General features: G+C 39.4%; 59 protein-coding genes (2 of these 59 only partly in view). 35 read left to right on the plus strand and 24 right to left on the minus strand.

What is annotated here, in order from left to right; genetic code table 11:
- The 5 genes from EHQ58_RS06965 to EHQ58_RS06985 all read left to right on the plus strand — a co-directional run.
- A protein-coding gene (locus EHQ58_RS06965) for a fumarate hydratase (RefSeq protein WP_135623160.1) crosses the window boundary here: on the plus strand, positions 1–888 show its 3' portion. It extends 726 nt beyond the left edge of the window; only the last 888 of its 1614 coding nucleotides appear in the window; its start codon lies off the left edge, out of view; the stop codon is at positions 886–888.
- A gap of 147 nt (positions 889–1035) precedes the next feature.
- Positions 1036–2184: a DUF1577 domain-containing protein gene (locus EHQ58_RS06970; protein WP_135623161.1), complete on the plus strand. Its 1149-nt coding sequence runs from the start codon at positions 1036–1038 to the stop codon at positions 2182–2184.
- Positions 2185–2234: 50 nt separating this feature from the next.
- Entirely contained in the window at positions 2235–2645 is a 411-nt protein-coding gene (locus tag EHQ58_RS06975; protein ID WP_135623162.1) for an iron chaperone, read from the plus strand.
- A gap of 142 nt (positions 2646–2787) precedes the next feature.
- Positions 2788–3006: a hypothetical protein gene (locus tag EHQ58_RS06980; protein WP_135623163.1), complete on the plus strand. Its 219-nt coding sequence runs from the start codon at positions 2788–2790 to the stop codon at positions 3004–3006.
- Between the two features lie 10 nt (positions 3007–3016).
- Positions 3017–4081 carry an LIC_12337 family protein gene (locus EHQ58_RS06985; protein WP_135623164.1) on the plus strand — a complete coding sequence of 355 codons (1065 nt, stop codon included), beginning with the start codon at positions 3017–3019 and terminating at the stop codon, positions 4079–4081.
- Positions 4082–4085: 4 nt separating this feature from the next.
- Here the strand turns inward: EHQ58_RS06985 and EHQ58_RS06990 are convergent, their stop codons facing one another.
- Positions 4086–4727, minus strand: coding sequence for an alpha-ketoglutarate-dependent dioxygenase AlkB family protein (locus EHQ58_RS06990; RefSeq protein WP_425460474.1), 642 nt, complete (start codon positions 4725–4727; stop codon positions 4086–4088).
- Complete coding sequence (locus tag EHQ58_RS06995) at positions 4697–5542, minus strand: bifunctional helix-turn-helix domain-containing protein/methylated-DNA--[protein]-cysteine S-methyltransferase (protein ID WP_135623165.1); 846 nt, start codon at positions 5540–5542, stop codon at positions 4697–4699. Before EHQ58_RS06995 ends, EHQ58_RS06990 begins: the two co-directional genes overlap by 31 nt.
- Before the next feature lie 127 nt (positions 5543–5669).
- On the opposite strand from EHQ58_RS06995, the gene EHQ58_RS07000 reads away from it, so the two are divergent.
- From EHQ58_RS07000 to EHQ58_RS07010, 3 genes are read left to right on the plus strand one after another with little or no spacing between them, the layout of a single operon-like run.
- Positions 5670–5906, plus strand: a complete 237-nt coding sequence (locus tag EHQ58_RS07000) for a hypothetical protein (protein WP_135623166.1) — start codon at positions 5670–5672, stop codon at positions 5904–5906.
- On the plus strand, positions 5906–7048 hold the full coding sequence (locus EHQ58_RS07005; RefSeq protein ID WP_135623167.1) for a suppressor of fused domain protein: 1143 nt from the start codon (positions 5906–5908) through the stop codon (positions 7046–7048). Before EHQ58_RS07000 ends, EHQ58_RS07005 begins: the two co-directional genes overlap by 1 nt.
- 58 nt (positions 7049–7106) lie before the next feature.
- Positions 7107–7688, plus strand: coding sequence for a hypothetical protein (locus EHQ58_RS07010; RefSeq protein ID WP_135623168.1), 582 nt, complete (start codon positions 7107–7109; stop codon positions 7686–7688).
- A 317-nt stretch (positions 7689–8005) separates the two neighbouring features.
- On the opposite strand, the gene EHQ58_RS07020 is transcribed toward EHQ58_RS07010, so the two are convergent.
- Positions 8006–9025, minus strand: coding sequence for a zinc-binding dehydrogenase (locus EHQ58_RS07020; RefSeq protein ID WP_135623322.1), 1020 nt, complete (start codon positions 9023–9025; stop codon positions 8006–8008).
- A 98-nt stretch (positions 9026–9123) separates the two neighbouring features.
- Between EHQ58_RS07020 and gcvT the strand changes: the two genes are divergently transcribed.
- From gcvT to EHQ58_RS07040, 4 genes are read left to right on the plus strand one after another with little or no spacing between them, the layout of a single operon-like run.
- Positions 9124–10242, plus strand: coding sequence for a glycine cleavage system aminomethyltransferase GcvT (gene gcvT / locus EHQ58_RS07025; RefSeq protein WP_135623169.1), 1119 nt, complete (start codon positions 9124–9126; stop codon positions 10240–10242).
- 18 nt (positions 10243–10260) lie between these two features.
- Positions 10261–10653, plus strand: a complete 393-nt coding sequence (gene gcvH / locus EHQ58_RS07030; RefSeq protein ID WP_135623170.1) for a glycine cleavage system protein GcvH — start codon at positions 10261–10263, stop codon at positions 10651–10653.
- Positions 10654–10668: 15 nt separating this feature from the next.
- On the plus strand, positions 10669–13563 hold the full coding sequence (gcvP, locus tag EHQ58_RS07035; RefSeq protein WP_135623171.1) for an aminomethyl-transferring glycine dehydrogenase: 2895 nt from the start codon (positions 10669–10671) through the stop codon (positions 13561–13563).
- 6 nt (positions 13564–13569) lie between these two features.
- A complete protein-coding gene (locus EHQ58_RS07040) occupies positions 13570–13902 on the plus strand; it encodes a (2Fe-2S) ferredoxin domain-containing protein (protein WP_135623172.1) in 333 nt (110 codons plus the stop codon).
- Positions 13903–13905: 3 nt separating this feature from the next.
- Here EHQ58_RS07040 and EHQ58_RS07045 read toward each other — a convergent pair whose 3' ends face one another.
- The 3 genes from EHQ58_RS07045 to EHQ58_RS07055 all read right to left on the minus strand — a co-directional run bounded on the left by EHQ58_RS07045 (position 13906) and on the right by EHQ58_RS07055 (position 15581).
- Positions 13906–14604, minus strand: a complete 699-nt coding sequence (locus EHQ58_RS07045; protein WP_135623173.1) for an RluA family pseudouridine synthase — start codon at positions 14602–14604, stop codon at positions 13906–13908.
- Between the two features lie 45 nt (positions 14605–14649).
- Positions 14650–15081: a nuclear transport factor 2 family protein gene (locus tag EHQ58_RS07050; RefSeq protein WP_135623174.1), complete on the minus strand. Its 432-nt coding sequence runs from the start codon at positions 15079–15081 to the stop codon at positions 14650–14652.
- A gap of 92 nt (positions 15082–15173) precedes the next feature.
- Positions 15174–15581 (minus strand): MarR family winged helix-turn-helix transcriptional regulator, encoded by a 408-nt coding sequence (locus EHQ58_RS07055; protein WP_167883559.1) that lies wholly within the window; start codon positions 15579–15581, stop codon positions 15174–15176.
- A gap of 167 nt (positions 15582–15748) precedes the next feature.
- On the opposite strand from EHQ58_RS07055, the gene EHQ58_RS18710 reads away from it, so the two are divergent.
- Complete coding sequence (locus EHQ58_RS18710) at positions 15749–17227, plus strand: transglutaminase domain-containing protein (RefSeq protein ID WP_167883560.1); 1479 nt, start codon at positions 15749–15751, stop codon at positions 17225–17227.
- A 1-nt stretch (position 17228) separates the two neighbouring features.
- On the opposite strand, the gene EHQ58_RS07070 is transcribed toward EHQ58_RS18710, so the two are convergent.
- The 3 genes from EHQ58_RS07070 to EHQ58_RS07080 all read right to left on the minus strand — a co-directional run bounded on the left by EHQ58_RS07070 (position 17229) and on the right by EHQ58_RS07080 (position 23223).
- Complete coding sequence (locus EHQ58_RS07070; RefSeq protein WP_135623178.1) at positions 17229–18929, minus strand: hypothetical protein; 1701 nt, start codon at positions 18927–18929, stop codon at positions 17229–17231.
- Between the two features lie 14 nt (positions 18930–18943).
- Positions 18944–22318 (minus strand): methylmalonyl-CoA mutase family protein, encoded by a 3375-nt coding sequence (locus EHQ58_RS07075; protein ID WP_135623179.1) that lies wholly within the window; start codon positions 22316–22318, stop codon positions 18944–18946.
- A 92-nt stretch (positions 22319–22410) separates the two neighbouring features.
- On the minus strand, positions 22411–23223 hold the full coding sequence (locus EHQ58_RS07080) for a lysophospholipid acyltransferase family protein (protein WP_210412787.1): 813 nt from the start codon (positions 23221–23223) through the stop codon (positions 22411–22413).
- A 71-nt stretch (positions 23224–23294) separates the two neighbouring features.
- On the opposite strand from EHQ58_RS07080, the gene EHQ58_RS07085 reads away from it, so the two are divergent.
- Complete coding sequence (locus tag EHQ58_RS07085) at positions 23295–24302, plus strand: phosphatase PAP2 family protein (RefSeq protein ID WP_135623181.1); 1008 nt, start codon at positions 23295–23297, stop codon at positions 24300–24302.
- Entirely contained in the window at positions 24289–25566 is a 1278-nt protein-coding gene (locus EHQ58_RS07090) for an oligosaccharide flippase family protein (protein WP_135623182.1), read from the plus strand. The genes EHQ58_RS07085 and EHQ58_RS07090 overlap by 14 nt, the downstream gene beginning before the upstream one ends.
- 3 nt (positions 25567–25569) lie before the next feature.
- On the opposite strand, the gene EHQ58_RS07095 is transcribed toward EHQ58_RS07090, so the two are convergent.
- The gene (locus tag EHQ58_RS07095; RefSeq protein ID WP_167883561.1) at positions 25570–26193 is read right to left on the minus strand and encodes a hypothetical protein; all 624 of its coding nucleotides are present in this window, start codon (positions 26191–26193) and stop codon (positions 25570–25572) included.
- Between EHQ58_RS07095 and EHQ58_RS07100 the strand changes: the two genes are divergently transcribed.
- Positions 26153–27628 carry a hypothetical protein gene (locus EHQ58_RS07100; RefSeq protein ID WP_135623184.1) on the plus strand — a complete coding sequence of 492 codons (1476 nt, stop codon included), beginning with the start codon at positions 26153–26155 and terminating at the stop codon, positions 27626–27628. The two genes, EHQ58_RS07095 and EHQ58_RS07100, sit on opposite strands and share 41 nt — an antisense overlap.
- On the opposite strand, the gene EHQ58_RS07105 is transcribed toward EHQ58_RS07100, so the two are convergent.
- From EHQ58_RS07105 to EHQ58_RS07120, 4 genes are read right to left on the minus strand one after another with little or no spacing between them, the layout of a single operon-like run.
- Positions 27625–28512, minus strand: a complete 888-nt coding sequence (locus EHQ58_RS07105) for an ATP-binding response regulator (RefSeq protein ID WP_135623185.1) — start codon at positions 28510–28512, stop codon at positions 27625–27627. The genes EHQ58_RS07100 and EHQ58_RS07105 overlap by 4 nt on opposite strands.
- 24 nt (positions 28513–28536) lie before the next feature.
- Positions 28537–29904: a PDZ domain-containing protein gene (locus tag EHQ58_RS07110; RefSeq protein WP_210412788.1), complete on the minus strand. Its 1368-nt coding sequence runs from the start codon at positions 29902–29904 to the stop codon at positions 28537–28539.
- Entirely contained in the window at positions 29894–31354 is a 1461-nt protein-coding gene (locus EHQ58_RS07115; RefSeq protein ID WP_135623186.1) for a S1C family serine protease, read from the minus strand. The genes EHQ58_RS07110 and EHQ58_RS07115 overlap by 11 nt, the downstream gene beginning before the upstream one ends.
- Entirely contained in the window at positions 31347–32201 is an 855-nt protein-coding gene (locus tag EHQ58_RS07120) for an LIC11113 family protein (protein ID WP_167883562.1), read from the minus strand. The genes EHQ58_RS07115 and EHQ58_RS07120 overlap by 8 nt, the downstream gene beginning before the upstream one ends.
- A gap of 178 nt (positions 32202–32379) precedes the next feature.
- Here EHQ58_RS07120 and EHQ58_RS07125 point away from each other — a divergent pair, with 178 nt between their 5' ends.
- From EHQ58_RS07125 to EHQ58_RS07135, 3 genes are read left to right on the plus strand one after another with little or no spacing between them, the layout of a single operon-like run.
- Positions 32380–33228, plus strand: a complete 849-nt coding sequence (locus EHQ58_RS07125; RefSeq protein ID WP_135623188.1) for a sulfurtransferase — start codon at positions 32380–32382, stop codon at positions 33226–33228.
- A gap of 41 nt (positions 33229–33269) precedes the next feature.
- Positions 33270–35495, plus strand: coding sequence for an alpha-glucosidase (locus tag EHQ58_RS07130; RefSeq protein WP_135623189.1), 2226 nt, complete (start codon positions 33270–33272; stop codon positions 35493–35495).
- A gap of 1 nt (position 35496) precedes the next feature.
- Entirely contained in the window at positions 35497–36345 is an 849-nt protein-coding gene (locus tag EHQ58_RS07135; protein ID WP_135623190.1) for a metallophosphoesterase, read from the plus strand.
- 49 nt (positions 36346–36394) lie between these two features.
- Here the strand turns inward: EHQ58_RS07135 and EHQ58_RS07140 are convergent, their stop codons facing one another.
- The 7 genes from EHQ58_RS07140 to EHQ58_RS07170 are packed head-to-tail and all read right to left on the minus strand — an operon-like array spanning position 36395 to position 41959.
- Positions 36395–36799 carry an OsmC family protein gene (locus EHQ58_RS07140; protein WP_135623191.1) on the minus strand — a complete coding sequence of 135 codons (405 nt, stop codon included), beginning with the start codon at positions 36797–36799 and terminating at the stop codon, positions 36395–36397.
- 41 nt (positions 36800–36840) lie between these two features.
- Entirely contained in the window at positions 36841–37512 is a 672-nt protein-coding gene (locus EHQ58_RS07145) for a lysophospholipid acyltransferase family protein (RefSeq protein ID WP_135623192.1), read from the minus strand.
- 16 nt (positions 37513–37528) lie between these two features.
- Positions 37529–37771, minus strand: coding sequence for a carbon storage regulator CsrA (csrA, locus tag EHQ58_RS07150; RefSeq protein WP_135623193.1), 243 nt, complete (start codon positions 37769–37771; stop codon positions 37529–37531).
- Positions 37772–37774: 3 nt separating this feature from the next.
- Positions 37775–38236 carry a flagellar assembly protein FliW gene (gene fliW / locus EHQ58_RS07155; RefSeq protein WP_135623194.1) on the minus strand — a complete coding sequence of 154 codons (462 nt, stop codon included), beginning with the start codon at positions 38234–38236 and terminating at the stop codon, positions 37775–37777.
- A 15-nt stretch (positions 38237–38251) separates the two neighbouring features.
- Positions 38252–39517, minus strand: a complete 1266-nt coding sequence (locus EHQ58_RS07160) for a flagellar hook-associated protein 3 (protein ID WP_246047230.1) — start codon at positions 39515–39517, stop codon at positions 38252–38254.
- Positions 39518–39522: 5 nt separating this feature from the next.
- A complete protein-coding gene (gene flgK, locus EHQ58_RS07165; RefSeq protein WP_135623196.1) occupies positions 39523–41436 on the minus strand; it encodes a flagellar hook-associated protein FlgK in 1914 nt (637 codons plus the stop codon).
- A gap of 10 nt (positions 41437–41446) precedes the next feature.
- On the minus strand, positions 41447–41959 hold the full coding sequence (locus EHQ58_RS07170) for a flagellar protein FlgN (RefSeq protein ID WP_135623197.1): 513 nt from the start codon (positions 41957–41959) through the stop codon (positions 41447–41449).
- Between the two features lie 88 nt (positions 41960–42047).
- Here EHQ58_RS07170 and EHQ58_RS07175 point away from each other — a divergent pair, with 88 nt between their 5' ends.
- Positions 42048–42215, plus strand: coding sequence for a DUF1289 domain-containing protein (locus EHQ58_RS07175; protein WP_135623198.1), 168 nt, complete (start codon positions 42048–42050; stop codon positions 42213–42215).
- Between the two features lie 63 nt (positions 42216–42278).
- Here EHQ58_RS07175 and EHQ58_RS07180 read toward each other — a convergent pair whose 3' ends face one another.
- Positions 42279–42563, minus strand: a complete 285-nt coding sequence (locus EHQ58_RS07180) for an LIC10235 family protein (RefSeq protein WP_135623199.1) — start codon at positions 42561–42563, stop codon at positions 42279–42281.
- 209 nt (positions 42564–42772) lie between these two features.
- Here EHQ58_RS07180 and EHQ58_RS07185 point away from each other — a divergent pair, with 209 nt between their 5' ends.
- Both EHQ58_RS07185 and EHQ58_RS07190 read left to right on the plus strand, forming a co-directional pair.
- Positions 42773–43102 (plus strand): Mpo1-like protein, encoded by a 330-nt coding sequence (locus tag EHQ58_RS07185; protein WP_135623200.1) that lies wholly within the window; start codon positions 42773–42775, stop codon positions 43100–43102.
- A 6-nt stretch (positions 43103–43108) separates the two neighbouring features.
- Entirely contained in the window at positions 43109–43711 is a 603-nt protein-coding gene (locus EHQ58_RS07190; RefSeq protein ID WP_135623201.1) for a hypothetical protein, read from the plus strand.
- On the opposite strand, the gene aat is transcribed toward EHQ58_RS07190, so the two are convergent.
- On the minus strand, positions 43698–44354 hold the full coding sequence (gene aat / locus EHQ58_RS07195) for a leucyl/phenylalanyl-tRNA--protein transferase (RefSeq protein WP_135623202.1): 657 nt from the start codon (positions 44352–44354) through the stop codon (positions 43698–43700). The two genes, EHQ58_RS07190 and aat, sit on opposite strands and share 14 nt — an antisense overlap.
- Positions 44351–45082: a hypothetical protein gene (locus EHQ58_RS07200; RefSeq protein ID WP_135623203.1), complete on the minus strand. Its 732-nt coding sequence runs from the start codon at positions 45080–45082 to the stop codon at positions 44351–44353. Before EHQ58_RS07200 ends, aat begins: the two co-directional genes overlap by 4 nt.
- A gap of 11 nt (positions 45083–45093) precedes the next feature.
- Between EHQ58_RS07200 and EHQ58_RS07205 the strand changes: the two genes are divergently transcribed.
- The 13 genes from EHQ58_RS07205 to EHQ58_RS07265 form a co-directional block, all read left to right on the plus strand.
- Complete coding sequence (locus tag EHQ58_RS07205) at positions 45094–46272, plus strand: hypothetical protein (RefSeq protein ID WP_135623204.1); 1179 nt, start codon at positions 45094–45096, stop codon at positions 46270–46272.
- Positions 46273–46650, plus strand: a complete 378-nt coding sequence (locus EHQ58_RS07210; protein ID WP_135623205.1) for a DUF6249 domain-containing protein — start codon at positions 46273–46275, stop codon at positions 46648–46650. It abuts the gene before it with no gap.
- Positions 46651–46736: 86 nt separating this feature from the next.
- A complete protein-coding gene (locus EHQ58_RS07215; protein ID WP_135623206.1) occupies positions 46737–47216 on the plus strand; it encodes an RNA polymerase sigma factor in 480 nt (159 codons plus the stop codon).
- Positions 47206–47556: a hypothetical protein gene (locus EHQ58_RS07220; RefSeq protein WP_135623207.1), complete on the plus strand. Its 351-nt coding sequence runs from the start codon at positions 47206–47208 to the stop codon at positions 47554–47556. Before EHQ58_RS07215 ends, EHQ58_RS07220 begins: the two co-directional genes overlap by 11 nt.
- Positions 47553–47954 (plus strand): hypothetical protein, encoded by a 402-nt coding sequence (locus EHQ58_RS07225; RefSeq protein ID WP_246047211.1) that lies wholly within the window; start codon positions 47553–47555, stop codon positions 47952–47954. The genes EHQ58_RS07220 and EHQ58_RS07225 overlap by 4 nt, the downstream gene beginning before the upstream one ends.
- Positions 47955–48018: 64 nt before the next feature.
- Entirely contained in the window at positions 48019–48696 is a 678-nt protein-coding gene (locus EHQ58_RS07230) for a response regulator (RefSeq protein WP_135623325.1), read from the plus strand.
- Positions 48689–50053: a HAMP domain-containing sensor histidine kinase gene (locus tag EHQ58_RS07235; protein ID WP_135623326.1), complete on the plus strand. Its 1365-nt coding sequence runs from the start codon at positions 48689–48691 to the stop codon at positions 50051–50053. Before EHQ58_RS07230 ends, EHQ58_RS07235 begins: the two co-directional genes overlap by 8 nt.
- Before the next feature lie 51 nt (positions 50054–50104).
- Positions 50105–51259, plus strand: coding sequence for a bifunctional glutamate N-acetyltransferase/amino-acid acetyltransferase ArgJ (gene argJ, locus EHQ58_RS07240; protein ID WP_135623208.1), 1155 nt, complete (start codon positions 50105–50107; stop codon positions 51257–51259).
- Complete coding sequence (locus EHQ58_RS07245) at positions 51256–52527, plus strand: hypothetical protein (protein WP_135623209.1); 1272 nt, start codon at positions 51256–51258, stop codon at positions 52525–52527. The genes argJ and EHQ58_RS07245 overlap by 4 nt, the downstream gene beginning before the upstream one ends.
- A complete protein-coding gene (locus EHQ58_RS07250) occupies positions 52524–54893 on the plus strand; it encodes a PP2C family protein-serine/threonine phosphatase (protein WP_135623210.1) in 2370 nt (789 codons plus the stop codon). The genes EHQ58_RS07245 and EHQ58_RS07250 overlap by 4 nt, the downstream gene beginning before the upstream one ends.
- Before the next feature lie 18 nt (positions 54894–54911).
- Positions 54912–55793 (plus strand): M50 family metallopeptidase, encoded by an 882-nt coding sequence (locus tag EHQ58_RS07255; RefSeq protein ID WP_246047213.1) that lies wholly within the window; start codon positions 54912–54914, stop codon positions 55791–55793.
- Positions 55794–55855: 62 nt separating this feature from the next.
- Complete coding sequence (locus tag EHQ58_RS07260; RefSeq protein ID WP_135623212.1) at positions 55856–56794, plus strand: UDP-glucuronic acid decarboxylase family protein; 939 nt, start codon at positions 55856–55858, stop codon at positions 56792–56794.
- Positions 56791–57671 carry the 5' portion of a Re/Si-specific NAD(P)(+) transhydrogenase subunit alpha gene (locus EHQ58_RS07265; RefSeq protein WP_135623213.1) on the plus strand. It continues 244 nt past the right edge of the window, so only the first 881 of its 1125 coding nucleotides appear in the window; its start codon is at positions 56791–56793; the stop codon falls past the right edge of the window. Before EHQ58_RS07260 ends, EHQ58_RS07265 begins: the two co-directional genes overlap by 4 nt.

A 57671-nucleotide genomic window follows, 5' to 3' on the forward strand; every position in this document is an offset into this window, starting at 1 on the left:
GTGAAACTAGCATCGGCAGGCTACTTAGACCATTTACCTACCAAAGGTAATAAGGAAGGAGTAGCCTTCCGAGATCTAGAGCTGGAGGAGAAGATGTTAAAGGCAGCTCAAAAGTCGGGAATTGGTGCACAGTTTGGCGGTAAGTATTTAGCACATGATTTTAGAATCATCAGATTACCAAGACACGGTGCATCTTGTCCGGTTGGTCTCGGTCTCAGCTGCAGCGCTGATAGAAACTTAAAAGCTAAGATTACAAAAGACGGAATCTTTATCGAGGAACTCGAATACGATCCAGCTCGCTACCTTCCGACAGTTAAAGAAAAGGACGATGGCACTGAGGCAGTTCATATTGATTTAAACCAACCGATGAAAGACATTCTAGGTATTCTAACAAAATATCCTGTCAAAACAAGAGTTATGTTATCTGGTCGATTGGTTGTAGCACGAGACAGCGCTCATGCAAAACTTAAAGAAAAGTTAGATAAAGGTGAGCCTTTACCTGATTATTTTAAAAATCATCCGATTTATTATGCAGGTCCTGCGAAAACGCCGGAGGGAATGCCTTCCGGTTCTTTCGGACCGACTACCGCAGGTAGGATGGATAGTTACGTTCCACTTTTCCAAGCGAAGGGGTATTCGATGATCACTCTTGCGAAAGGAAATCGTTCGAAAATTGTAACTGACAGCTGTAAAACGAATGGTGGATTTTATCTCGGTTCCATCGGAGGGCCTGCAGCGCTACTTGCGAAAGAAAATATAAAAAAGGTTGAGGTGTTAGACTACGCTGAACTCGGGATGGAAGCCATTTGGGCCATTGACGTAGAAAACTTTCCCGCATTTATCGTCGTTGATGACAAAGGAAATGATTTCTTCCAAATGTTGACATAGACCAAGTTTGTGGAATGTACGGGAGAGTAAGGTTCCCTTTCCTCAAAAGTGAGAGAACCTTGTTCATTTCGTCAATGAGACTGTTAAATATATGTGATGGTTTTTAACTAAAACCTTCGTCTTTTAAACTATTGAAGGGTTACGAATATGGAAAAGAAAAATCGAGTGATGGAGCATGTCTCTGATCCTAAACAAAAAAAACATATCTTAACTAATTATCTCTTTGAAAAAGAGCTAAACATTAACGAGAAGGGAATTCTCGCAACTGCACAAATCGTAACTGTCAATGATGATACCATTATATTAAAACTTTCTTCTGGTTGGGATTTCGAAAAAATTAGATCGTTTAAAATGAGTGCCGTCTTAGCCAGATACGTTGAAATTGATTGCAACGTGGTTTCCATTCTCAGTGAGAATAAAATTGAAGTCAGAGTAGGAGAAGTAGGTATTGCAAAAAAAGATCGCAGTGCTCCTAGAGTTCCTGTAAGTGAAGAAGGATTTATAAAAGTTACAAATATAATCAGTTCTAAAACAATCATCGAAGCAAATATGTTTAATATTCCTACGCTTGTGAGAGTCAATTTCGAAGAATATGAAAAAAAAATACAAGCCCTCTTTGAAAAGGAGGATTCTGTTTCCATTCAGATCTTTGGAGAAAATTTAGATCGAGAGTTAGAGATCGTCAAGAAAGAGATGCGGCCATTGCTACTCCGTGACACTCTTTCCGAAGATTCCTATCAAATGTCCGATCCGCAATTTATCAATTATGATGAACTCATAGACGACCAGATAGCCAATGAGATAAAAAAATATAGAGACAGTCAGATCCTTTCCATGCTCATTTTGCCGATCATTTACATCAATGAATTGGAAGAACACATTCCGATTGGATACGTCCATGTGAAAAGCAAAACAAAGACGATCACTGAAGATTTAATCAATGCCATCCAGACTAAAATGGAGGAAATGATCGAAAGGATCAAAGATGCCAATCTCATCAAAACCGAGGATAAATTTCCCGTATTGGACGTATCGTCTACAGGACTAAAGATGGTTGTCAATCATCCAAAGTTAACAGAAACACTTCCGAAGCAGAAGGGATTCGGATTAGATATTGTTTTCAAAATGCAAACTCCCTTTCGTTTGTTTGCCAAAGTCGCATGGTCAAAGCTAAACCAAAAAGGGGAACTCCTGTTAGGCTTAGAAATCATCGGCATTGGCAAATCAAAAGTAGAGAAAGCACGTTTCCAAGAGAATATTGAAATTTTGAAACAACTCAATTTGAACCCGATTTAGATTGATTTTTGTTATGTGTTTATCTCCACCGATTCCTGAGGAATGTGAATATGAAATCTGAAATGAAAAAAGTGATCACAGTGGAGAGTTATATTGAATCCTTTCCCCAAAAAACCAGGTCTCGCTTAAAGAAGGTTAGAGCTTTGATTCTTAAAAATGCAAAGGAAGTGGTGGAGAGCATCTCTTATGGCATGCCAGCTTATAAAACTCATGGTAAACCCCTCCTTTACTTCGCCGGATATGAAAGTCACATCGGCTTGTATGCAACTCCATCAGCAAATGTCAAATTTTCGGATGAATTGTCCCTGTACAAACAAGGAAAAGGTTCCATCCAATTTCCTCTTAACGAACCACTGCCTACTGATCTGCTCCTAAAAATCATCAAATACAGAGTGGAAGAAAATCACCGTACAATTAAGAAAAAGAAAGCAAAGGAAGATGTTAAGGATTTGAAATCATGATGATCCGTTCGCTAGAATGGGAACAAATCCGAGTAAATTTAACTACATTTTTCAAAGCCTACAATCAATAAATTTCCATAAATCGGCTTGACGAACCCATTCTTGGCGATGATCTTTTCTGTGTTCAGGAGAGTTCAAAGATATGCAGTTTCTTCTTAATATTAAAAGAGTTATTTTTCAAAAGATCGCACCAGGGTTACTCATCGGGCTGATCTTACTTTCTACCTTACTTACGCTAACCTGTAAAAAAGAGGAAAAGGATAATAATGGTGGTCTGTTCTTACTTTTCCTACTAAACAGAAACACCACCACTGAATCTACAGGTTTTTTTATCACGATACCTGACGGTGTCGCGAAATAAGGAGAGGATCATGAAAAAAGTATATATCATCTTCGCGTTTGTTATTTTTTTCGGGCTCTCTTTCGATTTAACTTGGAAAGAAATGACACGTCAGTATTCCATCCATTCAAAGAAAGACTTAGTCATTGATGTTAGTATGGGAAGTGTGAAGCCCATATTTGCAGCTAGCTCCAATTGGGATGGAGTTCGAGATATCGCCAAGTTCACCAAAGATATCGTCAAAGGAATCGACTCCATTTTAGTAAATTTGGCTAGCTCAAATATCTTAAGTCAAACGAGCACAGTTACGGCTGTTAGCGGAAACTACACGTTTCGTTACACTCCAAATTTTAATGGCTCCGTTACGAGTGCTTCACTTGGAGCCAAAACTTATAAATCTAGTTTTGAGATTTGGTCAGGTTCAGGTTCAACTGCCACAAAAGCGTTAGAGTTGTATTTTGATAGCGCAACGGATAAATCGACCGGAAGCGGAGTCTTGGCCATTTGGCAACCTAACAAATTTGATACGAATTTGAATACTGCCAATAAACAGATTGAGTGTTCTATGGTCGGTGGTTCAGCAAACGGAACCATGGTATGTTCTTGGAATGGACCACTGGAATCCGCAGGAACCATCCAAGCAGCAAGGATTAAAGTCACTGCAAATGCAACTGCTGGAACCGTTAGCTACAAAGCGGCGGCCGTTCCTGTTACTTCAACCACATGCTCAGGTGGCAACGCGGATTATTATGCGATCGCCTTCATCACGAAAAATGTCTCCCCGTACTATTCGACAGCGAAATGGGGTTTCAATGACAATGCGATAGCGGCCACCTTATGCACAACTTCCAATACGACAAACAATGCGTATTTTAATACGAATAGTAACCCAAGTGCCACTGATTCTACAAAATACTTTGTTGCGGATGGTGTCACCTCGGATACAAACTCCTTTAATACAGGTGGCACATTGTATCCCACCATCGCATCCGTTGATTCTTTGTTCACGGAGATGACGAGTGGTTCGGATACGGATATAACTACCACTAAATTAGGTTCGATGACGATTGCTTTTAGAAGCACCGCAGCTCCTTAAGAATTTACGTGTCTTCCAAAAAACGCCGAAAGGTTAGATTGATCCTTGGGTGTTTTATCTTCGCGGATTTTGGAAGGCAATGCTGCCAATTGGATTGAGTATCACCTTTCATCACGAGTAAACTTCCATGAGCCAAAACAAGAGAAACCGTTTCTCTTGTTTTTTTATGACGAAAGGAAAACTTTCTTTCGGCTCCTAAACTCACGGAGGCAATGGTGGTGTTCTTTCCAAGTGATTTTTCATCATCGGCATGCCAAGCCATCCCCTCCTCTCCGGAATGGTATAAATTCAATAAGCAGGAGTTAAACGTTAAATCCATTTTCTTCTCAACGAGATCCTTGAGTGCCAGTAGGGAATTTGTCCAAGGAAGAGAGTGTTTCCTGGTTCCAGAATAATGATAGATGTACTCTCCATCTCCATACCATGCGACCTTACGTTTCGTGATGATGTGCTTGCCGAAAATAACTGCCTCATCGCTCTTCCAGGCGGTTTCCGATAAGATAGCCTCGAAAAAATTATCTGCTTCTAAGGGAGAGAGAATGAAACCATAATCGTTCACAATTCCATCATAAGGAAGTAGGTTGGTTTTTGGATCAGACGGAAATAGAGGCAAAGTTAGACCAGTTGTAACTGTGAGGCTTCCCAACCGATCATTGCCACTTTTCTTTCGCTGCCCCAATGGTACTGACCGAAAGCACCAGATGATTGGATGACCCGGTGACAGGGAATCAAGTAAGCAACAGGATTATCACCTATCGCGGAACCTACGGCGCGTGCCGCTTTTGGATGGTGCATGCTTTTGGCAATCGAGCCATAAGTGGTCAGCTCTCCTGAAGGAATTTTTAGAAGTGCTTCCCAAACTTTGATCTGAAAAGGAGTTCCTTTCAAATGCAATTTGATCTCACCTATATCGGACCAATCTTTCTGAAAAATCTTTAAGGCATTTTCTTGAAAGAGACTCGTAGCCTGTCTAAATTTTGCATTCGGGAATATGTCCATCATATTTCGTAAGGAATCAGTCTCATCATCTGAAAACGTTAGATGACAAATTCCTTTCTGAGTGGACGCACATACAAGATTCCCAAAAGGACTTTCTGTTAAGCTGTATTCGATGATTAGCTCCTCTCCACCATTCTTATATTCCCCAGGTGTCATACCTTCGATATTGACAAACAAATCATGCAATCTGCTAGTACCTGAGAGTCCTGCATCGAACGCGGCATCGAAAAGAGAAGTATTCGCTTTTTTTAACCTTTCCTTCGCATAGGCAAGTGTAGTGTATTGTAAAAATTTTTTAGGACTCACGCCGGCCCATTCTGTAAATAACCTTTGAAAATGAAAGGGACTTAAGTTCAACCTGCTTGCAACCTCATCTAGGTTTGGCTGAGATTGAAAGTGGTTTCGTAAATATTGAATCGACTCCGCGATACGTTTGAAATTGTCTTTTTCCTCTTCTTTCATGATCTCTAGTATAAAGACAGATTTGAAATGCAAAACCCGATTCTTGCTATTTTTTGAAAATAAATCACTTAGAAAGCGAAATTTTTTGTTGGAAGGGAATGAAACATCGCAAAGTATATACGGAAGAATGACTCCAACACGCGCGGTTCAAACCTTTCTTGATTCAAAGAAACAATCCTTACCCATCACAGATGAAGTCTGGAACTCCCTCAAGGGCTTTCGCAAATGGAATGAACCTGAGTTGATTGGACTTCGGAATGCCTCTTCCTATTTTCCCGATATTTATTTTGAAAAAGGTATGGATGAAGAAATCGAACGTCTCCTTTCTATCTATAAAAAACGAAACGTCCCTCATAAATTTTAATGAACCCAAATACCCCCAAGGTTCTCTACCAAGAGGCAAATCCTTACGGTTCTTTCACCGCTTTTCTTGAAGATGATGGCCGGACGATCTATCTCTACCTTCAATCTCATAACAATCCCGAATGGAAGATGAAATCTTTATGGATACGAAATCTGATCGATGCACCTAAAGAAAGAAATCCAGACGACTTTCAAACTGGTCTTGCTCCGATCCTCATCGAATCAGAAGTTTACAATCCCAAGGCAATGCCTTCCCTCACAGAAGATGAAATTCATTTTATTTGGGCAGAAGAAGGTGATGCCGTCGCTCTCTTTGTTGGCGATGAACTTTATGCATATCTCCCTCCTTGGTCTGGTATCAAAGGCATACAAGGGTATGCAAAGGAAGCGAAAGAGTCTGCGATCACAGCTTCTCCCTTAGGCGATTCCGATCATGGTGTCATAGCTGAGAGAGTCAAACTTTCCCGCAAATTTTGGGAGGCCACTGCTGAAAAAGATCATTGGAAAAAGGCACAGACTCTTCGTTTAGGTTTCTTAGAACAAAAGCTTGGTAAACATTACCAATATTGGTCTGCAGATGGAGGAACGTATCCTTCCTTGGGCATTGCCTCCTTTTATCCAGAAGAATATCCTGGAATCAAAGTGTTTTCAACCATTGGCATGAGTGTGCAAAACCAACCGAGTGTAGAGTTATATCACAAACAATTTGAAGACTTTGCACGCATCGAACTTGTGCTCGCAGTAAAATTAAATCCAAATGAAGAAGACCATACGGAACAATGGGTGCAACATGCGCTTGGAGAGATGATCAAATTTCCTTGGAATACTGGCATCTGGTTTGGACATTCTCATACGATACAAAATCCACGAAAGGATCCAGACCAATTGTACTTAGATTTCAATTGGTTTGTTTTCAATAACATCACGGATGAACTAGACTCCAGTCGCAATCAAGATGTACCACAACTTCATGGACTCGTTTCAGAAAATGGAAAGAGAGTCAATTTTCTCATTCTCACTCCGATTTCGACAGAAGAACGCATTTGTTTTATGAGAGAAGGCTCACATAAGTTTTGGGAGACCTGGCGCAAAGAAGGCTTTACCTTTTATCATGATTCCGAGCGTAGAATGTTAGAATTCTAAATTTGTAGGAATAAAAAGTACGATTAAAACATAGATTCTGTCCGTTACTAAAAGTGATATGGCAGAAACATACAATAAATACTTTAACTTAGAGTTCGAACCATTTGAATTGGAACGAATCTTCGCGGAAAGAAATGATTCCACTGGTTTTTTCCTCGCGACCGTTTTCCAAAAAAGATTTTCCGAAGAAGTGAATCTGAAGCGCCATGAAGACCATAAACTATGGCTCCAATCAAAAAGATTACGGTATTTAGCACTCGATGGGATACAAAAAGTATCTGATGATAGTGGAAAAGTAGAATCTGCCTCTATTTTATATCTATTAACCTTTTTTGATCATACGAGCATCACCGAAGTTGGTTTCGAAGATACTTGCCATATCCTAATGAAACGTTATGATTTGCCTTCTCTCATCTTAAAATTACCGGATTCGGACCATTTAGAGATATGGGGAAAGGATGCTTCTCGGAAAGTTTATAAGAATGCTGCTCATCCTAACATAGATTCATTACTAAAATCGCTCTTCCATTCCATCAATAAGAAGGATCATTTTCAATTTATAGGCATTGAAAGGCCCAATTATGAAAAAAAAACAGGATTTTCAAGTAGTAGAAGGGGTTTTACTAGGGCAATCGCGTAACCGCGTGCCTTAAAATGAAAAAACCCGCAGGTCTTGCGGGTTCACACAATCTTACTCCGACAGAATCGGAGGAAGAAACTTGCTAAGGTTATTTCTTAGCTTTTTTCTTTGCGGCCTTTTTCTTAGCGGCTTTCTTTTTTGCGGCTTTCTTTTTAGCAACCATTGTGATCGTCCTTATCTTTAATTTCAATCAACTCAAATCCTTGGCGCATTCAAGTTGATTGATACGACATAATTAATTCATATCAATTTTAATGTAAAGAAATTTTATTTTTTACAGGAATTTATTTTATTTTTTTTCCCTGCTAATACACATTCTACGGAACATTGATGATAATCTTACCAAATGTATTTCCTTTTTGAAATTTTTCTACTCCATCGATCAAATTTTCGAATGAAAACGTATCACCAATCACTTGTGGACTTAAGTTTAAGTCGCGAAGTGCATCAAAATGTTTTTTTAACGTCTCAATTTCATTCCACAACCATATCAAATTGAATCCCATGACGGATTTATTTTCTGAAATCATCGCAAGAGGATCAATTTTCGGTCTGATTAGATACTGATAAGCGATTCGTAACCAATTTCTTTTAGAAGATGTAGGCGTAAATACTGCACTACCATAGGTGATGAGCCTTCCCATGGGAGATAAGGCTTCGTAACTGTCATAAAAATAATGACCGCCCGTGCATTCGAGTACCAAATCTAAACGTTTTCCTTGTAAGATGTGTTCCAAATCTTTCTTAAATGATGCCGATCGTAGAATATAATCATCATATCCAGCATTTTTTAATATGGGAATCTTAGATTCACTGCCAATCATTCCGATTGTATGTGCATTCCATTTTTTTGCGATTTGATTTGCAAGAAGACCTACACCACCAGCGGCACTATGAATCAATATCGTTTGTGATTTTTGAATGTTTCCGAGTGGAATCAGTGCATAATAAGCAGTCAATGCTTGTACAGGAAAGGCCGCACCCTCTGCAAAGGACCAATCATTAGGCAAAGGAAAAATAGTATCTGTATGGATGTTGAGATGTGTAACATAGGCACCAAACCTTGTGGTTCCATAAATTTTATCTCCCTCTTTATAATTTTTTACCTTCTTACCAACTGCGATGACTTCTCCTGCATACTCAAGTCCTGGTATGAAAGATTCCTTCGGAGTTGCTGAATACAAGCCAAAGATGGAAAATACATCGGCAAAATTTAAGCCAATTGCCCGTATATGGACAGTTACTTCGTCTTCGTTTGGTGGCTTAAGTTCTTCTTCTCTACGGACTAAACCTGAAATGGATCCAGGTTTCACGACTCTATATACTTCTCTCTTCATCATTTTTTATAAAAAAATCGAATTCCATTGCCAAGAAAAGATTTTTCCATGGTACTTGAGACGCTTAAAAAAAACACAAGAAGCGAAGAGAGAATGAATTGGAATTAAAAATCACTCCACTCAATCAAATGCATAGAGATTTAGGAGCCAAAATGGTTCCTTTTGGTGGTTGGGACATGCCAGTACAATACACAGGCATCATCCAAGAACATTTAGCTACGCGATCCCACGCTGGGCTCTTTGATGTTTCTCATATGGGAGAAATATTTATCACGGGATCGGAAGAAGACATCCTTTCTTTATTGGAAAAAACCACCTGCAATGTCATCGCAAGTATGCATGACGGCCAAGTGCAATACAATGCGGTCCTTAATGAAAACGGCGGTCTTGTCGATGACATCACTGTTTATAAATTTTCTGACACAAAATATATGATCTGTTCAAATGCCTCAAATTACCCTGCTGTCGCGAAACATTTACAAAAATATGCAAGTGGTACATGCAAGGTTGAGGACAAAAGTGCAGACTACCACCAATTGGCGCTCCAAGGTCCCAATGCCAACGCGATACTAGAAACGTATCTAGGTCGTGAATTAAATTCACTATTGTATTATCATTTCATGGAATTCAAGATTGATGGTGAGACCATCATCCTATCACGCACAGGTTACACAGGCGAAGATGGATTTGAAATCTACACTTCCATTCCCCTCGGTCTAAAACTCTGGAAGGATTTACTGGAAGTGGGTAAGTCTTTCGGTTTGGTTCCCGTTGGACTAGGAGCGAGAGATACATTGCGCTTAGAAGCAAAGTATCCATTGTATGGACATGAACTCAATGACGAGTGGTCTCCCGTTGAATCAGGGATTGGATTTATCGTTAAAGAAAAAAATATTCCTTATTTTGCATACGATCGCATCCAAAAGGAGAAAAAAAATAATCCTGCAAAAAAAGTCGTTGGTATTATTTTAAAAGAACCTGGTGTTCTTAGGGAAAATTTTCCCATCTTTTCTCTAGACGGGAAAGAAATCGGTAAAACAACTTCAGGGACTCATTCCCCTAGTCGCAAGGAATCTCTCGGGATGGCAATGTTAGAATTTCCATTCACTAAGAACCAAACCGAGATACTTGTTGAAATTCGTGGTGCGAAAAAACAAGCGATCGTCGAAACTGCTCCCTTTGTTAAGGGAAGCGTGAGAAACAATACTTCAAAATAAATTAAACGGAGAATTAACATGGCAGAAACGAAAGCATTAGAAGGCTATTACTACACAGAAAAGCACGAATGGGTAAAAATGGAAGGCGATACGGCTCTCGTAGGCATTACTGATTTCGCACAAAATGCTCTCGGTGATATCGTATTCATCGACTTACCAAAAGTTGGCAAAAAAATCAACCAGAAAGACAGCCTTGGAACCATTGAATCAGTTAAGGCCGCTGAAGATTTATATTCACCTATCTCTGGTGAGGTTGTTGAAACAAATGGATCTTTATCATCAAATCCAGCAAATGTGAATACTGAGCCATTCACAACTTGGATGGTTAAGCTGAAAGGTGTCAATGCAGCGGAGCTCAGCTCCCTTTTAAATGCCTCTCAGTATAAAGAATACGTTTCCAAATTAGATTAAGTTTCGGAGCAGTCAGTGAAATCAGAATCCAAATCCATTCCCTCCGCCTTTTTACCTAGCGATACATTTTTAAGAAGACACGTTGGGTCTGATGATCATCGCACCCAAGAGATGCTAAGTGCCATTGGTTATCAAAATTTGGATTCGCTCATTGATGATGCTGTTCCTAAAAATATCCGTCTCAAAAAAACGTTAGAACTAACAGAACCTCTTGGCGAGTATGCGCTTCAAAAAGCTCTAAAAAAGATCGTTTCAAAAAACAAGATGTTTCGGTCTTATTTAGGACTTGGGTACAATGCTTGCATCACGCCACCCGTCATCCAAAGAAACATTCTGGAAAATCCTGGTTGGTATACAGCATACACTCCTTACCAGGCCGAGATTGCCCAAGGGAGAATGGAAGCGCTCATCAATTTCCAAACCATGATCACAGATTTGACGGGTATGGAAATCGCAAACGCTTCGTTACTCGATGAAGGAACTGCGGCAGCGGAAGCCATGTCCATGCTCTTTGCAATGAAAGACGATGCGCAAGGAAAGTCCTTCTTTGTATCGCAATCCATCCACCATCAAACATTAGATGTCATACGTACTCGTGCCATTCCTCTAGGTATCAACATAGTCGTTGGATCTTTTAAAAAGATGGTGCCCTCTTCTGATTTTTTTGGAGCCATCGTACAGTACCCGTCTACAGATGGAACGATTTTTGATTATACTGATTTCATAAAAAGCCTACATAGTGTTGGTGCAAAAGCCATTGTCGCTGCTGATATTTTAGCGCTCACCATATTAAAACCACCAGGTGAAATGAATGCTGATGTTGTTGTTGGCAATACTCAAAGATTTGGTCTACCACTTGGCTTTGGCGGTCCTCACGCTGGTTATTTTGCAACAAAAGAAGAATTTAAACGCAATATGCCAGGAAGACTTATCGGTGTTTCCAAAGATTCTCAAGGAAAACCAGGATATCGGTTAGCCCTTCAAACGCGAGAGCAACATATCCGCCGGGACAAAGCGACGTCTAATATCTGTACTGCGCAAGTTTTGCTCGCGGTTTTATCTTCTATGTATGCGATTTATCATGGTCCTGAAGGATTAAAACAAATCGCATCAAGAGTCCATCATATGACGACTCTTCTTGCAACTGGTCTTGAAAAACTTGGTTTCAAAGTTGTATCGAAGCCCTACTTTGATACGATTCGTGTGGAACTCACGAAAGTTACATCCTCAGAAATCATTCATTTTGCGGAAGAAAAAGAAATCAACCTACGTTCTGTTTCTCAGCATATGATCAGTGTTTCTTTGGATGAGACTACGACTCTCTCAGACATCCAAGACATCCTTCAAGTTTTCAACGAAAACAAAGCTCTCCATTTTTCAATCGAAGAGTTGTCAAAAAAAGACGAATGGGCCATTCCGGAATCACTTGTACGAAAGTCTGGATATTTAACTCATCCAGTATTTAACAGTTATCATACGGAAACAGAAATGTTACGTTACATTCGTAGATTAGAAGCAAAAGACCTTTCCTTAACTACTTCTATGATTGCACTCGGATCCTGTACGATGAAGTTAAATGCCTCCACGGAAATGTATCCTGTAACTTGGCCTGAGCTCTCAACTCTCCATCCGTTTGTTCCCGAATCACAAACCGAAGGTTATCGAACACTCTTTGGTCAATTGGAGAAATGGCTCTGTGAAATTACGGGATTTGCAGAAGTTTCCTTACAACCAAATGCTGGTTCTCAGGGAGAATATGCTGGTCTGCTTGCAATTAGAAGCTACCACCAAAGTCGAAATGACAACCACAGAAATGTTTGTTTGATTCCCGTATCTGCGCATGGAACAAACCCTGCATCAGCCGTGATGGCAGGTTTTCAAGTAGTTGTCGTTGCCTGTGATGAAAATGGAAACATTGATGTCGCAGACCTAAAGAAAAAAGCAATCGAACATAAAAAAGACCTCGGTGCTCTTATGGTTACATACCCTTCTACACATGGGGTTTTCGAAGAATCCATTCAAGAGATCTGCTCTATCATCCATGAAAATGGTGGCCAAGTGTACATGGATGGAGCCAATATGAATGCGCAAGTAGGTCTCACGAGACCCGCAGACATTGGCGCTGATGTTTGTCACCTAAACTTGCACAAAACGTTTTGTATCCCTCATGGTGGTGGTGGACCTGGAGTTGGTCCCATTGGTGTCGCAGAACACCTTGCTCCATTTTTACCTGGCCATAGTATGATTGAAAATGGTTCCAATAATGGACAAGGTGCTGTCACTTCAGCCCCTTGGGGATCAGCTTCCATTACTGTCATTTCTTGGGCGTATATAGCGATGTTAGGTTTTGAGGGTTTACAGCATGCGACCAAACTTGCCATTCTTAATGCAAACTATGTGGCAACAAAACTTTCTCCTGCCTTTCCTGTGCTTTATAAAGGTAATAAAGGATTAGTTGCTCATGAATGCATCATTGATATGCGGGGATTCAAAAAGGATTCTGGTGTCGAAGTGGAAGATATAGCAAAAAGGTTGATGGATTATGGTTTTCATTCTCCAACCATGTCCTTCCCGGTGCCAGGCACTTTGATGATTGAACCAACAGAATCAGAATCCAAAGAAGAGTTAGACCGATTTATTGATGCCATGCTTTCGATTGCAAAAGAGATCAAAGACATTGAAACGGGAGTTCTCGATAAAGTGGACAATCCTCTAAAAAATGCACCTCATACCGCAGAGATGGTGATTGCTGATGAGTGGAAACACAGCTACTCTAGAGAGCGAGCGGCTTACCCTCTGACTTGGATCCGTTCCCGCAAATTTTGGCCAAGTGTGGGGCGAGTTGATAATGTTTACGGTGACAGAAATCTCATGTGTTCCTGCATTCCCATGGAAGATTACGTTTCCTAAAGAAACATGTCAGAAAAACGATTCTACGAGAAACATATTTTCATTTGTGACAACCAAAGGGCTCCCGGAGAACGGGTGTCATGTGGAAATCAAGGTTCACCAGAATTGATTAAAATTTTCAAACAAAAGGCCGCGAAAGCTGGCCTTCCTTATAAGTTTAGGGTACAAAGATCAGGCTGTTTAGACCGATGCGAACTCGGTCCGATACAGGTGTCTTATCCCGAGGGAATATGGTTCAAATTGAGAACTGAAGCAGATATTGATATCTTGATAGAGCATTATCTCAAGGCAGATGTTCCCGATAAATACAGCCATCTAACAGTGGATACGTCAGAGTAAAGTTTAAAGACCACCCACAAGTCCTGTCAAAAAGGGAGGGATGGGGCTTTCAAAATACATTTCTTTACCTGAAAACGGATGATTGAATTTGATCGAAAAAGCATGTAGCGCCATTCTCTGGTATTTTTTTGTAGCATCACCATATTTTGTATCACCAACAATTGGATGTTTGGCTTCCGCAAAATGAACTCGAATTTGATTTTTTCGACCCGTGAGAAGATCAATTTCTACTAATGAATATTTTTCCGTTTCCTTGAGGATTTTATAATCCGTAACTGAAAGTTTGCCGAGAGCTGGATCTTTGACGGAGTAAACAACTTGAGCTTTATTTTCCGTGAGATAAGAGTCTATCCTACCAGATTTTTCCTTCCATTTACCATGTGTTACAGCAATATATTTTTTTGACGTCTGATCCCAGGATTCTTGCAATTTCGATTTGGCTATTTCTGTTTTTGCAAAGATCAGTAACCCGGATGTATCACGATCTAACCTGTGTACAATGAAAATTCTATGTGGAGATCGGATGCTTCCCTTTTTCACGTAATCGGTCAATGAAGCGTAAGCGGTTTTCGACTTTTCTGAATCGGTCGACATAGTGAGTAATCCTGCAGGTTTATCGATGACCAGAATATCTCTATCCTCATAGATTATTGATAAACCTTTTGGTAAAAATCGTTGGTTTGATTTCGATGGTTTGCTCACTTAAGAACTAATGAAATCAAACCGTTGTATCTGTTCGATACTTTTTCAGTTTAATTTTTCAGCATATGGCAAATCATTGATCATCTTCCAACCATCACCCACATTGATGAATGAGAAAAATGTAAAAAATTTCATAACATCGCTTTGCAACTGCGTACGAACCACTGCCACGTTTCCCTTAATGGAAACGTCTTCAAATTTTAAACTTCGTTTATGCCCACCTAATTTTTTATCCCTCAGCATTTGCATGTAGGTTTCTTTTGTCAAAATGGTTACTTTTTTCTCACCTGGAAAGGCAACTGTGATGCGATATTCAGGATGCAATATCGCTTCCAAACTATTTGGATCCTGCTCATCGCCTGCCTTTAGGAATTGTGCTACCTTATCTTTGATTTCGGATTCGTCACTGGCTGCAAGGCCTGAGACCGCAACTCCGAATACCACCATTGTTAGTAATATTAGAATTTGATTGATCATGTTAAACTCCTAGATTTAATCATATAGTTAGTTTGCATACTAACTATATGAAGTCAATTCGTTTTTACCAATTTTTTTGAATCTTTTTTCACTTAAGAATGGCTGTTTTTTTGAATCATTTCGACGAGGAATTCTTTGGGAAAGGGGTGTTTGTTTGACATTTTCTGAAGTTGTTTCGATACCTTGGCTTCTGCTTTCAAACCTAATTCTGCCGTATTTTTACCCTTTGCTGTCAATGAGAGAAAAGAACTGCGAGCATCCGAAGTATTTTTTTTCATCTGAACCAAGCCTGCTGTCTCAAGCTTCTTTAAAAGACTGCTGATATTTGCTTTATCTCGCATCGTAATTTCACAAAGTCTCGAGGCAGTCATCTCCCCCCATTCATAAAGACTGATCACAATGCTCAGCTGTGGAACAGAAATCGCTAAAGGTACAATCTCCTTTTCCAAGAGTTCAACGGCAATGCGCCCAGCGCGTATCAGAAGAACTACTGATTCCATTTGGTTCCAATCTATTTTCATGGATTTCACAACATTTAGGAAATATGAATCTGTCAAAACTTAAACTAGAACGAATTTCAGATATTTTTGATTGAAATCTTTATCTCAAGCATATAAAATCGATAAGCTATCAGCAAATGCCTCTCATAAAATATGTGGAGATCCTTATGATTCGAAAACAAATCCTCCTTTTTATCTTTCCTCTACTATTGATACCTGCTACCGTTTTCTCTCAAAGCGGAGCTGAATTTTACAACCAAGGGATCGACCTTCTATATAACAAAAATAAGCCGAAGGAAGCATTGGATTTATTTTATAAAGCAAATTCTCTAGAACCAAATGTTTGGTCTAGACCATTTATGGTTGGTTATACGCTAAAATCTTATCTGCAGAATCCCGAGGCAGCGTTACCTTATTTAGAAAAATCATGGGACCTCAATTCCGAAGCAGATGAACTTCCTTTCAAAGAAACCATTGTTTGTTTAGAAAATTTACGGAAATTGGATGAGGCCATTTCTCGAAATTTAAAGGCTCAGGCAAATCTTAGAAGCTTAAACAAAATTCCGTCAACTTGGTTTACCGAAAACTTGGCTTGGCTCTATTTTTCTAAAGGTGATACGAACAAAGCGTTACAATATGCACCAGAAGGTTCATGGATCCGCGACCAACTATCACCGAAAATCATCTCTATAGATTGGAATGTACAACTTACAAAGTTACTCTCTTCCTGGAACATAAAAGATGGAAATAAATTACGGCTGACAATCCCGATCGATAGGCCTTACCAAAAACTGATTTCTGCAGAACTTACTTCCGACCTTGCGAATTTGAAAACGACTCGTATTGCAAAGCGAGGCAATCAGTTTTTTGAAATTGAAAAATCACAGAGCGAGGAATGGCCAGAGACCATTCAATTGAAATTCAAAGTAGAACAAAATCTCAAGAGCATGACTTCGCGACCCGCCAAATTAAAAGCAGCAAGAGCAGGAGACGAAAACTATGCTTGGGCAAGTGAAAATCGAGATGGTCTGTTTGCATTGGAAGACCCTGAATTTATCGCAAAAGTAAATCAAATCACTGCGAATGGACGAACTCTTGGAGAAAAAGCAGACTTGGCCCTTTCTTATCTTAGGTCGCATTACACTTATGGAGAAAGAGTCAGCGGAGATTCCGTGAAAGAATGGCTAGACCAAGGAACAGGTGATTGTGGGTATTTTACTTATATCGCCATTGGCATGTTACGTGCACTCAAAATACCTGTCCGAGGTTTGTACGGAATCGGACCGTGGGCAGATCCAGCACCAGCACTCCCTCACTCCATTCTCGAAATCTATGATGCTTCAAAAAACCAATGGTTTCCCCACGATCCACAATCGGAACAGTTATTTGGTGTGATCAATACTTCCTATATTCCTTTTACGGCGGGAAATCCGAAACAAGATGCAGCTGTACTAAGCGAGGATGGTGTCTGGGAAATTGATAGTGTTTGGTTCTTTTGGAATGGAAGTGGCAGTGATACGATCAGCTTTGGGGTCCAAAATACAGGCAATCGCATTGCCTCCCGTAGCCTAAAACTGGAGAGTACAAAAAAAGCTCCTGATTATATTAAAAAAGTACAATCAGGAGGTCCGCCACCTACGAAATGAATTAGCTCGTTTCGATATCGGCCTTAATCCATTTTTTTTCCGCGATGCCTTTCTTCATATTTTCAATTAAGGCAACGGAGATGTTAGTATTTAACTTGATCATGTCGGGATCTTGCGCGAATAAAATCATCTCATCGATCATATAATCGATCAATTTTTCGATAGATTTCTGACCCATCGGATCTTGAGAAAGTGCAGCAGCTGACCTGGACACAGCCTGGTAGATCCCAAGACTTATTTGTTTTGTCAGATTGATCTGAAATTCTTTTGGAAGTAAGGAAATGGGTTTTAGATGATTTGCACTGCTTTCAGCAACTTCCGTGACAAGATTTTGGATCAGGGCCTTCAAATTTTCATTTTGTGCTGATTTTACTAAATTTTTGATAACAACTTTTTTCAATTCACTTCGATTCTGATCAATGGCGCCGACAAATTGATCCAATGAATTTCCTGATTTTACTTCATTCTGTGCTTCCGTTAATATCTGTATGGTGACTAGATCAGAAATTTCTTCCTTAATGATATTGCTATAATACCGAATTGATCGACTGATTAAGTCGTTTCCCAATATTCTTGTAAACTGATTTGTCTGAAGCAATAGATAGATTTTATATACACGCACCAATCGAAAGAATCTAAATTCAACGATCGGAATCAAACCTAAAACATCATACCAATGATATACGGGATATAGAAACCAGGCAATGTAAGATTTTTTCCTAATTGCTAAAAACCAGCTGATTGCAAATTCAGTTAAGAAAAACGCAAGGAAAGGTGCATCTAACAATAGATAATGATTTACAGGTTTTCCATCGGGTGCGATCGCACGATAGTAATTTAAATCAAAATAAATGCGCAGATTGTTATTAAAAAAAGCCACCTTATCTTCAATGGATCGATTTGAATCCCTCCAAAACCAGGAAAAGGCTACAACTGTTGAGGGGATGCGATCTCGATTTAAGTATGCATCAAGCTCCTGCCTAACCTTTATATCCCTCGCTTTGGTTTTATGAGCCTGGTATTCGGCCTTAATTCTCTCTTGGATGCTTGAAAAGTTCTCATTTTGTCCCGACATTGCAAAAGGATTGGTCTCAACAATTTCAAGCATCTTCTTATCCATACCAATGAGGATTTTCTGAATCTCTGCGGCTTCCTTACCAGGTAAACTCAACCGATTGATAAAACTATATTTCTCCGAAAGTTCGATCAAATCATTGATATCGTCGGTTTCTTCAAGTACACTAAAAAAATCATTCAATTGAAATAATATACTTTCGATTTTAATTCGCCGCAAATCCGCATCGGCAATGTTTAAGCTTTGCTCAAATTCTGTGTACAACCGATCAAATTTCTCACTTTGAACAACCGTCTTTAGATTTTGCAGAACAGAATAGATTTCTTCTCTTGTTTTTTTCCTTTGGCTCTCTCTAAAATCTGCATCTCTTAGTTTTGTCAAATAAACTAGGTCATCAATATAACCAGTATAAGCTTGTGTAGTCCGATGAGGTTCAATCCCAAGAATGGGCTCATCGTAAATTTCTAGAATCTTTGGGAAGTTTTCAAAGTAAAAGGGACGTAGCCAAAGATACGTTAAATCAAACATGATGAGACTTAGGTTTCCAAGAACAATGAAAACCATAGCAATGTCCCAAAGTAGTGGTATGCCCAGTTTATGTTTTTTTAGCAATTCCCAAGAAATCATTTTAAACCTTCTGATTACATATTTCTACGATATTGGCCACCAACTTCATATAAGGCTTGCGAAATCTGACCAAGAGAAGCCACCTTCACCGTTTCTAGAAGCTCCGTAAATACATTATTCTTATTGCGCGCGCAGTCCTTTAATCTTCCCAGCGCGGAAGAAATCTTGTCTTGATTGCGCTTTTTAAACTCATTTAAACTCGTAATCTGTTTGGTTTTTTCCTCATCTGTGGAACGAATCACTTCGGCAGGAATGATTGTGGGTGAACCATTTTGATTCAAGTATGTATTGACACCGATGATGGGATATTCACCTGTATGCTTTAATGTTTCATAATACAGTGACTCTTCTTGAATTTTATTCCTTTGGTACATGCGCTCCATGGCTCCAAGGACACCACCTCTTTCGCTGATTCGATGAAACTCTTCTAATATCGCTTGTTCAACGAGATCAGTGAGTTCCTCAATAATAAAGGCGCCTTGCAATGGATTCTCATTCTTTGTTAGACCTAACTCTCGATTGATAATCAGTTGGATGGCTACAGCCCGCCTTACAGATTCCTCCGTTGGTGTCGTAATCGCTTCGTCATAGGCATTTGTGTGGAGAGAATTGCAATTATCATAGATTGCGTATAGAGCTTGGAGTGTGGTGCGGATATCATTAAAGTCAATTTCTTGCGCGTGAAGGGATCTTCCTGAAGTTTGGATATGATACTTTAACATTTGCGAACGATCATTTGCCGCATACTTATACTTCATGGCCTTTGCCCAAATTCGTCTGGCAACTCGCCCAATCACCGAATATTCGGGATCAATCCCATTAGAAAAAAAGAAAGATAGGTTAGGAGCAAAATCATCGATTTTCATCCCACGACTTAAATAGTATTCAACATAAGTAAATCCATTGGAAAGCGTAAAGGCTACCTGTGTGATAGGATTTGCACCTGCTTCCGCTATATGGTAACCACTGATAGAGACGGAGTAGAAGTTACGGACATTTTGTTCGATAAAATAACTTTGGATATCTCCCATCATCTTTAGAGCAAATTCTGTTGAAAAAATGCAGGTATTTTGAGCTTGGTCTTCTTTAAGTATGTCTGCCTGAACCGTTCCTCTAACTTTCGCTAGGGCATCTTTCTTTATTTTTTCATAGACTTCTTTTGGCAGAACCTCATCCCCCGTGACGCCAAGTAATTCGAGCCCGAGTGCGGTGTTTCCTTTAGGCAACTCTCCATCAAATTTTGGACGATTTTGGCCTCTCTCGCGATAGATTTTATCTATCTGTTTTTGAATCGGATCATCTAATCCTTGTTCTTTGATATATTTCTCACAGGTCTGATCAATCGCAGCATTCAGAAAAAATGCGAGTACCATAGGTGCCGGACCATTAATGGTCATAGAAACGGAGGTAGCGGGATCGCAGAGATCAAACCCGGAATAGAGTTTTTTTGCATCATCGAGGGTGGCAACATTTACTCCAGAATTTCCGATTTTGCCGAAGATGTCTGGTCTGAGGTCTGGATCCTCTCCATAAAGAGTTACAGAGTCAAAAGCAGTAGACAGACGTTTGGCGGGCATATTCGCACTTAAATAATGAAATCTACGATTTGTCCTCTCAGGGCCGCCCTCTCCCGCAAACATTCTCGTGGGGTCCTCACCACTACGCTTAAATGGAAATACCCCTGCGGTGAACGGAAAGAAGCCTGGAAAATTTTCTTGGCCTGACCAACGGATGATATCACCCCAATCCACAAAACGTGGTGTAGCGATTTTTGGAATTTTAATATGGCTGAGTGATTCCGTAAAGTTTTCTACTTTAATCTCTTTGCCGCGGACAAAATAACTATAGTGCTCTTTTTTAAAAGAATCGATTCGTGATTTCCACTCTTCTATGTGGTTTTTTGATTCCGAATTTAGTAGATTCCAAAGATTTTGAAATTCGTTCTCTAAGTCTTTTGTATTTTTGCCGTTCTTGGCGAGAATGTCGATGGCACCTTTGATTTGATAGGCGCCTCTCGCGATCTGAGCTTGCTTTTCGACCAATTGCGTGTTTCTCTCGATTTCTTCCTTGATTTCTGCAAGGTAACGGACTCGGTCAGGAGGTAGCACGACTGAGATTTGATTTTTCGATTTAAGATTTTGATAGTTGGATTTCCAATCCAATTTTGCTTTTTCAATCACTTGACCAATGAGATGAATGTACAATTCATCGGTCCCAGAGTCTTGAAATTGAGAGGCTATGGTTCCAAAGACTGGCATTTCCTCTAACGATTTATCAAATAATTGACGGGAACGTTGGTATTGTTTTTTAACATCACGTAGAGAGTCGAGTGCACCAGGCTTATCAAATTTGTTGATCGCAATAAAATCGGCATAGTCGATCATATCAATTTTTTCTAACTGAGTGGCTGCACCATATTCAGGCGTCATAACGTACAAAGATGTATCTGCAACCTCGGTGATTTCGGAATCACTTTGTCCTATTCCAGCTGTTTCCACAATGATCAAATCAAATCCTGCAGATTTTAATATTTGGATCGCACCTTTTACGCTTCGATTCAACGCGATATTTGCTTCACGTGTTGCAAAGGATCGCATATACACACGTTTATCGAAAATAGAATTCATTCTAATCCTATCGCCTAGCAGTGCCCCGCCCGTTTTTCGTTTAGATGGGTCCACGGAAAGAATGGCTATATTTTTTTCTGGAAAGTCAGCTAGAAACCGTCTCACGAGTTCGTCGGTTAACGAGGATTTACCGGCACCTCCCGTTCCCGTAATTCCAAGGACTGGAATGGTCTTGAGTGAAGGAGGAAATTCCAATTTTATAGATAAGGAGGCAGAATCTTTTAATAAGGAAAACTCCATTTGCGTGATTGCTTGACCGAGCGCCAAGGGATTTCGTTTCATTACATGTGAATGCAAATCTCCGTTGAAGGAAAGCGGCGTGAGATGATCAGATTTTTGAACCACATCATTGATCATACCTTGCAGGCCCAAGGTTCTTCCTTCATCAGGAGAGTAAATATGTGTAACACCGTAATTATGTAGATCCAAAATTTCCGAAGGAAGTATGGTTCCCCCTCCGCCACCAAACACTCGTATATGTGGCGATCCATATTCCTTTAATAAATCGATCATATATTTAAAATATTCAACGTGACCGCCTTGGTAACTTGTGAGCGCGATCCCTTGCACGTCTTCTTGAATGGCACATTCTACGATTTCTTTTACGCTTCTATTATGCCCGAGGTGGATCACTTCCACTCCACTCTGCTGCAGAATCCTTCGCATAATATTGATAGAAGCATCATGCCCGTCAAAGAGCGAGGCGGCAGTTACAAAGCGAATTTTGTTTTTGGGAGTATAGGGAGAGAGTTCCTGTGTCATACAAGAACAGGTATCTCAAAAGAAATGAGAAGATTCAATTGCAAATTGAAACTTCTCATCAGTACTTTTAGAACTTACGGAAGTTCGATTCGTTAATCAGACTCAGGTGCGTGGATGAGCTCCCTGACACGCTTTTCCATCATATCCGTAAGTTCTTTCGCTGCCTTTTTCTCAGGACCTATTGGAAATTCGGAAGGTAGGATCGGTTTGCCAATATTATAACGAATTTTGGTCTTAAACGCGGCTCCCGTTAAAAATGCAATGGGCTTGGACATATTTCCGGCACCAGAAATGCCTGATGGTATGATCGGCACATTTGCTCGAATCGCAAGCTTTGCCGCCATTGCTTTGAAATGCCCCATTTCTCCCGAGTCAGAGCGTGTTCCTTCTGGATAAATGGAAAGGACTTCGCCAGATTTCATGAGGCCAACCATATAATCCTCGAGTTGCACATAATAATCCATCGCAGCTCGTTTGTCCATTTCCGAATCACTCGCCGCGTTTCGGATGATGGGAGTTCCGCCCCAACTGAGAAGGTTTGCCTTCACAATTCCTCCCAAGGAAGCAAGACCCGCTTCCACTAAGGGCTTAGTAAAACTGAGAGGGGGGAAATGGAAGGGAGAATTTGGATGATTGATGTATTTGAGGATGTCTTCCTGAGGGTGAAAGAGCTCGTATTTCCCTAAATAGACGATTTTCCTATCTGTGTAGGTCCCTTGGACAGGGACATCCAGGTAGTCAGTGTGGTTGGAAATGATGAGAGCACCGCCAGTTTCCGGAATGAATTTTGATCCAGTGACTTTTACATCGTAGATTAATTCTAGTAGGTTCCGCAATATCGTTTTAGGAACTTCCCGCGGAATGACAAATAAGCTCTCTAAACTCGGAATTTGTTTTTCATCCATAAGAACAGCTCTTATATGAAAATAAAACTTTATGAAATCAAGTTGGATTTTCACTCTAGAAGGAAAATCCTATGCAAGTGACTCCTTTTCTTTCCGATTCGATCCTATTTTCTCTCGAAACCCTCCAATCTTTGCATGGGATGGACGGTGAACTTGGAAGCCTGCTCCAGATTCTGTCTCTGATCTGCCATTATCTGGGTGGTACCCTATTTTTTTTAATCCTCATCTCTCTAACCTATACAATGTTTCGACCAAAACTCGCCCTCGAGTTATCCATCGGTCTTCTCACTGCTGGTATCATCATCGCGCTTGCAAAGTTCTTTTTCGAAAGTCCCCGTCCCTACCCCTATCCACCAGATTTTGAAGAAAAAGCTTTCGGTCTGCCTTCTGGACATTCTTATGTAGCCGTTGTCGTTTGGGGATTATTAGCATATCGCATAAGGAACATTTGGTTTCGTGCAATGAGTTTTTGTATCATCATCTTTACGCCTTTTTCAAGAATGTATCTAGGATTACACTTTTTGGGTGATGTGATTTTAGGATGTGTTCTGGGCGTCATTCACCTAATGATCATTTTATTTTTAATTCGCCATTTAGATCAAAAGAAACTCAAACATTACTTTTTCCAAACTGACAAGCATCGTACGCTCTCACTAATCGGGATGCTTCTCACACTATCTATTATTTTGCTAGATTCAAATTCTGCCTCAAGTGAACATTTTTTTAGTCTTTCCAGTGCTATGACATCTGCCGGAGCCTTAGCTGGCTTTTGGATGGGATTGTTATTTTATCCAAAATTTTCTAAAGAACATTTTTTAGACTGGGGATTGCCTTTTACGAATGGAAAAATTGATTATCTCGGGATCCTTATTCGCTTAGCTGTCCTGACAGTGATCATCGTTGTATTTTATTTATTGCCATCACAATTCTTAAAGAATAGCATATGGAAAGAGGATTTATTTCTCAGATACATGAGATATTTTTTGATTAGTTTTTGTTTGGTCTTTCTCTTTCCTGTCGTATTGCAAAGTATAGCTGGTGGAAAATTTCTTTTGAAAGTGAAAGATGAAGAGAATTAAAAACGTATTCACTCTCTTAAAGGCAGAACTGAGACGTGAAGGAGTTTTAAAAAACTCTTTTTTCGTCAGTGTTTCTAAGGCATTTTCCTCTATCATGAACCTAGCCTTCATGATTTACTCCGTTAACCTCATTAGTAAAACAGAAAATGGAAAATTTCAATTCTATTTGAGTTTACTGCCTGTTGTGCTTGCGATCGCCGAATTTGGACTTCCAAATGCTCTCATCAAATACATCTCTCCGCTTGCTGATAAAGGAGAAGATCCAGGAGCCATACTAAGAGCATCTCTTCGAATCAAGTTTTATTCCTTTTTAGCTCTCGCGATCCTTGCTCTGATATCTTTTGCTTTGACGCTTGAAAACTATCTTGTTCTCGTAGTATTATTGTTTGGTGGAATTATCGTCTCCTTTATATCTTATTTTGAAAGTCTATTTATTTCTTACAGAAAATATATAGCCTTGTCACTTTGGAACCCGCTTCCTAATATCCTTCGACTTACGATTCTTTATTTCATTGCCGAAACATCCATTCATCCACTTACCTATCTGGATATCTTAACCATTTTTGCCATTTCGCCAATTTTCATTTTGTTTTTGTTTTTTTTCTTTTTTGGTGGAAAAGAGATCACATGGTCTGCTCCCGCGAAAGAAGTAAGGGAGAGCGAAAAGAAATTAATCCTTTTCAATCTTTGGGCATTTACGGCTTCCATATTCGCGATACTTTCAGATCGTCTAGAAGTTTTCTTTCTAAATCAGTACCACAGTCCTGAAGCCGTCGCAGATTACGGTACCGCATTGCAACTGTTTAGTGGATTTGTCATCATATTAGCTACTTTTAACTCAATCATTTATCCTAAGCTTTCTAGGCTTGCTGATTCTGATGAGTTTCCTGTTTTTTTAAAAAAGGCAGTGATGCTAGGTGCCTTGATTGCCCTTTGTCTCCTGCCAGGGATTTTACTTGCCGAACCTATTCTAAATTTATTATTTGGTGCCAAATACTCAAACTCGATTTCAGTTTTTAAAATACTATATCCAAATTTTTTGTTACAATTAGTTTTTGCACCTCTAGGCACCGCATTATTCGCATTAGGACAGCCAAGAATGTTAGCAGGATTAGCTCTACTGAGATTACTTTTTGGTGCTATGTTTGATTATCTCATCATTCCTGACAACGGAGCCAACGGTGCTGCTATATCCATGTTTCTTGGTCAGATCGTCTCATGGTTGATTTTGGTAGGATATTTTATGGCATTTTTCAGAAAGTGATTTTCAATTTTCTGGAATGACTTTTTTGTGAAGTTCAGCATAAAATGTTTCTAATCTTTCCCAATCGTTAGAGTTAGATGGTATGTCAAACAAGGCATAATATGCGTCTTTTGCGTTCAATCCAGAAGATAATAATTCTTTATATAATATCAGAGCAATCTTATACTGAATATTAAAATTATATATATCAAAATTTCGATCTATCGTTGCACCTGCCTTTGATTCCAATAATTTGATTTTCTCAGGAGATAATCCGAGAATTCCGATTCTGTTAGATTTTGAAGCAAAGGCAGAAAAGTTTGTCCTGTTTTTCGCCCAAGTATACAAGAATAGTTCAATGTTCGGACTAAATCCACCTAACAAAGTTCCGTCGGGTAAAGGTAGGCGTTGCGCTGAGCGAACAATGGCACTAGCTAGATCTTTTTTCTGCCTCTGTGATAGTTTATTTTCTTTATCCTCATTTCCAAGGAAGTAAAGAACCCTTTCTTTTTTGCTCAAGAGATCGGAAGGAAAAAATCCGCTTAAATCTCTTGAAAAACGAGTGTCAGCTTCCAGCCAGGATAGAAAAAGAATCACAAGGGGAAAAATGAGAAGTCCAAGATATTTATATCGCGCAAGCATTTTCATTTTCTCTCTTAAGATCGGAGTATTTGGCCTACTTCTTTGGACTTTTTCCACAGAGTTGATCGCTGAATCTTATGCCGCTTATACATTTGATGATTTTGCAGCTCAAAATGATTGGGGGAGAGTAAAGGTAACGACGAAAACTCGTACCGACGCATTTTCCAAAGATTACGCTCCGGGTTTCTATTCCTTTTATCAGATTTTTACGGGGGGGAACTTTCGATCTCAGAAAGGCGGGACAGATAAGGATGAAGCAGGAAAGTATACGTTTTCTGGATCAGGAAATTCTGAGGTAAATTTAATTTATAAATCGGGAATTCAAACAGTTTCCTTTTCCCTTGGACCTCGTCTGCAATCTCGAGAGTCCAGAGTTTATGATCGGGAAAGAACCAGTGTCTGGGATGCCGAAGGTATTGTCAGTTATGCGATGAATTTACATCCATTGAAACTGTCCTTAGAGGGTGGTCGAGGTTGGCAACGACTCGATGGTTTTGGTTTTCTTTTCAATGGTATGGCCAATTTTGGTCAATTCCAAATAAAATCGAATGAAAGCCTGAGCATTTCCATCCAGTCTCTAAACTTTAAACCCGATGAAGAATCTTTAAAGCCCAGCGCTTGGAATCATAAACGGAAAGAACTTGTTGGCATCGCTTTGCGTTCTCAGGAGATTTTATTTTGGGAAAACCTTCAGTTTTATTTTTATCGGTATGATGAACCAAACATTGCGAAACAATCTTCGAACTTTGAATCGACGAATCAATACGGTTCCTTTTCCTATACTGGACTGGAATTTAGATCCATGAAATTTTGGAATGAGGCAAATATTGATCTCGCTATCATTCGAGTGATAGGTGAGAGGAAAATTAAGTCTGCACCTTGGACTGAAAATTCCATCGCGACAAATGCCACGCTTGCCTATACAGCTATCCACGGGTTATACTCTAATTTTTTTTGGAGCATTGGAGGTCTTTATACTTCAAAGGATAATACAAACCGAACCGATTCCAATAGCAACGGTTTTGCGGCTCCACTTGCTGAGCCAAGGGTCTTAGGTGGGTATTCGTCTTTCTTACTTTACCAATCTGTCTATTTTCCAAATGATAGAATCTTTTACGAATTTTCCGAAAAAGGAAAACCTGGTTTTGAAAATAAAGGCATGCGGATGTTTGGTTTACAATGGGGAATGAACCTTTTTACAAATTTACGCGGAGATCTTTATCTAAATCGTTCCAGTTCTGAAATGGGAAATGGCACAGAATTCATTCTGAAACTGACTCAAAAATTTGAAAATTCTCTAAACGGATTTACCTCGGCATCCTTCTGCTATGCAAAAGTAGATTCTAATCAGAAAATTACTTATATATCAGAACCTTTCTCTGAGTTGGAAAAACAAAAAGAGTTTATTCGTGTTTATATTTCTGCTGGCTTTCAGTTTTAATGAACGGAAGACCAAGATTTTGTGACTGTGACTTCATTACCAGATTGATTATAAGATATCGTATCTATATTCATCCTAACAAGAAAAATTCCCCTACCATTCAGTAAGTTTCCCCGAGGGTCATCGATCGGACTCGGAATATCGTGTAAATCAAATCCCTTACCTTGATCCGTAATTTTAATCACGATACCTTTATCATCAATCCTAAAATAAATCAAAATCTTACGCTCATTCTTCTTACAAAGATTATCAACTACATCAAAATAATCATTATTTGATTCTAAGATTAACTGCTTTTCCTTATAACTGATACCAGCGGTTCCATGCTCTATTGCATTTGCTAGGAGTTCATACAAAACAACCTTAATGGATAATAAATCGTCATCTTTTACGTGAGGATTAGATTGAATATGCTGAATGATGAGTGCTACATATTTGTTGATATTTTTGATTTTTGGATGAATCTCAATATTTAGTTCGGAATTTTGGAAGGCCACCTCATTATTCTTAAAGAGGACTGCCATATCCAACTCTGCATTCTCGTACTTTTGTATCCTTACACGCAGAGCTTCCATGCGGAATGGTTTCAGAAAAAAATCGACAGCACCGAGACGAAAAACGTCGATAGCAAGTTGGATATCACTGTCTCCAGTAATGACAATAAAAGGTGTAAGATTTCCTTCGAATCGGAGTTTTTTGATAAATTGAACGCCATTTAACTTTGGCAAGCTGATATCCGAAATAATTAAATCAAAATTTTGCGAACTTGCAATTTCAAGTGCAGTTTGACCATTATCTGCAAGAATGACGTCAAATTCGCTTTTAAAATATTCTTCGAACAAGTCCCGAATGTTCTCTTCGTCGTCTACAAATAGGATTTTCATAAAAAATTGAGTCTTATGTCAAAATTATTCCTCTAAATTTTGAATTCGATCAATTTTATATATGTTTTGAAGCTCCGTCTTTAAATCGACAATGTCCCTTCTTGAAAAAATTGCAATTTTACCCCCAGAAAACTCAAAGGCGAAACTATTTGTATCTTCCCTATCCATTTTTGTTTTTAATTGTTCAAGGGAAGTAATTCGCGCTCCGTTCACTGTTTCTAAAATTAAATCTTGGAAGTCTTGGTATCCGACATTTCCATCTAACGGAAAAACTCTACTTAAGATGACAATTCGTTCGCGAATCGGATGGGTTTTTTTCTGATAAAAATCGGTTAGATATACTAATTTTTTTTCAGATTTGACTCGGTATTCTGAACCAAATTCCTTGATGTAGGAGCCCGTGAGCTCGGTAAAAAAGAATCCTCCGACAATCAAATAGACAGGATTTCGATTCGGTGCCTGCTCCGGTATCAGGAAGTGATCGGTTTTATATACACCAAGCGGATAGCTCACAAGAAGTTTCTGGTGATTTCGATAAACGATCAAATTTGTTTTTGCTCCGGCCTTCTTAAGCTGACCTTTAGCATCACGCAGAATTAGATCCATCACGCGATCATACTTGTCCCAGTCTTTTAAATTTTGTAGCGTTACTCCATTGATACCAATCACAAGATCGCCAGGAAACAGACTGTAGGCGGGACCAATGCCAGGAAAAGAATCTGTTACCAAGATTCCGCGGCCGATATCCCTTGAGTAGTACGCACGCTCAGATGGTGTCAATTGAACATCGTACATCCAACCAGGATGAGGGAAGCTCCTGAAATAGCCGTTTCCATTTAAGAAAAATCGAATGTATTCTGTTGGGATCAGTAAGTCTTGATAGGTGATTCCACATACGACGGAATTCTGAAAGGAAAAATTAGGCTCGTCTGATTCTTTTTTTTCCAAAAGGAATGCTTTGAGCGGTGTTTTTGAGAACGGAAGCGAGACATATCTTGTTTTCCCTGAACGACAAGATTTCTGAACTGACTTTTCATCTATAAAAACTTGCTTTGAAAGTCGATCCGTATCGATAGCTTGTAATAAAGTAAACCCCGTTTCTGGATCGTATGCTGTAATTTTTAATTTTGGAACAGAGTAATCATAAGAATCCATTTCAGCAAGAAGCGGTTTTTGAGCGGCAAGAGTGACCGTAAAAAATTGACCTTTGCCTAGATGTATGGCTTTACCTTTTTTGGAAAAGGGTTCACCGACTAACCATGGATTTTGATGGCTGATTTTTTGAAAGCTTACTTGAATATCGACTGAATTAGAATTTTCTATTTCATATGCGTACAATAGATTCTGAATCAGAAAAAAAACGAAGATAAAAAGAATCATTTTACTTTTCATTATTGGCACCATATCTCTTTTTCACCCGCACATTGATTTGATTTATGGATTCTGAAGCAAGCACAATGGGTAATTCCATCCCACGAAATCGCAAAATTACAAAATCTTTTTCATGAGATTGCCAGATTCTTTTAAGATCTTCTAAATCTTTCGGCACCATTCCGTTGATAGATTCCACGACTTTATATTTATATTTTTTATACTTTAAAATTTCTGGATCATCAAAAATAAAACTAAGGACTACATCGCGATTCGTGTATCGGTATAAAAGATCTTGTATGAAATAACTATAATGATACTTTATAGAACTATCTAAATCACCATCATCGCTGTTAAAAAAAGATCGGGAAATCGGTTGGAACACAAACCCGGCTGCCAATAAATAATCATCTGCGGTCTCTCGGTAGAGATCTAAGGCAAAATTTTTCTGGAGATTTGTCTCCCCCTGGTATTTTTTACCGGAACGGTAGACTTCGATGGCGATCGTTTCGCCCATTTGTTTATTTTCAATATAGTCAACGATTGACTCTTTTTGTTTACCAATGGAAACCTCACCCTCGACGGAGATTGGCAAATTGTCTATCGATACCAAAAAATCTTTTTCTTTTAAAATCTTTGAAAATGAGGAATTTGGATAGATTCGATTGATGAATACACCCTTCTCCTCGCCTGGAATTCGCATACCCAATTTCAAGCTAACAGGCGCTCCGCTCTGAAAAGTAAAACCGAGATTTGGAAATCCTTCATATTTACCATCACGGATATCCTTTAGAAAGTGTCGGACGATATCTACTGGGATCAGATAGGCCACATCCTTACCTGTTTTTGAGATTTGAAAAGTAACACCAATGACTTTGCCGTTCTGAATGGCTGGTCCGCCAGAATTTCCTGGTTGAATATTGGCATTAATCTTAATCACATTTCTAAAATCTAAACCAGAGAAGCTATATCTACTTTTTTCATAGCGTAGAATCGATCCCTTTTCCACGGTTAGGTTATCTTGACCGTTTGGAAAACCTAAGACTAAAAGTTCCGATCCAAGTACTGGCATGGAATCTGCCAAGGAAATGACATTTGTTTTTTCAGAAAATTCGTTATCGGTTACTTCAAGAAGCGCTAAATCACAATCAAATCCCAAAAATAAAACCCGAGCAGCATAATCCAATTGGCTGCCATTCAAACGAACTGTAATTCGACTAGCATCCATAACCACATGTGCATTGGTTAAGATCAAATTCTTTCCAATCACAACACCTGAACCTAATCCAGTACTAAGATTTTTTTTCATCCAAGGCTGGATTTTATTTTCTGAAATGTAACTATCGTTACGAACCTGTACTACTGTCTGAAAAATATTCCATGTCGGTGCTTCCTCGCTTGATTGAGAAAACAAAGTAGAGCAAGTAAGTGCACATGCAGCTAAAATTATTTTTAGTAATAAATTATTCATAATATATCTTAAAATCTTCCCAATACGCCTGTTCGTTTGTTATTTTTCTTAGCTTGATTTTGGCTAAAAATGAATCCCCTTTTTCGGGTGTTTTTGCTTCATGATTAGAAGCCATAAGTTTATTTCGTTTATTTCCAGGTACCCGTAGAATTGCATACGGTGAATTTTTCACGCAGGAAATCTCAAATACAAAGGAAATGGTATTATCCCAATAAAAACTTTCATCGATTTCTTTAAATTTTAAAGGACAAGACGCATCAAAAAATATTTCCAAACCACTTGGAGCTTCCTTTCTTCTATTTTCGTCAAAAGCAATGGTGCGAAAATAGGTTAGGTTAGCGTTTGATAAATGATCCCTGGCAATTTTTTCTTGCTTTTCCACTTTTAATCTCGAAGGAGGCTTTTTCAGATAGTTAAATTCAATATCACTTGCATAACCACCGTTATCCAAACTTTTAGATTCACTTTGGTTTAAAGATATTTTTATATAGTCTCGTTTACCGATACGTTCCACACCAAGTAAGCGAAAAAAACCATCCTGGATCGTATCTTTCCTTCTTTCTCTAGAAAAAAATATCAGACCTTCTCGAAGATTTCCATCGCAATTGATCCCATAATAAAACACGGTTGAAATGGCTCTCGTTTTCTGCAGATGGCAATTCGAAGCATCACTCAAAGGTAAATTGACAGATCGATATTTATGAATCATATCTTGCTGAGAACCTTTGCTGGCGTTTCTGTCTCCCAATACTTCATGTAACAATGGCAAGGTTGACTTGCTAAGTATGGGACCGGGAGTCAAACCATAGAACAAAAGGAGTAATGTTAGGGATAATTTTAGTTTCAATGGTTCCATTCTGCGACTCGTCTTCTTTAATATCGGTTTTTGATACCCTTAGAATTGAAATGTCCTGATTGAATTCTTAACTCATTATGTCTCTATTTGAAATGGTTTTGCTTTTTTTGGTTTTCAGGCTTCCAAAAAAGAGAGGGGGTGAAAGTATTGTACCGATGAGGAGATATTTTTGAACTGGAGCTTTCTTAAAAACGAAGTAGATGCGGGTGACTTTTTAATCGACTGTCGATCACAGTCCGCATATGAGCAGGAAACATTGGAAGGTGCCTATTACTTTCCATTCATCAAGAAAGCTTTTGGATCAGATCCCGAATCTCATAAAAAACTTTGCGGGCCGATGCAAGCAGTTCTTGGTGAGATCCAAAAATCCAAAAAAAATCGAGTCATCGTATTTGATGAGGGCATGGGAATGTTCTCTTCTCGGATGGTCTATCTTTTGCGTGCCATGGGCTTTGCAGAAAGCTTTGTACTTGCTCGTAAATGGCCTACGGATGGGACGAAACGTCCAGGCAAACTCAAAATGGAGTTTGAGCCTGCGGACAAATCGAAGCCAATTGAAAGCGTGGTCGATAAAGCTTTCATGGAAAAAAATCTTACTAAATTACAAATCTTTGATGCTAGAACCATTGAAGAGTATGAAGGTCGCCTCCCGCGTTTAACTTCACCAGAGGAAGGTACGCTTTGTGGGAGACTTCCAGGTGCTTTCTTATGGGACTGGAGGAATCTTTATGATGCCGAAGCGAATCTCATAGACAGGTCAGTTTTCAAAAAAAGATTGAATGGGTTTCCTTTTATGCCGGAAAGACCCACGGTTATTTATGATTATAATGGCGCGAGGTCTTGTTTGCTTGCTTTGATGTTGCGGGAAACAGGATATATTGATGTCAATACGTACCAAGGTTCTTGGTTTGAATGGAGAAAATCCAGCCTTCCAAAACAAGCAGTTTCCATTTTTGGACAGAAAGCTGTTGCAGCGGCACCTCCGCGTGTAGGTGGAGTTGATAGAAAGAAAGTCTAAAAAAAGATTTACGGATTTTTAGAAAGGAGAACGAATCAGTCATGTTGATTCGTTTTTTTTTGTACTCCCTTCTTTCCCTTTTCCTCTCCTGTGCGAGCGGACAACTTAAATTCACAGTAGAAAAACCCACAAAACTAAACTTAGGTTCTCTAATTCTGGAAACTACCGATACTTTGATTCAAGTAGCGGATGCGAAATCGGGAAATTTATTCCTTTCCCTTCCTACGACTGAAAGTTTCGTACAGGCTGGGGAGGCCAATGCTTCTGTTCGTTACCGGATGGCTTCTTTTGCCATCAAAGACGAAAGGCAAAGAACTTGTAATCACCAAACGATCACCAGGATAGGGGTCGCCAATGGACAATTCGAAATTTTAGGAACACTCTCGGGTAAAAAGTGCAGCACCGAATTTAAATTTAATATCAAACCCATTTCAGAAAAAGAAATCGAATTCAAAATTGAACTCAGTGACAAAACCTTAAATCGCATCTGGCTCAAATATGCAAGTTCCCATGATGAGAAGTTTTTTGGTTTCGGTGAACAGTTCTCCAACCAAGAATTCAAAGGAAAAACCCCGTTTCTATTTACAGAAGAGCAAGGGATTGGTCGAGGAGACCAGCCGATCACTGCCGGTGCCAATCTGTTAGCTGGTGCAGGTGGCAATGAATATACGACCTATGCTCCTATCCCGCATTATATAACTTCTAAAAATCGATCTGTATTTTTTGATAATAGTGGTTATTCCAAATTTGACCTATCTTCCAGCGACTCGGTCGTCGTCGAATTTTGGGACACAAATTTGCAAGGCGGTTTGAAAGCTTCAATCTGGCTTGGTAAAAATCCAAAAGAACTAGTGGAAGCCTATACTAAAAAATCAGGAAGGTTTGCCCCACTACCTGATTGGTCATATGGTACATGGTTAGGTGTTCAAGGAGGAACCGAAAAGGTTAACTCTGTCATTGAACAAGCGAAAGCTGCCGGAAATCCCATCACTGCACTCTGGATCCAAGACTGGTGTGGTCGTCGTGTTACTAATTTTGGTGACCAATTAAAATGGCGCTGGTATGCCGATGAAACCTTATATCCTGATTTTAAAAAATTTGTAAAAGATATGAATGCCAAGAACATCCAAGTATTAGGCTATATCAATTCCTTTCTAGCGGATACAGATCCTAAAAAACCCGGAGATGATTTCACAAATTCGCTTCTAGTAGAAGCTAGAGCTAAAGGATATTTAATCAAGAATGCAAAAGGGGAAGATTATCTCATCCAAACTGTTGGTTTTCCTGCATACTTAATCGATCTCACCAATCCAGCAGCCGTTAAATGGACAAAGGAGATCATAAAGAAAAATTTAATCGATGTAGGATTGTCGGGTTGGATGGCCGATTTTGGAGAATGGCTACCTTACGATGCAAAAATGCACTCTGGTATTGATGCGAAGGTTTACCACAATCAGTATCCAGTCGATTGGGCTCGAATCAACAGAGAGGCAATCAAAGAGGCAGGAAAAGAAGGAAAGATTATATTTTTCACTCGTGCTGGTTATTCCTACTCGAATGCGCATTCGACTCTTTTTTGGGAGGGAGACCAGATGGTTAGTTTTGGGAAGAATGATGGACTGCCTTCAGCGATTCTCGGGCTAACGAGCTCAGGTATCAGTGGTTATGCGCTAAATCATAGCGATATTGGTGGTTATACGACCATATCCAATCCCTTAAAAAACTACCATCGAACAAAAGAGCTACTTCTTCGATGGGCCGAGCTTTCTGCTTTTACTCCTGTTTTTAGAACCCATGAAGGAAATCGGCCTCTAAAAAATTGGCAGGTATACCAATATACAAACAAACAAGGCATCAGTTCCCAATCCGATGAAGAAACAGTCAAACTCTTTGCCAAAATTGGAAAGTTACATTTTGCTTTAAAAGATTACCTTAAAGAGCTCGTATTAGAAGCGAGCAAAACGGGCATTCCTGTCGTTCGGCATAATTACCTAGTTGAGCCAACTGATACTCGTTTACTCAAACAGAAATACCAATTCTTCTTAGGAGATGACCTGCTCGTTGCACCTATTACAAAATCGGGCGCTGAGGAAGTAGAAGTGTATCTACCTTCTGGTGACTGGGAACAAATTTGGACTGGAAAAATCTACAAAGGAAATTCGGAGATTGATCAAGAAGCTCCGTTAGGAAAGCCTGTCGCCTTCATTCGAGTAGGCGGTAAGTATGAATCCCTACTCCGAAATTCTTTAAAGGACCTTAGAAAATAAAATGAAGTTTGCACTCATTGGAGATATTCACGGTTTTTGGAATCGAAAAGATACAGAGTACTTTAATGCCTCTGATTACGATGCACTTTTTTTTACCGGAGATCTTGGTCGTATCCGATTTACAGGCTCTCTATTACCAAAGTTTAATCTTTCTGGTCTCACCAAAAAAGCCTTTTTGATTCCCGGGAATTGGGATGGAACAAGCTTACCTGGAATTCTAGGAGAAGTTTTAAACCAAGGATTACTGAAACGTGCAGGTAGTATCGGTTATGCGGGTAGAATGAAAGCATTCGCCCAATCAATTCGCCCGATTCCCATCATGGGATATAGCACAGCCGTTCTCTCCGAAGAGAAAGACTTGGCTCTTATCGTTTGTAGGCCTCACGCGATGGGAAATGGCTTTAGTTTTGAGAGAAATTTAAATAAAAATTATCTTGTGTCAAATATGGAAGATTCAATCAATAAATTGAAAAAGTTGATTGATTCCACCAAACAAGAAAATATTTTTTTTCTATCACATAACGGTCCCAAGGGGCTCGGTTCCGAAAGAACATCCATCTATGGTGCTGATTTTTTAGCGAATGGTGGTGATTTTGGAGACGAGGATCTAACGGCTGCTATCGAATACGCAAAAGAAAAAGGTAAAAAAGTTCCAGCAGTGCTTTCAGGGCATATGCACCATTACATACCCGCGATAAAGAAGGAAAGAGAGTCCTTGGTGTACACAGGCGGAACTTTCTATATCAATGGTGCCAAGGTTCCTCGTATTAAACGCGGGAAACACTTTCATACCAAAATCGAGTGGAATGGAAATTCCGTTACAGCCATCCAGCTTTGGGAAGAACTTTAGGAAAACTTTTCGATAATGCCCTAACGTAATAGCAGTCCGTTAGAATCATTCAATCCAAAACGGTATCTATAGATATTTTTCCGGATAGAATCTTATGAACAGGACAGGCATTTGCTACTTGCAAAAGTCTTTCCCGCTCAGCCTCCGACAGATTTCCTGATAGCTTGAGTTTGCGTGTAAACTTATTTTCATCTGCAGAGAGTTTATCAATATTCACATGCACTTCTATGCTTTCCAATGCGATTTCTTTTCTGTCAGCATACATGCGCAAGGTGATGCTAGTGCAAGATCCAAGAGATGCGGCAAGAAGCTGAGTCGGCATGGGTCCTAAATCCCCTCCCCCTAAGTCTTCAGGTTCATCAGCGATAAAGGTATGTTTACCGGCACTAATGGTAGTCTTATATTTTGATTTTTCGGTGGTTATGATAACGTCATTAGGAAATAAATTTGCCATGTCCAATTTGGGACAGATAAAATGTTTTCGACAATCAAATTTTATGAATATTTTGAAGTGAGTCGTTCAACCTCTGCAATCGCACGAGAACGATTGGCAAGCATCGCCTCCTCAACGCGAAGGCGTTCTTTCTCAAAATCATTTTCAGTTAGAGCCCGCGAAATATAGATGGGTTCGCCATAAGAAATTACGGCCGTTGTAAAGGGTTTTGGTATCCTATGTTTATCCCATGCTTTTTCCAGTATCCATTGCCTTGTGCATTCATAATGAAATGGGACTATGGGTGCCTGAGTCACTTGAGCGGCAGCAATCAATCCTTGTTGGACAATGAGAGCTGGCCCGCGTGGACCATCCGGCGTAAAAGCAACGGATAATCCTTTTTTTAAATGTGCAATCATGGCCTTTAATGCTTTGGACCCGCCTTTCGAAGAACTTCCTCGAATGCTCTGATTTCCGAATCGTAAAACTACTTGGTTTATGTAGTCTCCATCTTTAGATTCAGAGATCAAAACAGCTACATTTTTACCTCGATGAAAGTAAGGAGAGTAGAGGACATTGGTATGCCAAATAGACAAAATGAGAGGTAGTTTTTGATTTACTAAATTTGAATATGGCTCTTTGCCTAGTTCAACAATTCGAAATGTAAGACCGAATAATCGCTGTAAGGTAACAACGATAAGAGGTAAGAACCAGATCAAAAATTTTCGTTTCATCTTCTAAACGCTATGGTTAAGGATTTTTTTTCTTAAAGATATCACCAAGCTTACCTAAATCTTCTGGTTTGATGTTGGTTCCTGCGGCCTTTTTATTTTCTTCTTGGATCTCTTTGTATACTTCCGCTCTATGAACGGAAACATTTTTTGGAGCCTTTACACCTATTTTAACTTGGTCGCCTTTAATATCAACGATAACGATTTCAATATCATCACCTATGATTATCGACTGATTGCTTCTTCTTGCGAGAACTAACACGAATTAAACCTTTTGGGAAGTTGTTTCTTCCATGTTTTCAACAATACGCTTGCGGATATGGTGGTTTTCATCGCGTGAAATCAGTTGTTTACCGCTTCCGGACTTTGCATTGATGATAACAGGACCTTGGAGGTTGGCTGTCATTCCCCGCGGATTGTCATGAGGTATCGTCACAATTAGAAAGATAATTCCGTCTTTCCAACTTTCTAAACCAATTTCTTTTAACTCTTCATCAGAAACAAGAGGCCGATAATCCGTTAAAAACAATTCTGGTTGGATCAAAATGAAGGCAAGCCCAGATTCTTTTGTCGATTGAAGCCATTTGAAGGGACTTTCTGCATTTTCCTCAATCAGAGCATACTCGGTATACTTTTCGAATCCTAATAATCCTTGTGAAAAATGAAGGATCTGTCTTTCGTCTACTTCGATTGTTCCAAATGGCTTTGTATGTAAAGTAACTGGCATTTTAAATCCTATCTATTATCGTAGAAAATCCATTAGAGTTGGCTTGATTATCTTGGACCCAACATTGAGAGCATAACTATGAATTGTTTCTAACCATTTCAAATTCATAATTGTCTCTGGGAAATCTATGCCTTCGTTTTTCGCAAGAAGCTCCGTCATATACATTTTATCGTATGAAACACGATCTTCATGTTCTTCCATTCGATTCATTCTCGCACCCACCGTCGATCTATGGCGCAAAATGTTCTCTAAGGCAAGATCTAGATCTCCCAAATCTCGACCGCCAATCCTCTCCTGGTCTTTTTGGATCAAATCATTCCGTAACTGAATCAACACATCGAAAACGGAGAGTCCGGTAACCGTTGCCGATTTTGAATAGTTATTCGGTGGCTCACTCGCGGAAGGCTCGATGAGTCCAATATCTTTTAGTACAGTACCGCCACCGACATCTTCCATCCAAATTTGATGAGGAGCCGTCGAAGATATTGAGATATTGTCTTGAGCAAGTTTCGATGCTTTGACTTCCAAAGGTGAATTATTGATTTTATCAATCACGTCATCTATGGTATCACCAACAGAAATATGAATCTCTACATTATCTATTTTGAATATTTGGTCTGAGGTTGCTTGGTAGGCAGAGTTATCTACCTTACTCGTTACGCTTACATTTGTGCCCCAAAAAACCTTGTTACCAGGAATAGTTACGGGGATGTATTCACCCTTTTCGATTTCCCGGAGTTGTTCTCCGATATCACCACGATACTCTACGCCAACATATTGGTTTTTTAATTCTAGACCTTGTAGTCCTTTAATCTTGGATTCTATCGGTTCAAAGGGAGGTCTCTCTGTTACATACCCACCAAACAATGGTTGTCCCGTTGCATCACGTGCATTTGCCAGATCCACAATAGCTCGAAGGTGCTGGTCAATTTCTTTACCTACAGCAACCTCAAGTTCAAATCCTTTATCACCTTGATAAATACCATTTCCCGCTTGAACCGTGAGCACTCGAACTCTTTGAAATATTTCACCCATTTTGTCCAAAACACCATCTACTTGTTGGAGTCTCTGGTATCCGTCTGCAATATTTTCATCGTACTGAGCAAGTTCATTCAATCTAGATCGAAAATACATCTGGTTGGTCGCAGCACTCGGGTCATCAGAAGGCTTTCTGATTTTTAGTCCTGTACCCAATTGATTTTGTGTTTCATCCAAGGCGATTTGGTGACGATTTAAATTTCGCACCAAGGAATTGTTCTGCATCATATTAGTGATACGAATCATAATTAACCACCTAACCTATTTATTATTGTATCTAACATGTCATTCATGGTAGAGATCATTCTAGCAGCAGCATTATAAGACTGTTGGAACTGAACCATGTTTGCCATTTCTTCATCTAAGTTTACACCCATCACGGATTGACGCATGTTTTCAAGTTCAGTCATTAGCTCAGATTGAGTCGTATACTCTTGGCTTGCTTCGCGAGCCTCCGTTCCAATTTTTGAAATCAGTGAGTTATAAAAATCGTCTGTAGTCTTCGAGTAGTCAAACATCACAGGCTTTTCGCGAAGTGCCGCAGCAATCAATAGTGCGTTTGTTCCATCTTTATGACCGTGTGGCGTATTATAATCACCTGTTCCACCGACATCTTTACCTCGCCCTGCCGCGATATTTGCCGGGTTATTTTTTACTTCTGCAGACATTTTGAAAAAAGCAGAAGGATGATACATCGGAGTCAGAGTGACATCCTGTGAGTTTGCTTGGAATTTATTTAATTCTCCAAGTTTTCTATAATCAAAGGAACCGGCAGAACCACTAGCAGACAAAACACCAGTTAAACCGACGAGCAATTCGCCTGAGTCTTCCAAATGGCGGATCATAAAGTTTTCCTTTTTATCCACTTTGCTCGTAGTCGCCTTTAATGCGAGTTGGTTGTCATGTGACATATAGGCAACCACTCCGGTTTCAGAGCGATTGATCCTTTTGATGACAGCATTTAAAGTATCATCTTTTGAATAAGGAACAAGAACTTCCTCTTCACCGCGAGGTGTTGGTTTTAAAAATCTAAGTGTTCCACTGATTCCGATAGGACGATCCGGATCAATCGAAGTTCTACCTGTAACTCGAAAGACCGAAGTCTTATCGTTGATACCATCGCCATCCGTATCAATTTCACCAAAGGTGTTTGTCGCCAAAGTTCTTTCTTCAAAAAAAGTTAGATTCGTTTTACCATTGAGTCCAAATCCATCCTTGTGAATTTCGTTGATAATGTCCATGGCATTGATCGCAAGTGCATCCACTTGGTTGATCTTCTCAACGAGAATATTGTCACGAACTTCATATAATGCTTGGATGCTTCCTTTACGGAGTAAAACAGGATTTCCTGTCTCTTGCCATTTCATATCAAGTAGGCCATCATTGGCTGGATTTCCAACAAGATCTATCTTATGAACTTTTTGACCTTGCACGAGAATCTGTTGGCCAATGAAAACCATAAGTTCATCTTCATCACTTCTACCGATAGTAATATCGACCATTCCAGCAAGTTCTTGTAAGAGCTCATCCCTTCTGTCTAACAAATCATTAGGATTGTCACCTAATGCTTGTGACTTTGTTATTTTTTCATTTAAAGATTTTATATTTTCTGCAATTGTATTCAGATGATTGACTTTGGATTCAATCTCGCGATTTGCCTGGTCACGGAGTTGTGTTAACTTCTTAAACACATCTTCCATTCTACTACCAAGACCTTCTGCTTTTTCTTGGACGACGGCTCTGTGTGCGGTTTCTTCTGGATAATTTGACAAGTCTTCCCACGCAGACCAGAAGTTGTCCATGAGGGTGCGCAACGTTGTTCCGGAAGGCTCATTGAAAACTGTCTCTACCTGATATAGATAATCATTTTTCTTTCCCCAATAATCTTTGAGTGAGGAGGATTCGATGATGCGATCATCGATAAAATTATCTCGCACTCTCTCGATTTCTGCGACTTTCACACCCTGTCCAATTTGTCCTGCAACTTCAGCTCGATTAAGAGCCGGTTCATAGATCGGATCCATACTGTTCATTACAACTCTTTGTCGAGCATAATGTTTGTTATCTGCATTAGATATATTATGACCAGTTGTTTGAATGGCTTGCTGGTGAGCAGAGAGCCCTCTTTTTCCTATTTCTATACCTTGAAATGTGGATCCCATAATCTTTCTCCTAGGCAGTTGCGTTCAAAATGACCGCGCTCTTCTGGCCCTGCCCTCGCCGAATGGGTTGCTGATTGGAAGTATAAACTTTTTCACGTGCATGCTCTCGCAAGGCATCAATCGTGGTTTGTAAAAAGTCCTTTCTCGTTCTTAGAAGTTTTTCATTGATCATGATTGCTTCTTTCAAATTTTGAACGACAGACTTCAGTTCTTGGGCAAAGCCCTTCAATTTGTAATTAGAATCTCTATCCATCTGGTTCAAAAAATTCGTAAGGGTGACCGCATTCTCTTCCTTATCGAATTTCTCTTTTGCATAGACGTCTTCAATGGTCCTCATGCGAATCCTTTCGAGTTCGGAAGCTTCCACCATAATGTGGTAGCTTTCTTTTACACAAGATTCTAGGGATTTCCCGTCGGCACCATGAATGGCCTCTCTTTTTTTGCCTTCCAATTCTAAGAGGCGTTTGTAACAGTCTATTTCATTAGTAAATAGGCTTCTAAGTGATTCTACCCAATCCAACATTAAGTTTTTCCCATTCCCACAAATGAAGGATCGACGGAATTCAAAACATGCTTAGGAAAATTTATAAAAATTTACTATTTTCGCTCCTATGTCACGAAAAACACCCTGCATAAAAGTTTGTATGATGGATCCGGATTCAGGGCTATGTGCCGGCTGTGCACGTACTTTAGAAGAAATTGGGAATTGGAGTCGGTATTCTGATGAAGAAAAAGAGAGAATCTACAAGGAAATTGAGGCTAGAAAATTAATTACGTGATTTTAGGAAGACATCCTCGGCCGGAAAAGTTCCCAGCCGATAATGCTATATTAGAAGATCTGTTTATTCGCTTTTATCAATTTTTTTTCTGTGAGTTTCACAGAGTCGATACAAGTTGCCAGTCGCAACATTTTTTTTCGTCACTTTTGCACCACAAACGATGCAAAGACCTTGGGCCCTTCTTCGTTTGTAAAGTAACTGAACTCGCTCCGCACCAGAAAGATTGAATTTGCTGATCTGAAGTCGAACTCCCTTAATCAAATAACTTCCGATCGAAGATTCTTCACCTTTTTTAAGGCTAGAAAAAATCTTCGTTAACTCATCGGATTTGATAGACTTTGGTTTCATTTTTACCCCTGTTCTCGCAAGTTAGAATGTTTCTTGTTAGATTTTTAAATGTTAATGCAGATTAGGTAGTACCCTCTAACGTGCAACTCAATTTTATTTTATCAACATGATGTCCATCCTTAGCTTAAAACAGAACATAATTCATATAAATTTTACTTGGCAGATCCTTTTTTTCAAGTAAGCTAATGCTGTACCATCAGGAACATCCAATGACCAAACCAATCGCATCAAAACAACAGTATAAATCCCTAATGGAGTTCTATCCGTTTTATCTAACAGAGCACAGCCATCCACTGAACCGAGCCTTGCATTTCATTGGAACCTCTCTCGCACTAGGTTTCCTTCTGGGATTCATGAGTAGTGGATCGTGGATTAGCTTACTTGCAGCGCTCGTGTCTGGTTATTTTTTTGCGTGGATCGGACATCTCCTAATCCAGCATAATCGTCCTGCCACATTTCAGTATCCATTCTACTCATTCGTATCCGATTGGATGATGTACGGACAGATGCTAGTCGGACGCATACCTAAATCGAAGTAAGAGAGAATGATTCTAAAAATCTTTTATACATCGATCTTACTCTCTCTGTTATTCGCTTCCGTTGAGTGCAAAGAAAATCCTCCGGAAACTGAAATTCTAAAGGTACAAAATGACACGTCACTTGACCTGAATTCGGCGGTCTCGAAAGTATTACCCCTTATTTTTCCCCATTTATTGAAGGAATGGAAGCTAGAACCAGCGGATACTTCGAAACTATGGGTGCTTCGAGCCTCTTATGGCGGCACCACGGCACTCACCTTCGATTCCCAAAAGGAATATGCAGAAAATTTAATCCGAACCCAGGCGATGTACACGGCGCAGTTAGCGGCTGCCATTTCAAACTTGCCAATCAAGGAGATAAGACTCAGTTTAACAAAGCCACTTTATGTGAAAGGCGAGAATCATCCGGACGTTGGCATCCAAGAATTTGAAATCTTTCGGACCGCCTTGTCGACTGAGAAGGCGAAAGCCATTCTGGCAGAGCATAAAACGATTTCCCCATTCTCTAGTTTTAAAAACCATAAAGAGGAATTGTCACAGTTGTACGGGAAGATTCAGGCTGCTTGGACGATCGAACTCAACCAATTGGGTCAGATCACGGTGGAATGATCCAAGGTTCCAGATTGCCAACGGCAGTCTCTAAGCGTTGGAGGTAAGAAGATTTAGGGATTTCATAAGCACCAAGGGACCAAGTGACATGGTTCAACTGTTGTGTATCGAAAAGAGAAAAATTTGATGCTTTCAGTTTTTCAAATAAATGATAGAGAGTGATTTTTCCCGCATCCGATTCATAGGCGAACATCGATTCGCCTGCAAAAAATTTCCCAAGAGCGACTCCATAGACTCCTCCTACTAGTTCATTTTTTTCATTCCATGCTTCCACGCTATGTGCGTAACCAAGACGGTGTAAATTTTGGTATCCTTTGAAAAAACCTGGTGTGATCCATGTGCTGTCTTTTTCGCGATACGCACATCCTTGCATCACGGCTTTAAATGCTTCGTTGTAGGAGATGCGAAACTGGTTCCTTCGGATTTTACGGAGTATGGTCCTTGAGAAATGAACATTTTGTAGATCAAAGATCGCCCTGGGGTCGAGAGAATACCAGTGGATCGGATTCTCTGACCAAGGAAAGATTCCATGGGAGTAGGCGTACAACAAACGGTCTGGACTGAAGTCGCCTCCAACGGCTACAAGGTCTTCCTTCCAAACATGAGGATCTTTAAAAAACTGTGCATATTCTCTCTGAGTCAATCTAACAGAATTTCCTTTGGATAATCGTAGACAATTCTCACTTTTAAACTCTTGCCCTTTTCATCATTGATGTTGGAAAGGCCGTCAAATTGTAAGATTCGCTTTGTCTTAACATCATATACTAGTAGAAAGGGATTTACAATTCGTTTCAAAACAAAATTATCAATCTCTAATCTTAAGAATAAGGCGGATCTCCCTTTCCAAAGATCTTCCTTTATCTTTTCCACCGCAAAGGCGTAGTCATCCAATTGGACAGGTGCAAGAAAACGAAAGGCCATTCGCTCACCGTTCGCTAATCTTTCCCAATTCTCTCTGACAAAATAATCAAATCCTCCATCCATAACAGCTGGTTGTCGAGGTGCTAAGGTTTTCTCACTTATGGGATCTTCCAACTTCCTTCGGAAAAAAACTTTGACCGACTTTCCTTTGACTTCAGCACCCTCCAGATAGCCATCTCGAAAGTCGTCGGTACGAAAGGTTGGTAGGTTGGTGTTCGGAAAAAATTCAATGTGTTTTTTGCCGAATTCAACTCCCTTTGCATCCTTATAGCTGATCTCGGAGTGGGAGTGTTTTCCCTCTCGGAAAAATTCTTGGTGATTATCAGAATAAATGAATGTACCTGTCTTTAAATCATACGCTTTTCCGAAGTATTGGTATTTTGGTTTTTCGCCCCAAATAGGGAAAAAGGATGGAAAAACAATGACCATGAAAATGATTTTACGAAGCATACTTTTTAGACATGAAAAAATACAGACTGACTGACCAAAGAACCGTTTTTGGCATCGTAGCAAAGCTGAACAATACCACACTCATCGATCCGAAAACGAAACAAAAATTTCAAATCAAGAATCCAAATCTGGTCAATGATATCATTAAGTCAGTCTACTTAGAAATTGTCCCAGAGACCACACTGACAACAAGGCCAGCTAGCCTTAGTTGTGTTCTCAAGGAAAACCGTGTCGAAATCCGCATCAAACAAGTAAACCCTTACCAAGAGGATTTATTTCAGGTCATGGAAATTTTGATTGAACCTCTCGAACGTTCTGCGAAACGAAAGGCCATCGAAGATATCTATGCAAATCAATTTCAAGTAGCAGCCAAAATCGATATTAGTACCATTATATCGGTATATGGAAAGACTTCTATCATCAACCAGGCTCTCAACCAATGGCAAGTCCACTTGGAACAGATCCTCACCAATTTCGGTTATTTCATAAAGAGAGTCAATATCGGCTTTTATTATGCAGCGGATACTCCTCTTATGGAAGCATTGAGTAGCACTCCTTCTCCGTATTACTTACGTGACTCGAATCGTGGTAATTTCTACACAGAAAGAGGTTTTTTTTCTCCAAAAAAATTGAATGAAATGTACGTTCGCTCGTATCTCGACAATCTTCTTGTAAATAATATTAAATCTGTTTTGATCTTTCCCGTATTTTCAAATGAGAAAATTTTACTCGGTTATTTTGAAATTATCAGCAATCTTCCTGATCTAGGAAATGCCGCCTTACAAAACGAGATCGACGGTAAACAAGGGATCTCTCCTTTGTTAGCTTTCTTAGAGAAACAAGCAGAAGAATATGTTTTTCATTTGGAATTTTCCTATGCGAAAGACTGGGAGGTGGTTGGATCACAATGTATGATTCGGGACTTGAGCCAGGATGGGCGTGGGATTGGAATTTATTTACCAAATGCGAGCTTACTTGAAAATCGTCCCGTTGGCACCCCGACTTCCTTCCAAATCACGATCAATGGCTTAAACTATACTTTTTATGGATCACTACGAAGCATCAAATCTCCTACAGCCGAAAATGAAAGCCAAAGTGCCGGCATCCATATTTTCCAATGTGACAGGCCAGAGGGCTTACAACTTTTAGAATCATATGCTTCCCAACTCATAGAACCAGAGGTGATCTAAATGAAACCAGAACAATTTGAGAGGTTGATTCAACTTCTCGAGCAAATTCTCGCTAACCAGGAAGACCAATCCGCGAACAAGATCATCCTGTATCTTGTGCCAAACATTGGGATCATTTTTGGGACTACACTTCTGTTCTTTCTATTCCTTTGGCTACACAGACAAAAAATGGCCCTCATTGCCTCGGGGCAGTACAAACCTTGGTCCTTCGACCTGAGAGCTTATTCCTTTTTCCTTGGTCTTTTGTTGACATTCACAGGATTTGCCTTATCCTTAGTATTTATACTCGTCATGGGAGTTTCCTTGGCAGTACTTGGAGGGTTGATCCCATTCGCAATTGGACTCGGTCTTTTGACCTACTACAAACTAAGCAAGTAAGCTTACAGACTAGGGTTTGTAACGAAGAAGACTGGAACTGCATCCAAGAAGTTCTAGCGGGAAACGTACAAGGCTTTGAAACCTTGATGAGGCGTTACCAAGGCATGGTGTTTTCTCAAGCGAGAAAGGCATTCCCGACAAAGGATGAGGCAGAGGATTTTACTCAGGAAGTCTTTTTGAAGGCATACGAATCGCTGAGTACCTTTCGTGGAGAGGCGCAGATTTCTACCTGGATCTATCAGATTGCTCGGAACGAAATCTCAAAACATTTCAAAAAAAAGAAACCTGAACATGAGACACTCGAAGAAACGCATGGCACAAAATCCAAAACGGATGTAAGCCAAGGATTTATTGACCAACTCGTAAAAGAAGAAGATGGAAATCTGTTACGATCTCTGATCTCAAGATTACCTGCAGTTTATCGCAAACCCATCATCTTACATTATTTTGAAAATATGAGTTTGAAAGAGATATCGAGTGATATGGACATCAAACTGAACACGATCAAAAGTCATATCTCTAGAGGCAAAGAATTGATTCGCAAATGGTGGCATCATGAAACGTAACGCCCCCTCAGACAAAGAGAGTTATTTTATAAGTCCCGATCCTTTTATGAAAAATCAGCCTGGACCAACGATGGTGACTTTTAAAGTTCTAAATCAACTTTTACCTTTCCATTATATGATCTCTGGATTTTTATTTTCTGTGACCTTGTTTTTTATCCCTCTCGGCACCTTATTTCTCGCTCATCATTTTTTTGATCTCACTACAAATTTGATGCCCATCATCATCAGTTCTAGTTTGTTTTTCTGTTTTTACTGTTTGCTTTTCGGATTTCTCATCATCAATGCACGAATTCCTTTCCTAAAAGAGTGGAAAGAGAAACTTGGATTTACTGAGGTTTGACTCGTCTGAATCGTCTTCTCGTCATTTTACTTTTCCTTTCTTTTGCTCCAGCTTACAGCACGGAACCGGTGGCACTTCCATCTGCTAAAGAATTTCTCAATATGGATTTGGACCAGTCGCTCCCTTTTATGGAAGGACTCTCAAAAGAACAAACCAAAGAACTCATCACTTCCCTGAGACAAGAAGCGAAGGCATCTTATCCCAAGATCGATCACTTTTACTTTCTCATTTCTCATCTTGAGGAAGTTTCAGCCATCGAAAAAGAACAAGCACGACTGAAGAGTTTGCTTTGGGTTTTTGGTTTGGCTTTGGTATTATTTTTAGGCTTCCTGGGGTTTTTACTCCTCCGACAAAGGCAGGCACTTAAAGATATCGAACATATGACAGAACCGTCATAAGGGAAAATTTGTAATCAATTTGTATTCGTAATGAAACATGAATCCACTACACTTGATGCGAAACATGAAAATTCTTGTAGTAGATGATGAAGAAGATATCGCTGAGCTGATCCAATTTCATTTGGAGGAAGAGGGATTCCAAGTAGAAGTCTGCCACAATGGTATGGAAGTTTTTCCGCGTCTTGAGAAAAATCTTCCGGATGGCATCATACTCGATCTTATGTTACCTGGCATTGGCGGTATGGATCTCTGCAAACGAATCAAAGAAAAATACCCACACATTCCGATTTTGATGGTTACTGCGAAAACAGGCGAAACTGACGTAGTGTTGGGTCTTGAACTTGGTGCAGATGATTATATAAAAAAACCATTTAATATACGTGAATTGGTCGCAAGAGTAAGGACTGTTACACGAAGAAATGCAGAACAAGCCTACAATGAAAATCTTGCACCCATCTCCACAGGTAAAATTCAAATCAATCCAACAGCTCATAAAGTGTATGTGGATGGAAAAGAAATAGAACTTACGCTCATAGAATATAAGATTTTACAATTATTTACTTCTAATCCTGGCGTTGCTTTCTCACGTGATAAGTTACTCGATCGAATATGGGGAAAAGATGTTTTTGTCACAGACAGAACTGTGGATGTAAACATCAAAAGATTAAGAGATAAATTATTAAGCGAAAAGGAAAGACTTGAAACCATTCGTGGAGTCGGTTACCGATTCCGGGATGCGTAGCTTTTTCTCCACATTACTTCTATTAAACTGGGGTTTACTTTTATTCCTCATCATACTTGCGATCGGTGTCATTGCTGCATTAGATTTAATCGCGCCTGGTTTTCGCCCGCTACTTCTTTTTGTTTATGTACTCATCGCGATCTTTGGAACATTTTACGTTTCCTTTACGATCGCCCGCAAAGTCACCGACCCGCTTTCGATGATCGAAAAGAAAACGAAGGAAATAAACGCCGGTGATTTTGGAGTCGAGTTGTCCTCTCCAGAAATTTTAGAACTTGCGAACCTAACCGTCTCCATCAATGAAATGGCAAAACGACTAAAGAACCAATTCCTGGATCTGACAGTCGAAAAAGAAAAATTTAACTCTCTTTTACAGAATTTAAAAGAAGGTGTTTTTGCCATTGATACAAAAAAAAAGTTTTTATTTCTAAATCGAAACATACCACCTAACATTATTTCTGAGAATTCACAATTTAGTGAGATTAAAGCCTCAATCAAAAATAAAGTACTGCTAAGTTTTATAGAATCCAAATTAAAAAAGGGAATTGAAGGTAGGACAGAATTTCAAGAAGGAAATCATTTTTATAATGCTCGTATTTATCCTATCAAATCTAACGACATGATCCACCTTCACATAGGCGTGCTACTGGATATCACAGAAGATAGACAGAACCAATTGATACGTGAACAATTTTTTCAAAATGCTTCCCATGAATTAAAAACTCCAATTACTTCAATCAAAGGTTATGCAGAAACTCTGGATTACAAACTCCGACTTGAACCAGGTTCCAATGAGAAAAAATTCCTAGATGCAATACTAAGAAATACGGAGAGATTAGTTAGAATCGTGGAAGATATGTTGACGATATCTCGACTTGAAAATCACCAAACAATCATTCAAACAAAAAGCTTCTTGCTTCTCGAACTTGTTAAAAACGTTACCGATTCCGTTGGAGTCATTCTTTCGAGTAAAGAGCAAAATTTAAAGATTGAAATTGATCCAAAATTAAAATTTGAAGCCGATATGGTTTTGATTGAACATGTACTCGTCAATTTGATCTCCAATGCGTCTGCCTATTCTCCGAACGGTTCGGAGATCAAAATTCGAGCAGAAGAAAAGATCGATAAATATATATTACAAATCATTGACCAAGGAATCGGAGTATCGCCTGAGGATTCCGAGCGCATTTTTGAGCGATTTTTCCGAGTGGATATGAATCGCTCTAGAAAGGAAGGAGGAACTGGGCTTGGACTATCCATCGTGAAACACATTGCTCGATTGCATTCAGGTGAAGTCAGCGTAAGTCCAAATAGTGAAAGAGGTTCTATTTTCACTTTCGAATTTCCAAAAAAATAGATACTAATCGTTGCCGATTTATTTTGAATTTATGACACTGGTAATGTCATTATGAAATACCCTAAAGGTTTCTATTCTTTCGGCCGAAACATCGGTATTAAAGATCATACACTCGATTTCTCAGTTATTTATGCAGACAAAGTATGTAATTCAGCAGCGGTCTTCACTCGAAATAATTTTCCAGGCGCTCCTATCATCGTTGGACGAGAACACATTTCCAATGGGCTGCTGCAGGCGATCGTCATCAATTCAAAAAATGCAAATGTTGCTACAGGAGAAATGGGGATTCAAAATGCTAAAGATATTTGCACGACTCTTGCGAAATCTTTGGGCATCGATCCAAAGAATGTTCTCCCTTCTTCAACCGGCGTCATTGGAGTACCCTTACCTATAGAAAAACTACTAGAGGCTTGCAAGACTGCGAAAGAATACCTAAAGGAAGGTAATTTAGAAGTAGTAGCTGAAGCGATTATGACTACGGACACTCGCAAAAAAATTTCTTATCGAGAAATCCAATACGGCACGCAAACGGGAGTTATCTATGGTATTGCGAAGGGAGCCGGTATGATAGAACCTAACATGGCGACCATGCTTTCCTATATCATGTCAGATTTTTTGCCAGAATCTGGTGATCTAGCTGGAATCTTAAAGGAAGTCGTAAATGTTTCCTATAATTGTATTACTATAGATTCGGATACTTCAACAAGTGATACGGTAGTTCTCATGTGCTCTGGTTATGCGGGCACTATTCCTGACTCCCTTTTCATCGAAAATTTAAAATCGATTGCGATTGATCTATCAAAGAAAATTGCCAGAGACGGAGAAGGAGCCACAAAATTATTAGAATGTACCATTCAGGAAGCAAGAGATGAAAGCCAAGCTACCAAGATCGGCAAATCAATTTTAAACTCTCCTCTTGTAAAAACTGCCATTTATGGAGCAGATCCGAACTGGGGTCGCTTTGTCATGGCCATCGGAAAGGTTTTTGATGAACCTATTCCATATGAACAACTTCAAATCTATTTAGGCGGGATTGCGGTCAAAGGAGCTGACAAAGTCACAAAAGACAAATTGGCCGCGTATTTGAAATCAGAAGAAGAAATTTTCATTCAAGTTTCGCTTGGTGCTGGTAATGTAAGTAAAACTTTCTGGAGCTGCGATTTAACTGAAGGTTATATCAAAGAAAACGCATATTATACAACATGAATTCGAAACAGATTTCATTGTTCTTTAAAAAAATATTACCTTCGAGTTACCAACTCAAAGTATCTTTAACAATAGTATTGTCTAGAACCTCGTATATCATTCTTGTTTTTTTTACTTATTATCTTATCTTAAAACAAATTCCGGATGACTTAACATACGGCTTAGAGATGTCTTTTGTTTTAGTATCGGCTGTTTCCATTTTAATTTATCTTCCACTTGTTGAGAGACTAACAAAGTCGTTACGGATAAGATTTTTGTCAGAGTATTTAACAGAGGATGCAGAATCTTTTCGTCAGGCGATCAAGCAGTTTAATTTAGATGCCCTAATCAAGCATGTTTTTCCAGATATGGTGAAAATAACAGAAAGCCATTCAGGCACCATTGCAATTCTAATGCCTGATGGAACTTTTGACTTTCATACTTATTTTCGGGGTCGCCAAAAAAAACTAAGTCCTACAAAACAAATCATCGTTAAACAACATTTTAAAGAATACCTAAAAAATAAAAAGGAAGGTTCTTCTGTAACAGATGCGATTAATTCTCCCGACATCAATAGCGACTTTATGGAATTACATGCAAACTTTATCTATCCGTTCCTCTTTCGAGAAAAATTGTTTGGTTTTTTGGCAGTATCTAATATTCCAAACGCTGACGCAACAAACACATTGTCTTTGTTAGCAGGTCAATCGGCAGTAACGATACATAACCATATATTGTCTTATCACATTGCAGAAAATAAAAAATACAGAAAGGAAGCTGAGTATGCAAATCGAGTACAGGATCTATTAGAAACAGGGACCATTCCTGAACTTCCAGGATGGAAAATCAATGCATACCCTAGAACTCATGGAAACCTTGTAGAATTTTTTCAAGTAGAGGATGGCTCATGGTATTTTGTCGTACTTAACGCAGGACGAACCTACCATCATATTGGGATCATCCTTTCTTATATTTTGGGAGTCGTCTATTCTCAATCTCAACTACGAATCCTAAAAGGATTTGCTGACATAAAACAGCTCATTCATACAACCTTCCAAAAGCTGGAATGGAAAGATAAATATGAACTTATCATTGGAAAAATTGATTTTAACGAATTATATCTCATTCAAGAAGGAAGGCAGTTTAAAATCATCAGAGAATCAAACGATGAGGAAGTACTCGCGAGTGTAGGTTGGAAAAATCGCATTCAATTAGATAGGGGTGCAATTTTAGTCCTTCATGCGGGTCAGCCTATCCTAAGATTTAGTATAACGGATCACAAAAAATGAGAGAATTATCGATTACTATTTTTTCATCCTTTATATTTTTTTTGCTGATATTCTTCTCTTTCATAGGCATTCAGGAAACATCTATTAGGCTCCCATTTTTTTATTATTCCTCAGGCCTAATTGTAAATGTCGGAGAATCTTATCATGACATCTGGGGAAAACAAATCGCTCAGGAGGATATTTTAAGCTTATCAGAATCAAAATCCTTAGGAGTCGGTCAGAAAAAGGTCGTAAGGATCATTGATGAATTTGGAAACGTGGTAACGAAAGAGTATGAGTTAATAGAATTTTTCAAACTGGATATCTTAAAAAAATTCTATCTAGATTTAATTTTAGCTTTTTTTAGTTTATTAACAGCAGTCTATTTCTTTTACACAACGCGCGATGGTCTGATCTTCTCTTTTTTCCTCAATTTTTCGGTAATTTTATTTTCAAATATTTTCCTGCTAACGTATACCATTTCGATTTTTCCGCTGTTCTTCTCGATTTATTTTGGTGCCTTCTTAAATTATCACCTCATATTCCGTTTGCGAGGAAAGGAAATTCCATCAAAGTGGCTCCTTCCCCAATTTCTGATTGCCTTCGTCATAGCGATCGTTGCAAGCCAAGAAAATCCATACTCAAAGATACTTGACCAAATTGCTAACATGGGTCATATGATAAATCTCTTTTTTGGAATTATCAATATCGTTTTAAATACGAAAGATATCATTAAAATTAAACCCATAGGTGATGCACTTTATAAAAGAATCTCTTTACTCATTGCGCTTTGCTTATATATCTCTGTTCCAGTTTCCATGATATTGTTCAACGGGCAACCTTGGTTTCATGTTTCCCGATGGCTTTTCTTTTCCACTTACATCTTCTTTATCATTGGATTTTTCTATGGAACATACAGATATACCTTTGTCCCTTCATTTGTAATCTTCACGCCAACACTCATCACTTTATTATTGGTAACGATTTCTTCTTTATCCTACATATTATTAGCACTGACAGTTGACTATCTTCTCCCACTACCGTATATCAAAGATCGCTGGTTTTTAAACATACTCTTGTTATTTATTTTAACGTGTTACATGATTCCTATAAAACTTAAGATTAAGGAATGGATCGATTATTGGTTTTTTGAAAAAAATCCCATATTAAGTCATGGTATTGAAAAAATTACCAGACTCATTACAGAACCTATATCGATGAGAAAGACAATCCTTTCCATCAATAAGACGGTAATGGAAACATTAAATGTTTCTAATATAATAATCCTCATTCCAGGTGATCAATTCGCAAGGACAGATCTCCGAAATGTCAATTTCATGCGAATCCCCTCTCAATCTGAAATTTGGAATTTTTTTGCAAGTAACGATCGAGTGACTGTTACATCCCATTTAGAATATGGAATCGGACTTCGGGAGACACTTTATAATTTTCTAAAAGGATTAAATGTGCAATTGGCCTTTCCCGCTTACGGACACTCCTCAGATCGTAAAATGATTAGAGCTATGATCCTTTTAGGTGAGAAAGCAGATTCTAATTATTTTTCGATCGGAGAGTTAAAATTCATAAATGAAGTCGTCAAAATCACGGCAATGCTCATCGAAAATTACAGCTTACTAGAAGATGAAATTCAAAAGCGAAAAATCGTACGGGACATCCAAACAGCGACAATCGTAGATAACACACTTCGAATCATTGCACCAAGCGAAATTAAAGGGATTGAATTTGGCTATATGAATCGGCCAGCAGTTGGCATTTCTGGGGACTATTTAGATATCATACCAATCTCTCCCACAAAAATGATTATATTGTTAGGTGATGTGGCGGGTCATGGACTTGGAACTGGTTTTCTAGTCAGCGCGATTAAAGGGATCGTGCGCGAACAGTTACGCAATGGAACTTCGTTGGAAGGGCTTTTTCGAGAAATCAATTCATTCTTCCGAGCTCGGTATAAGGGAAGTGAATTTATGACTTTACTTGGTGGTGTTTTAGATTCAAACGAAAAGACCTTTCGATTCATAAACGCGGGTCATTTAGCGCTTTTACAAATGAACCCAAATGGGCAGATTCTCACCCATGCCAAAACCCAACGAGTCTTGGGTATATTGGAAACAGACTATCATGCGCAAGAACTCAAAATGACATCCGGCACGAGACTCTTTTTATTTTCGGACGGAATCACAGAAACTTTCGGAGAAAATGATGAATTGTTCGGAGAAGAGCTATTGACTGCATTTTTGCAAAAACACGCAAAGATGCCGATTAAAGATTTACCCATGGCTTTAGAGAATACGATCAATCAATTTCGAGGAGACCGGGAAGTTACTGACGATATTACATTTATCGCTCTTTCTTTTGCCTCGGACTAGCCGATACTAAAAGAGATCATGTCGGATAAACCACTTAAATTCGCCATCTTTCTCTCCCTGATTCTTAGCCTTGTTGCTTTTTGGGACCACCAGATTACTTCCTATCTAAAAGATTTTGTAGTCCTCATTCATGAAATTTGTCACGCGAGTGCTGCTTTATTTACTGGAGGCATGGTGAAGGGGATTGCACTTCATGGCAATGAAGGTGGTGAAACCATTGCGATACCAGCCTCATTCCGTGGCTCTTTTATTCTTGTCGTCTCCGCAGGTTATATCGGTTCTTCACTCGTCGGAGGACTCCTGCTTAAAAGTGGTTTCTCTGGACATAATGCCAGACAGACGCTTATTCTCTTTGGCCTTTTACTCATTACTGTGAGTGTTCTTTATTCAAAGTTAGGTGAACTTGCATACTTTACAGGAATTTTTTGGGGATTGGGGATTCTTGTGACGGGTATGTTAGGTGAATCGATCTCGATTCTGGCACTTGTTTTTTTAGGTACGAGTATTTCTCTCTATTCTATTTACGATCTCTCAGATTTCGCAGACAAGCTTCCTGAGACAGACGCAGGCATTCTTGCCTATTGGATGTCTGGACTTTCCCCTGAAGATTTGAACGCAGAAGAAACACCTGTCGCTGTACTATTTCTAGGATACCTCATCGCCTCGCTATGGTCCCTTCTCAGCATCGGGATCATTTACTACTTTTTGAAAGGATCACTCCATGAACATCGGCATGAGGAAGATCACACGGCTACCAATGCATTGGATTCCTTCGAAAGATTTCCGGGAGATCTCTCACCAGAGGCAAAGTTGTGGCTAGAAAAACGGGGGGTAGACCCAGAAAGTGGAGTTGTCATCCCTCCCAATTTACTTTTTGATCTACCTCCAAAAGACAATTGAACCGAAGGGATTGGTTTTTTTTAATTTGCGTAGGAAAGTAGATTCGCAAATATAGAATCTTAATGGCAAAACGTATACTGATCACAGGTGGGGCTGGTTTTATCGGTTCTCATTTATGTGAAAGACTTTTGAACGAAGGAAATGAAGTCATCGCCCTTGACAATTTTCATACTGGTCGAAAGCAAAATCTCGCTCATCTCCTTTCCAATCCAAGATTTGAACTCATCCGACATGACATCACCGATCCGATCAAGCTCGAAGTGGATCAAATTTATAATATGGCTTGTCCGGCCTCTCCTGTTCACTACCAGAGCAATCCGATTAAGACCATCAAAACAAATGTGATCGGAATGACCAATATGCTCGGGCTAGCCAAACGTGTTGGTGCCAGAATCTTACAGGCCTCTACAAGCGAAGTTTATGGAAATCCTCTCGAACACCCCCAAAAGGAAAGCTATTGGGGAAATGTAAATACGATTGGCATTCGCAGTTGTTATGATGAAGGAAAACGTGTTGCTGAAACACTTTGCTTTGATTACCATCGCACCAACAAAGTTGATATCAGAGTGATTCGCATTTTCAACACCTACGGACCACGAATGATCCCAGATGACGGACGTGTTGTTACCAATTTTATCGTGCAGGCCATACGAGGTGAAGATATCACCATTTATGGCGATGGATCGCAGACTCGTTCATTCTGTTATGTGGATGATTTAGTAAATGGTATTATAAAAATGATGAATACTGATAACTTCATCGGTCCTGTAAATTTAGGAAATGATGGAGAGTTTACTGTAAAAGAACTTGCAGAACTTGTAATCAAAGAAGTTGGTACAAAATCAAAAATCATTTATCTGCCTTTACCCCAAGATGATCCGACAAGAAGAAAACCCGACCTAACATTAGCGAGAGCTAAATTGGAATATACACCGACGGTTCCATTAGTTGAAGGAATCAAAAAGACAATCGAATATTTTAAAAAGAGTTTACAAACATGAAAATTGGCGCCATTCAAGAACCCTCAGCAGAGAATCGAGTTTCGATTACTCCGGATATCATTGATGCACTCAGTAAATTGGGATTTACCGTTTCTCTGGAATCAAAAGCAGGCGAAAGAGCTTACTTCTCGGATGCAGATTATGAAAAAGCAGGAGCGAAGATTGCGTCTCGCAATGAAATACTCTCGAATTCTGATATCATTGTATCTATACACGAGTTAGATGCAGCATCTGCAAAACAAATTGGAAATAATAAGTGTTATATTGCTACTCTTGCACCTCTTGCTACTCCACAAAAGATGAAAGACCTCGCAACGAATGGAGCTAAAATCTTTTCAATGGATATGATTCCAAGAATCACTCGTGCTCAATCTATGGACGTTCTGAGCTCACAAGCAACGGTCTCTGGCTATAAAGCGGTCTTACTTGCAGCTTCTAATTACAGTCGTTTTTTTCCAATGTTAACGACTGCGGCAGGTACGATCACACCTGCTCGCGTTCTCATTTTGGGTGCTGGTGTTGCTGGATTGCAGGCCATTGCTACATCCAGAAGACTCGGTGCCGTAGTAGATGTTTTTGATACGAGGCCAGAGGTAAAAGAACAATGTATGTCTTTGGGTGCTAAATTCGTAGAAGTCGAAGGAGCAGCTGATGCTTCAACCAGCGGAGGCTATGCGGTGGACCAATCTGAAGACTACAAACGTCGCCAAAAAGAGGCCATTGCCAAATTCGCCGAAAAGGCAGACATCATCATTACGACGGCTCTCATTCCAGGTAAAAAGGCTCCTGTTTTGATTACCAAAGAAATGGTGGAATCAATGCGTCAAGGTTCCGTTATCGTTGATTTAGCGGCCGTTATGGGTGGGAACTGTGAAGT

It is taken from the genome of Leptospira ognonensis (assembly GCF_004770745.1).
In the GTDB taxonomy this organism is placed as follows: Bacteria; Spirochaetota; Leptospiria; order Leptospirales; family Leptospiraceae; genus Leptospira_A; species Leptospira_A ognonensis.

What these genes read in the sequence shown, in the direction of transcription:
- EHQ58_RS07170 (WP_135623197.1), bottom strand. Translation starts at nt 41,959, where the DNA reads ATGTTGGATTGGGTAGAATCACTTAGAAGCCTATTTACTAATGAAATA.
- flgK (WP_135623196.1), bottom strand. Translation starts at nt 41,436, where the DNA reads ATGGGATCCACATTTCAAGGTATAGAAATAGGAAAAAGAGGGCTCTCT.
- EHQ58_RS07055 (WP_167883559.1), bottom strand. Translation starts at nt 15,581, where the DNA reads ATGGAATCAGTAGTTCTTCTGATACGCGCTGGGCGCATTGCCGTTGAA.
- EHQ58_RS07085 (WP_135623181.1), top strand. Translation starts at nt 23,295, where the DNA reads ATGCAAGTGACTCCTTTTCTTTCCGATTCGATCCTATTTTCTCTCGAA.
- EHQ58_RS07260 (WP_135623212.1), top strand. Translation starts at nt 55,856, where the DNA reads ATGGCAAAACGTATACTGATCACAGGTGGGGCTGGTTTTATCGGTTCT.
- EHQ58_RS06970 (WP_135623161.1), top strand. Translation starts at nt 1,036, where the DNA reads ATGGAAAAGAAAAATCGAGTGATGGAGCATGTCTCTGATCCTAAACAA.
- EHQ58_RS07075 (WP_135623179.1), bottom strand. Translation starts at nt 22,318, where the DNA reads ATGACACAGGAACTCTCTCCCTATACTCCCAAAAACAAAATTCGCTTT.
- EHQ58_RS07005 (WP_135623167.1), top strand. Translation starts at nt 5,906, where the DNA reads ATGAACCCAAATACCCCCAAGGTTCTCTACCAAGAGGCAAATCCTTAC.
- EHQ58_RS07095 (WP_167883561.1), bottom strand. Translation starts at nt 26,193, where the DNA reads ATGAAAATGCTTGCGCGATATAAATATCTTGGACTTCTCATTTTTCCC.
- EHQ58_RS07110 (WP_210412788.1), bottom strand. Translation starts at nt 29,904, where the DNA reads ATGAAAAGTAAAATGATTCTTTTTATCTTCGTTTTTTTTCTGATTCAG.
- EHQ58_RS07050 (WP_135623174.1), bottom strand. Translation starts at nt 15,081, where the DNA reads ATGATCAATCAAATTCTAATATTACTAACAATGGTGGTATTCGGAGTT.
- EHQ58_RS07245 (WP_135623209.1), top strand. Translation starts at nt 51,256, where the DNA reads ATGAATTCGAAACAGATTTCATTGTTCTTTAAAAAAATATTACCTTCG.
- EHQ58_RS07020 (WP_135623322.1), bottom strand. Translation starts at nt 9,025, where the DNA reads ATGAAGAGAGAAGTATATAGAGTCGTGAAACCTGGATCCATTTCAGGT.
- EHQ58_RS06975 (WP_135623162.1), top strand. Translation starts at nt 2,235, where the DNA reads ATGAAATCTGAAATGAAAAAAGTGATCACAGTGGAGAGTTATATTGAA.
- EHQ58_RS07115 (WP_135623186.1), bottom strand. Translation starts at nt 31,354, where the DNA reads ATGAATAATTTATTACTAAAAATAATTTTAGCTGCATGTGCACTTACT.
- EHQ58_RS07000 (WP_135623166.1), top strand. Translation starts at nt 5,670, where the DNA reads ATGACTCCAACACGCGCGGTTCAAACCTTTCTTGATTCAAAGAAACAA.
- EHQ58_RS06995 (WP_135623165.1), bottom strand. Translation starts at nt 5,542, where the DNA reads ATGAAAGAAGAGGAAAAAGACAATTTCAAACGTATCGCGGAGTCGATT.
- EHQ58_RS07220 (WP_135623207.1), top strand. Translation starts at nt 47,206, where the DNA reads ATGAAACGTAACGCCCCCTCAGACAAAGAGAGTTATTTTATAAGTCCC.
- fliW (WP_135623194.1), bottom strand. Translation starts at nt 38,236, where the DNA reads ATGCCAGTTACTTTACATACAAAGCCATTTGGAACAATCGAAGTAGAC.
- EHQ58_RS07185 (WP_135623200.1), top strand. Translation starts at nt 42,773, where the DNA reads ATGACCAAACCAATCGCATCAAAACAACAGTATAAATCCCTAATGGAG.
- EHQ58_RS07070 (WP_135623178.1), bottom strand. Translation starts at nt 18,929, where the DNA reads ATGATTTCTTGGGAATTGCTAAAAAAACATAAACTGGGCATACCACTA.
- EHQ58_RS07255 (WP_246047213.1), top strand. Translation starts at nt 54,912, where the DNA reads ATGTCGGATAAACCACTTAAATTCGCCATCTTTCTCTCCCTGATTCTT.
- EHQ58_RS07100 (WP_135623184.1), top strand. Translation starts at nt 26,153, where the DNA reads ATGAGAAGTCCAAGATATTTATATCGCGCAAGCATTTTCATTTTCTCT.
- EHQ58_RS07145 (WP_135623192.1), bottom strand. Translation starts at nt 37,512, where the DNA reads ATGAAACGAAAATTTTTGATCTGGTTCTTACCTCTTATCGTTGTTACC.
- argJ (WP_135623208.1), top strand. Translation starts at nt 50,105, where the DNA reads ATGAAATACCCTAAAGGTTTCTATTCTTTCGGCCGAAACATCGGTATT.
- EHQ58_RS07175 (WP_135623198.1), top strand. Translation starts at nt 42,048, where the DNA reads ATGTCACGAAAAACACCCTGCATAAAAGTTTGTATGATGGATCCGGAT.
- EHQ58_RS07130 (WP_135623189.1), top strand. Translation starts at nt 33,270, where the DNA reads ATGTTGATTCGTTTTTTTTTGTACTCCCTTCTTTCCCTTTTCCTCTCC.
- EHQ58_RS07090 (WP_135623182.1), top strand. Translation starts at nt 24,289, where the DNA reads ATGAAGAGAATTAAAAACGTATTCACTCTCTTAAAGGCAGAACTGAGA.
- EHQ58_RS07180 (WP_135623199.1), bottom strand. Translation starts at nt 42,563, where the DNA reads ATGAAACCAAAGTCTATCAAATCCGATGAGTTAACGAAGATTTTTTCT.
- EHQ58_RS07235 (WP_135623326.1), top strand. Translation starts at nt 48,689, where the DNA reads ATGCGTAGCTTTTTCTCCACATTACTTCTATTAAACTGGGGTTTACTT.
- gcvH (WP_135623170.1), top strand. Translation starts at nt 10,261, where the DNA reads ATGGCAGAAACGAAAGCATTAGAAGGCTATTACTACACAGAAAAGCAC.
- EHQ58_RS06980 (WP_135623163.1), top strand. Translation starts at nt 2,788, where the DNA reads ATGCAGTTTCTTCTTAATATTAAAAGAGTTATTTTTCAAAAGATCGCA.
- EHQ58_RS07230 (WP_135623325.1), top strand. Translation starts at nt 48,019, where the DNA reads ATGAAAATTCTTGTAGTAGATGATGAAGAAGATATCGCTGAGCTGATC.
- EHQ58_RS07080 (WP_210412787.1), bottom strand. Translation starts at nt 23,223, where the DNA reads ATGGATGAAAAACAAATTCCGAGTTTAGAGAGCTTATTTGTCATTCCG.
- EHQ58_RS07140 (WP_135623191.1), bottom strand. Translation starts at nt 36,799, where the DNA reads ATGGCAAATTTATTTCCTAATGACGTTATCATAACCACCGAAAAATCA.
- EHQ58_RS07205 (WP_135623204.1), top strand. Translation starts at nt 45,094, where the DNA reads ATGAAAAAATACAGACTGACTGACCAAAGAACCGTTTTTGGCATCGTA.
- EHQ58_RS07250 (WP_135623210.1), top strand. Translation starts at nt 52,524, where the DNA reads ATGAGAGAATTATCGATTACTATTTTTTCATCCTTTATATTTTTTTTG.
- EHQ58_RS06985 (WP_135623164.1), top strand. Translation starts at nt 3,017, where the DNA reads ATGAAAAAAGTATATATCATCTTCGCGTTTGTTATTTTTTTCGGGCTC.
- EHQ58_RS07105 (WP_135623185.1), bottom strand. Translation starts at nt 28,512, where the DNA reads ATGAAAATCCTATTTGTAGACGACGAAGAGAACATTCGGGACTTGTTC.
- EHQ58_RS07200 (WP_135623203.1), bottom strand. Translation starts at nt 45,082, where the DNA reads ATGCTTCGTAAAATCATTTTCATGGTCATTGTTTTTCCATCCTTTTTC.
- EHQ58_RS07135 (WP_135623190.1), top strand. Translation starts at nt 35,497, where the DNA reads ATGAAGTTTGCACTCATTGGAGATATTCACGGTTTTTGGAATCGAAAA.
- EHQ58_RS18710 (WP_167883560.1), top strand. Translation starts at nt 15,749, where the DNA reads ATGATTCGAAAACAAATCCTCCTTTTTATCTTTCCTCTACTATTGATA.
- EHQ58_RS07040 (WP_135623172.1), top strand. Translation starts at nt 13,570, where the DNA reads ATGTCAGAAAAACGATTCTACGAGAAACATATTTTCATTTGTGACAAC.
- EHQ58_RS07215 (WP_135623206.1), top strand. Translation starts at nt 46,737, where the DNA reads ATGAGGCGTTACCAAGGCATGGTGTTTTCTCAAGCGAGAAAGGCATTC.
- EHQ58_RS07010 (WP_135623168.1), top strand. Translation starts at nt 7,107, where the DNA reads ATGGCAGAAACATACAATAAATACTTTAACTTAGAGTTCGAACCATTT.
- EHQ58_RS07190 (WP_135623201.1), top strand. Translation starts at nt 43,109, where the DNA reads ATGATTCTAAAAATCTTTTATACATCGATCTTACTCTCTCTGTTATTC.
- EHQ58_RS07210 (WP_135623205.1), top strand. Translation starts at nt 46,273, where the DNA reads ATGAAACCAGAACAATTTGAGAGGTTGATTCAACTTCTCGAGCAAATT.